The organism is Mycobacterium kubicae (assembly GCF_015689175.1).
GTDB lineage: Bacteria > Actinomycetota > Actinomycetes > Mycobacteriales > Mycobacteriaceae > Mycobacterium > Mycobacterium kubicae.
The window spans coordinates 4,071,036-4,128,416 of sequence record NZ_CP065047.1 but is presented as its reverse complement, the minus strand read 5'-3'; the positions used below and the strand labels follow the sequence as shown (position 1 = coordinate 4,128,416).

General features: G+C 64.8%; 49 protein-coding genes, 1 tRNA gene, 3 rRNA genes and 1 pseudogene (2 of these 54 running past the window's edge). 37 read left to right on the top strand and 17 right to left on the bottom strand.

From position 1 onward, the window contains the following. The 3 genes from I2456_RS19305 to rrf all read left to right on the top strand — a co-directional run. Positions 1–938: ribosomal RNA gene (locus I2456_RS19305) — 16S ribosomal RNA — on the top strand (it extends 582 nt beyond the left edge of the window). Positions 939–1,217: 279 nt separating this feature from the next. Continuing rightward, positions 1,218–4,326 (top strand): 23S ribosomal RNA (locus I2456_RS19300). Positions 4,327–4,404: 78 nt separating this feature from the next. Then, positions 4,405–4,518: ribosomal RNA gene (rrf, locus tag I2456_RS19295) — 5S ribosomal RNA — on the top strand. Together the 16S, 23S and 5S rRNA genes form the textbook arrangement of a ribosomal RNA operon. Positions 4,519–4,571: 53 nt before the next feature. Here rrf and I2456_RS19290 read toward each other — a convergent pair. The 3 genes from I2456_RS19290 to I2456_RS19280 all read right to left on the bottom strand — a co-directional run bounded on the left by I2456_RS19290 (position 4,572) and on the right by I2456_RS19280 (position 8,258). Beyond that, entirely contained in the window at positions 4,572–5,069 is a 498-nt protein-coding gene (locus I2456_RS19290) for a methylated-DNA--[protein]-cysteine S-methyltransferase (RefSeq protein ID WP_085074851.1), read from the bottom strand. Further along, on the bottom strand, positions 5,066–6,568 hold the full coding sequence (locus I2456_RS19285; protein ID WP_068163709.1) for a DNA-3-methyladenine glycosylase 2 family protein: 1,503 nt from the start codon (positions 6,566–6,568) through the stop codon (positions 5,066–5,068). The genes I2456_RS19290 and I2456_RS19285 overlap by 4 nt, the downstream gene beginning before the upstream one ends. A gap of 67 nt (positions 6,569–6,635) precedes the next feature. After that, on the bottom strand, positions 6,636–8,258 hold the full coding sequence (locus I2456_RS19280; RefSeq protein ID WP_085074850.1) for an adenylate/guanylate cyclase domain-containing protein: 1,623 nt from the start codon (positions 8,256–8,258) through the stop codon (positions 6,636–6,638). Positions 8,259–8,303: 45 nt separating this feature from the next. Between I2456_RS19280 and nucS the strand changes: the two genes are divergently transcribed. Continuing rightward, positions 8,304–8,975 carry an endonuclease NucS gene (gene nucS / locus I2456_RS19275; RefSeq protein ID WP_085074849.1) on the top strand — a complete coding sequence of 224 codons (672 nt, stop codon included), beginning with the start codon at positions 8,304–8,306 and terminating at the stop codon, positions 8,973–8,975. Between the two features lie 23 nt (positions 8,976–8,998). Continuing rightward, on the top strand, positions 8,999–9,298 hold the full coding sequence (locus I2456_RS19270; RefSeq protein WP_085074848.1) for a hypothetical protein: 300 nt from the start codon (positions 8,999–9,001) through the stop codon (positions 9,296–9,298). 13 nt (positions 9,299–9,311) lie between these two features. Here I2456_RS19270 and mce read toward each other — a convergent pair whose 3' ends face one another. Continuing rightward, positions 9,312–9,767 carry a methylmalonyl-CoA epimerase gene (mce, locus tag I2456_RS19265; protein ID WP_068032836.1) on the bottom strand — a complete coding sequence of 152 codons (456 nt, stop codon included), beginning with the start codon at positions 9,765–9,767 and terminating at the stop codon, positions 9,312–9,314. 82 nt (positions 9,768–9,849) lie between these two features. Between mce and I2456_RS19260 the strand changes: the two genes are divergently transcribed. Together I2456_RS19260 and I2456_RS19255 are read left to right on the top strand one after the other, a co-directional pair. Next, positions 9,850–11,043 carry an acetyl-CoA C-acetyltransferase gene (locus tag I2456_RS19260; RefSeq protein WP_085074847.1) on the top strand — a complete coding sequence of 398 codons (1,194 nt, stop codon included), beginning with the start codon at positions 9,850–9,852 and terminating at the stop codon, positions 11,041–11,043. A gap of 142 nt (positions 11,044–11,185) precedes the next feature. Next, on the top strand, positions 11,186–12,115 hold the full coding sequence (locus I2456_RS19255; RefSeq protein ID WP_068032832.1) for a tetratricopeptide repeat protein: 930 nt from the start codon (positions 11,186–11,188) through the stop codon (positions 12,113–12,115). A gap of 13 nt (positions 12,116–12,128) precedes the next feature. Here the strand turns inward: I2456_RS19255 and glgB are convergent, their stop codons facing one another. After that, positions 12,129–14,324 (bottom strand): 1,4-alpha-glucan branching protein GlgB, encoded by a 2,196-nt coding sequence (gene glgB / locus I2456_RS19250; RefSeq protein WP_085074846.1) that lies wholly within the window; start codon positions 14,322–14,324, stop codon positions 12,129–12,131. Between the two features lie 6 nt (positions 14,325–14,330). Beyond that, a complete protein-coding gene (locus tag I2456_RS19245) occupies positions 14,331–16,433 on the bottom strand; it encodes an alpha-1,4-glucan--maltose-1-phosphate maltosyltransferase (RefSeq protein WP_085074845.1) in 2,103 nt (700 codons plus the stop codon). 182 nt (positions 16,434–16,615) lie between these two features. On the opposite strand from I2456_RS19245, the gene glgP reads away from it, so the two are divergent. After that, a complete protein-coding gene (gene glgP / locus I2456_RS19240; RefSeq protein ID WP_085074844.1) occupies positions 16,616–19,222 on the top strand; it encodes an alpha-glucan family phosphorylase in 2,607 nt (868 codons plus the stop codon). Here the strand turns inward: glgP and I2456_RS19235 are convergent. Together I2456_RS19235 and I2456_RS19230 are read right to left on the bottom strand one after the other, a co-directional pair. Further along, on the bottom strand, positions 19,209–21,197 hold the full coding sequence (locus tag I2456_RS19235; protein WP_085074843.1) for an ATP-dependent DNA helicase: 1,989 nt from the start codon (positions 21,195–21,197) through the stop codon (positions 19,209–19,211). The two genes, glgP and I2456_RS19235, sit on opposite strands and share 14 nt — an antisense overlap. Before the next feature lie 62 nt (positions 21,198–21,259). Beyond that, positions 21,260–22,525 (bottom strand): nicotinate phosphoribosyltransferase, encoded by a 1,266-nt coding sequence (locus I2456_RS19230; RefSeq protein ID WP_241008013.1) that lies wholly within the window; start codon positions 22,523–22,525, stop codon positions 21,260–21,262. A 101-nt stretch (positions 22,526–22,626) separates the two neighbouring features. Here I2456_RS19230 and clpS point away from each other — a divergent pair, with 101 nt between their 5' ends. The 8 genes and pseudogenes from clpS (at position 22,627) to I2456_RS19190 (ending at position 27,744) form a co-directional block, all read left to right on the top strand. Further along, positions 22,627–22,932 (top strand): ATP-dependent Clp protease adapter ClpS, encoded by a 306-nt coding sequence (gene clpS / locus I2456_RS19225; RefSeq protein WP_067414688.1) that lies wholly within the window; start codon positions 22,627–22,629, stop codon positions 22,930–22,932. A gap of 24 nt (positions 22,933–22,956) precedes the next feature. Next, entirely contained in the window at positions 22,957–23,544 is a 588-nt protein-coding gene (aosR, locus tag I2456_RS19220) for an oxidative stress transcriptional regulator AosR (protein ID WP_085074841.1), read from the top strand. Positions 23,545–23,554: 10 nt separating this feature from the next. Continuing rightward, positions 23,555–24,598, top strand: coding sequence for a P1 family peptidase (locus I2456_RS19215; RefSeq protein ID WP_085074840.1), 1,044 nt, complete (start codon positions 23,555–23,557; stop codon positions 24,596–24,598). Between the two features lie 34 nt (positions 24,599–24,632). Beyond that, positions 24,633–25,013 carry a M67 family metallopeptidase gene (locus tag I2456_RS19210; RefSeq protein WP_241008012.1) on the top strand — a complete coding sequence of 127 codons (381 nt, stop codon included), beginning with the start codon at positions 24,633–24,635 and terminating at the stop codon, positions 25,011–25,013. Between the two features lie 20 nt (positions 25,014–25,033). After that, complete coding sequence (locus I2456_RS19205; RefSeq protein WP_068032815.1) at positions 25,034–25,315, top strand: MoaD/ThiS family protein; 282 nt, start codon at positions 25,034–25,036, stop codon at positions 25,313–25,315. Positions 25,316–25,379: 64 nt separating this feature from the next. Next, positions 25,380–26,089, top strand: a pseudogene (locus I2456_RS19200) (rhomboid family intramembrane serine protease). After that, positions 26,086–26,898 carry a glutamate racemase gene (murI, locus tag I2456_RS19195; RefSeq protein ID WP_085074838.1) on the top strand — a complete coding sequence of 271 codons (813 nt, stop codon included), beginning with the start codon at positions 26,086–26,088 and terminating at the stop codon, positions 26,896–26,898. The pseudogene I2456_RS19200 and the gene murI overlap by 4 nt, the downstream one beginning before the upstream one ends. 72 nt (positions 26,899–26,970) lie before the next feature. Beyond that, positions 26,971–27,744, top strand: a complete 774-nt coding sequence (locus I2456_RS19190) for a cyclic nucleotide-degrading phosphodiesterase (RefSeq protein ID WP_068032810.1) — start codon at positions 26,971–26,973, stop codon at positions 27,742–27,744. A 138-nt stretch (positions 27,745–27,882) separates the two neighbouring features. Here the strand turns inward: I2456_RS19190 and I2456_RS19185 are convergent, their stop codons facing one another. Both I2456_RS19185 and I2456_RS19180 read right to left on the bottom strand, forming a co-directional pair. Beyond that, positions 27,883–28,194 (bottom strand): hypothetical protein, encoded by a 312-nt coding sequence (locus tag I2456_RS19185; RefSeq protein ID WP_085074837.1) that lies wholly within the window; start codon positions 28,192–28,194, stop codon positions 27,883–27,885. 31 nt (positions 28,195–28,225) lie between these two features. Further along, positions 28,226–28,642, bottom strand: a complete 417-nt coding sequence (locus I2456_RS19180; RefSeq protein WP_085074891.1) for an Hsp20/alpha crystallin family protein — start codon at positions 28,640–28,642, stop codon at positions 28,226–28,228. Positions 28,643–28,796: 154 nt separating this feature from the next. Here I2456_RS19180 and rph point away from each other — a divergent pair, with 154 nt between their 5' ends. After that, the gene (gene rph / locus I2456_RS19175; RefSeq protein ID WP_068032806.1) at positions 28,797–29,576 is read left to right on the top strand and encodes a ribonuclease PH; all 780 of its coding nucleotides are present in this window, start codon (positions 28,797–28,799) and stop codon (positions 29,574–29,576) included. Beyond that, entirely contained in the window at positions 29,573–30,178 is a 606-nt protein-coding gene (rdgB, locus tag I2456_RS19170) for an RdgB/HAM1 family non-canonical purine NTP pyrophosphatase (RefSeq protein ID WP_085074890.1), read from the top strand. The genes rph and rdgB overlap by 4 nt, the downstream gene beginning before the upstream one ends. Here the strand turns inward: rdgB and I2456_RS19165 are convergent. Continuing rightward, positions 30,175–30,531: a DUF3817 domain-containing protein gene (locus I2456_RS19165; protein ID WP_085074836.1), complete on the bottom strand. Its 357-nt coding sequence runs from the start codon at positions 30,529–30,531 to the stop codon at positions 30,175–30,177. The two genes, rdgB and I2456_RS19165, sit on opposite strands and share 4 nt — an antisense overlap. Next, complete coding sequence (locus I2456_RS19160) at positions 30,528–30,908, bottom strand: hypothetical protein (protein WP_085074835.1); 381 nt, start codon at positions 30,906–30,908, stop codon at positions 30,528–30,530. The genes I2456_RS19165 and I2456_RS19160 overlap by 4 nt, the downstream gene beginning before the upstream one ends. A 39-nt stretch (positions 30,909–30,947) precedes the next feature. Between I2456_RS19160 and I2456_RS19155 the strand changes: the two genes are divergently transcribed. Continuing rightward, positions 30,948–31,029 (top strand) — tRNA-Leu (locus I2456_RS19155). 22 nt (positions 31,030–31,051) lie between these two features. Here I2456_RS19155 and I2456_RS19150 read toward each other — a convergent pair. Then, complete coding sequence (locus tag I2456_RS19150; protein WP_068032800.1) at positions 31,052–31,267, bottom strand: DUF3072 domain-containing protein; 216 nt, start codon at positions 31,265–31,267, stop codon at positions 31,052–31,054. Positions 31,268–31,400: 133 nt separating this feature from the next. Here I2456_RS19150 and I2456_RS19145 point away from each other — a divergent pair, with 133 nt between their 5' ends. The 4 genes from I2456_RS19145 to I2456_RS19130 all read left to right on the top strand — a co-directional run bounded on the left by I2456_RS19145 (position 31,401) and on the right by I2456_RS19130 (position 37,739). Further along, the gene (locus I2456_RS19145; RefSeq protein WP_085074834.1) at positions 31,401–32,021 is read left to right on the top strand and encodes a TIGR03085 family metal-binding protein; all 621 of its coding nucleotides are present in this window, start codon (positions 31,401–31,403) and stop codon (positions 32,019–32,021) included. A gap of 191 nt (positions 32,022–32,212) precedes the next feature. Then, positions 32,213–34,852: an ABC transporter ATP-binding protein/permease gene (locus I2456_RS19140; protein WP_085074833.1), complete on the top strand. Its 2,640-nt coding sequence runs from the start codon at positions 32,213–32,215 to the stop codon at positions 34,850–34,852. Continuing rightward, positions 34,849–36,585 (top strand): ABC transporter ATP-binding protein, encoded by a 1,737-nt coding sequence (locus I2456_RS19135; RefSeq protein WP_085074832.1) that lies wholly within the window; start codon positions 34,849–34,851, stop codon positions 36,583–36,585. Before I2456_RS19140 ends, I2456_RS19135 begins: the two co-directional genes overlap by 4 nt. A gap of 86 nt (positions 36,586–36,671) precedes the next feature. Then, a complete protein-coding gene (locus tag I2456_RS19130; RefSeq protein WP_085074888.1) occupies positions 36,672–37,739 on the top strand; it encodes a phosphotransferase family protein in 1,068 nt (355 codons plus the stop codon). A 6-nt stretch (positions 37,740–37,745) separates the two neighbouring features. On the opposite strand, the gene I2456_RS19125 is transcribed toward I2456_RS19130, so the two are convergent. Both I2456_RS19125 and I2456_RS19120 read right to left on the bottom strand, forming a co-directional pair. Then, complete coding sequence (locus I2456_RS19125) at positions 37,746–41,054, bottom strand: helix-turn-helix transcriptional regulator (RefSeq protein WP_241007761.1); 3,309 nt, start codon at positions 41,052–41,054, stop codon at positions 37,746–37,748. Positions 41,055–41,144: 90 nt separating this feature from the next. Continuing rightward, complete coding sequence (locus tag I2456_RS19120) at positions 41,145–42,323, bottom strand: acyl-CoA dehydrogenase family protein (protein ID WP_085074831.1); 1,179 nt, start codon at positions 42,321–42,323, stop codon at positions 41,145–41,147. A gap of 114 nt (positions 42,324–42,437) precedes the next feature. Here I2456_RS19120 and fabG point away from each other — a divergent pair, with 114 nt between their 5' ends. The 6 genes from fabG to I2456_RS19090 all read left to right on the top strand — a co-directional run bounded on the left by fabG (position 42,438) and on the right by I2456_RS19090 (position 47,955). After that, complete coding sequence (gene fabG, locus I2456_RS19115) at positions 42,438–43,187, top strand: 3-oxoacyl-ACP reductase FabG (RefSeq protein ID WP_085074830.1); 750 nt, start codon at positions 42,438–42,440, stop codon at positions 43,185–43,187. Positions 43,188–43,199: 12 nt separating this feature from the next. After that, positions 43,200–44,417, top strand: coding sequence for an acetyl-CoA C-acetyltransferase (locus tag I2456_RS19110; RefSeq protein WP_085074829.1), 1,218 nt, complete (start codon positions 43,200–43,202; stop codon positions 44,415–44,417). Then, entirely contained in the window at positions 44,414–45,610 is a 1,197-nt protein-coding gene (locus I2456_RS19105) for a CoA transferase (RefSeq protein WP_085074828.1), read from the top strand. Before I2456_RS19110 ends, I2456_RS19105 begins: the two co-directional genes overlap by 4 nt. A gap of 23 nt (positions 45,611–45,633) precedes the next feature. After that, positions 45,634–46,827 carry an acyl-CoA dehydrogenase family protein gene (locus I2456_RS19100; protein WP_085074827.1) on the top strand — a complete coding sequence of 398 codons (1,194 nt, stop codon included), beginning with the start codon at positions 45,634–45,636 and terminating at the stop codon, positions 46,825–46,827. A gap of 4 nt (positions 46,828–46,831) precedes the next feature. After that, positions 46,832–47,524, top strand: a complete 693-nt coding sequence (locus I2456_RS19095; RefSeq protein ID WP_085074826.1) for a GntR family transcriptional regulator — start codon at positions 46,832–46,834, stop codon at positions 47,522–47,524. Between the two features lie 68 nt (positions 47,525–47,592). After that, complete coding sequence (locus I2456_RS19090) at positions 47,593–47,955, top strand: hypothetical protein (protein WP_068032782.1); 363 nt, start codon at positions 47,593–47,595, stop codon at positions 47,953–47,955. 36 nt (positions 47,956–47,991) lie between these two features. Here the strand turns inward: I2456_RS19090 and I2456_RS19085 are convergent, their stop codons facing one another. Next, positions 47,992–48,789: a TetR/AcrR family transcriptional regulator gene (locus I2456_RS19085; protein WP_085074825.1), complete on the bottom strand. Its 798-nt coding sequence runs from the start codon at positions 48,787–48,789 to the stop codon at positions 47,992–47,994. A 143-nt stretch (positions 48,790–48,932) separates the two neighbouring features. Between I2456_RS19085 and I2456_RS19080 the strand changes: the two genes are divergently transcribed. The 8 genes from I2456_RS19080 (at position 48,933) to I2456_RS19045 (ending at position 56,660) form a co-directional block, all read left to right on the top strand. Beyond that, entirely contained in the window at positions 48,933–49,730 is a 798-nt protein-coding gene (locus I2456_RS19080; RefSeq protein ID WP_085074824.1) for an SDR family NAD(P)-dependent oxidoreductase, read from the top strand. 21 nt (positions 49,731–49,751) lie between these two features. Further along, a complete protein-coding gene (locus tag I2456_RS19075) occupies positions 49,752–50,765 on the top strand; it encodes a dihydrodipicolinate synthase family protein (protein WP_085074823.1) in 1,014 nt (337 codons plus the stop codon). A gap of 99 nt (positions 50,766–50,864) precedes the next feature. Further along, a complete protein-coding gene (locus I2456_RS19070) occupies positions 50,865–51,137 on the top strand; it encodes a GlsB/YeaQ/YmgE family stress response membrane protein (protein ID WP_068162016.1) in 273 nt (90 codons plus the stop codon). A gap of 216 nt (positions 51,138–51,353) precedes the next feature. Beyond that, on the top strand, positions 51,354–52,190 hold the full coding sequence (locus I2456_RS19065; RefSeq protein ID WP_068162086.1) for an enoyl-CoA hydratase: 837 nt from the start codon (positions 51,354–51,356) through the stop codon (positions 52,188–52,190). A 34-nt stretch (positions 52,191–52,224) separates the two neighbouring features. Beyond that, positions 52,225–53,427: an amidohydrolase family protein gene (locus I2456_RS19060; protein ID WP_068032771.1), complete on the top strand. Its 1,203-nt coding sequence runs from the start codon at positions 52,225–52,227 to the stop codon at positions 53,425–53,427. 134 nt (positions 53,428–53,561) lie between these two features. Continuing rightward, complete coding sequence (locus tag I2456_RS19055; RefSeq protein ID WP_085074887.1) at positions 53,562–54,392, top strand: amidohydrolase family protein; 831 nt, start codon at positions 53,562–53,564, stop codon at positions 54,390–54,392. Positions 54,393–54,394: 2 nt separating this feature from the next. Further along, positions 54,395–55,459, top strand: coding sequence for an acyl-CoA dehydrogenase family protein (locus tag I2456_RS19050; protein ID WP_085074822.1), 1,065 nt, complete (start codon positions 54,395–54,397; stop codon positions 55,457–55,459). Between the two features lie 10 nt (positions 55,460–55,469). Beyond that, a complete protein-coding gene (locus tag I2456_RS19045; RefSeq protein WP_085074821.1) occupies positions 55,470–56,660 on the top strand; it encodes an acyl-CoA dehydrogenase family protein in 1,191 nt (396 codons plus the stop codon). A gap of 139 nt (positions 56,661–56,799) precedes the next feature. Here I2456_RS19045 and I2456_RS19040 read toward each other — a convergent pair whose 3' ends face one another. Further along, positions 56,800–57,381: the final stretch of a cytochrome P450 gene (locus tag I2456_RS19040; RefSeq protein ID WP_085074820.1), read on the bottom strand. It continues 621 nt past the right edge of the window; 582 of the gene's 1,203 nt are visible here — the last part of the coding sequence; the start codon falls outside the window, past its right edge; the stop codon is at positions 56,800–56,802.

Genomic DNA, 57,381 nt, shown 5'->3' with positions numbered 1-57,381 from the left:
AACCGGGGGCTTAACCCTCGGCGTGCGGGCGATACGGGCAGACTGGAGTACTGCAGGGGAGACTGGAATTCCTGGTGTAGCGGTGGAATGCGCAGATATCAGGAGGAACACCGGTGGCGAAGGCGGGTCTCTGGGCAGTAACTGACGCTGAGGAGCGAAAGCGTGGGGAGCGAACAGGATTAGATACCCTGGTAGTCCACGCCGTAAACGGTGGGTACTAGGTGTGGGTTTCCTTCCTTGGGATCCGTGCCGTAGCTAACGCATTAAGTACCCCGCCTGGGGAGTACGGCCGCAAGGCTAAAACTCAAAGGAATTGACGGGGGCCCGCACAAGCGGCGGAGCATGTGGATTAATTCGATGCAACGCGAAGAACCTTACCTGGGTTTGACATGCACAGGACGCGTCTAGAGATAGGCGTTCCCTTGTGGCCTGTGTGCAGGTGGTGCATGGCTGTCGTCAGCTCGTGTCGTGAGATGTTGGGTTAAGTCCCGCAACGAGCGCAACCCTTGTCTCATGTTGCCAGCGGGTAATGCCGGGGACTCGTGAGAGACTGCCGGGGTCAACTCGGAGGAAGGTGGGGATGACGTCAAGTCATCATGCCCCTTATGTCCAGGGCTTCACACATGCTACAATGGCCGGTACAAAGGGCTGCGATGCCGCGAGGTTAAGCGAATCCTTTTAAAGCCGGTCTCAGTTCGGATCGGGGTCTGCAACTCGACCCCGTGAAGTCGGAGTCGCTAGTAATCGCAGATCAGCAACGCTGCGGTGAATACGTTCCCGGGCCTTGTACACACCGCCCGTCACGTCATGAAAGTCGGTAACACCCGAAGCCAGTGGCCTAACCCTTTGGGAGGGAGCTGTCGAAGGTGGGATCGGCGATTGGGACGAAGTCGTAACAAGGTAGCCGTACCGGAAGGTGCGGCTGGATCACCTCCTTTCTAAGGAGCACCACGAAAAGCACTCCAATTGGTGGGGTGCAAGCCGTGCGGAGTTCTCGTCTGTAGTGGGCGAGAGCTGGGTGCACAACAACAAGCAAGCCAGACACACTATTGGGTCCTGAGACAACACTCGGGCGCTAGCGCGAAGTGTTGTCCCTCCATCTTGGTGGTGGGGTGTGGTGTTTGAGAACTGGATAGTGGTTGCGAGCATCAACTGGATGCGCTGCCGGCAACGGTGGCGTGTTCTTTTGTGCAATTTTTATTCTTTGGTTTTTGTGTTTGTAAGTGTTTAAGGGCACATGGTGGATGCCTTGGCATCGAGAGCCGATGAAGGACGTGGGAGGCTGCGATATGCCTCGGGGAGCTGTCAACCGAGCGTGGATCCGAGGATTTCCGAATGGGGAAACCCAGCACGAGTGATGTCGTGTTACCCGTACCTGAATATATAGGGTACGGGGGGGAACGCGGGGAAGTGAAACATCTCAGTACCCGTAGGAAGAGAAAACAATTGTGATTCCGCTAGTAGTGGCGAGCGAACGCGGAAAATGGCTAAACCGCATGCATGTGTAACCGGGTAGGGGTTGTGTGTGCGGGGTTGTGGGAATGATCTTCTCAGCTCTACCTGGCTGAGGGGCAGTAAAAAAGTGTCGTAGTTAGCGGAAATGGCCTGGGATGGTCTGCCATAGACGGTGAGAGCCCGGTACGCGAAAACTCGGCACCTGCCTGGATCAATCTCCCGAGTAGCAGCGAGCCCGTGGAATTTGCTGTGAATCTGCCGGGACCACCCGGTAAGCCTAAATACTTCTCGATGACCGATAGCGGATTAGTACCGTGAGGGAATGGTGAAAAGTACCCCGAGAGGGGAGTGAAAGAGTACCTGAAACCGTGTGCCTACAATCCGTCAGAGCCTCCTTGTGGGGTGATGGCGTGCCTTTTGAAGAATGAGCCTGCGAGTCAGGGACATGTCGCGAGGTTAACCCGTGTGGGGTAGCCGTAGCGAAAGCGAGTCTGAATAGGGCGTATCCCCGCAAGGGGTGTAGTGGCATGTTCTGGACCCGAAGCGGAGTGATCTACCCATGGCCAGGGTGAAGCGCGGGTAAGACCGCGTGGAGGCCCGAACCCACTTAGGTTGAAGACTGAGGGGATGAGCTGTGGGTAGGGGTGAAAGGCCAATCAAACTCCGTGATAGCTGGTTCTCCCCGAAATGCATTTAGGTGCAGCGTTGCGTGGTTCACCGCGGAGGTAGAGCTACTGGATGGCCGATGGGCCCTACTAGGTTACTGACGTCAGCCAAACTCCGAATGCCGTGGTGTCAAGCGTGGCAGTGAGACGGCGGGGGATAAGCTCCGTACGTCGAAAGGGAAACAGCCCAGATCGCCGGCTAAGGCCCCAAAGCGTGTGCTAAGTGGAAAAGGATGTGCAGTCGCAGAGACAACCAGGAGGTTGGCTTAGAAGCAGCCACCCTTGAAAGAGTGCGTAATAGCTCACTGGTCAAGTGATTGTGCGCCGATAATGTAGCGGGGCTCAAGCACACCGCCGAAGCCGCGGCACATTCACGTATGTGGATGTGGGTAGGGGAGCGTCCCTCACTCAGCGAAGCCTCCGGGTGACCGGTGGTGGAGGGTGGGGGAGTGAGAATGCAGGCATGAGTAGCGATTAGGCAAGTGAGAACCTTGCCCGCCGAAAGACCAAGGGTTCCTGGGCCAGGCCAGTCCGCCCAGGGTGAGTCGGGACCTAAGGCGAGGCCGACAGGCGTAGTCGATGGACAACGGGTTGATATTCCCGTACCCGTGTGTGGGCGCCCGTGATGAATCAGCGGTACTAACCACCCAAAACCGGATCGATCATTCTCCTTCGGGAGCGTGAAGGTCTGGGGCTGCGTGGGACCTTCGCTGGTAGTAGTCAAGCGATGGGGTGACGCAGGAAGGCAGCCGTACCAGTCAGTGGTAATACTGGGGCAAGCCCGTAGGGAGAGCGATAGGCAAATCCGTCGCTCACATTCCTGAGAGGTGATGCATAGCCGATTGAGGCGAATTCGGTCATCCTCTGCTGCCAAGAAAAGCCTCTAGCGAGCACACACACGGCCCGTACCCCAAACCAACACAGGTGGTCAGGTAGAGAATACCAAGGCGTACGAGATAACTATGGTTAAGGAACTCGGCAAAATACCCCCGTAACTTCGGGAGAAGGGGGACCGAAATATCGTAAACACCCTTGCGGTGGGAGCGGGATTCGGTCGCAGAAACCAGTGAGAAGCGACTGTTTACTAAAAACACAGGTCCGTGCGAAGTCGCAAGACGATGTATACGGACTGACGCCTGCCCGGTGCTGGAAGGTTAAGAGGACCCGTTAACCGCAAGGTGAAGCGGAGAATTTAAGCCCCAGTAAACGGCGGTGGTAACTATAACCATCCTAAGGTAGCGAAATTCCTTGTCGGGTAAGTTCCGACCTGCACGAATGGCGTAACGACTTCTCAACTGTCTCAACCATAGACTCGGCGAAATTGCACTACGAGTAAAGATGCTCGTTACGCGCGGCAGGACGAAAAGACCCCGGGACCTTCACTATAGCTTGGTATTGCTGTTCGGTACGGTTTGTGTAGGATAGGTGGGAGACTGTGAAACTCGGACGCCAGTTCGAGTGGAGTCGTTGTTGAAATACCACTCTGATCGTATTGGACATCTAACGTCGAACCGTATATCCGGTTCACGGACAGTGCCTGGTGGGTAGTTTAACTGGGGCGGTTGCCTCCTAAAATGTAACGGAGGCGCCCAAAGGTTCCCTCAACCTGGACGGCAATCAGGTGTTGAGTGTAAATGCACAAGGGAGCTTGACTGCGAGACTTACAAGTCAAGCAGGGACGAAAGTCGGGATTAGTGATCCGGCACCCCCGAGTGGAAGGGGTGTCGCTCAACGGATAAAAGGTACCCCGGGGATAACAGGCTGATCTTCCCCAAGAGTCCATATCGACGGGATGGTTTGGCACCTCGATGTCGGCTCGTCGCATCCTGGGGCTGGAGCAGGTCCCAAGGGTTGGGCTGTTCGCCCATTAAAGCGGCACGCGAGCTGGGTTTAGAACGTCGTGAGACAGTTCGGTCTCTATCCGCCGCGCGCGTCAGAAGCTTGAGGAAACCTGTCCCTAGTACGAGAGGACCGGGACGGACGAACCTCTGGTATACCAGTTGTCCCACCAGGGGCACCGCTGGATAGCCACGTTCGGACAGGATAACCGCTGAAAGCATCTAAGCGGGAAACCTTCTCCAAGATGAGGCTTCTCACCCTTTTAGAGGGATAAGGCCCCCCGCAGACCACGGGATCGATAGGCCAGACCTGGAAGCTCAGCAATGAGTGCAGGGAACTGGCACTAACCGGCCGAAAACTTACAACACATATCGCAACCACTATTCAGATCCCACGACATTTGTCGTGCGACACCACACCCCCCATCAATACATTTAAATAGAGTTACGGCGGTCACAGCGACAGGGAAACGCCCGGTCCCATCCCGAACCCGGAAGCTAAGCCTGTCAGCGCCGATGATACTGCCCTGATCGGGTGGAAAAGTAGGACACCGCCGAACATACACAAAATCGCCCCCTGCATAAGGGGGCGATTTTGTATTTTCCGGGATCGTCAATCGAACAGCGTCAGAGTCGTCGACGCGCGCTTTTTCTCTAAGTCGAGCAGCGTTTGTTTACGCTCGAGTCCGCCGCCGTATCCGGTCAACTTTCCGCTTGCCCCGATTACTCGATGGCACGGCACGATGATCGAAATGGGATTGTGGCCGTTGGCCAAACCGACCGCGCGCGCAGAACCGGGCGCACCGATTTGTTGCGCAATCTGACCGTACGATCGCGTTTCTCCATATGGAATGGTCATCAGCGCTTTCCAGACTCGCTGCTGGAAGTCCGTTCCTTTCAGGTCCAGCTCCAACTCGAAGATTGTGCGCTCACCGGCGAAATAGGCGGTCAGTTGTTCGACCGCGTCGGCAAAAGCGTCCTCCTTGAGGGTCCAGCCGGCGCGGCTGGGCTCATAGGTCTGATCGACCATTCGTAGGTTCGTCAGAACCGAACCATGGCCGGCCAGGGTAAGTAGGCCGATGGGGCTGTCGATCGTGCGGAAGTGGATCATGCAATCTCCTTCGATGGCTGCTGTGGCGGCCATTGGTTCACCGGATGATCGAGGGTGGTCCAAAGGTGTTGGGTGGCATAGGAGCGCCACGGTCGCCAGCGGGCGCTGTGCTCGATCAATGCCCGTTCGCTAGGCGGCAGGCCCAGCTGTTCGGCCGCCGATTTGAGGCCGAGATCGCTGGCCGGGAACGCGTCCGGATCGCCGAGGCCACGCATCGCGATCACCTCTGCCGTCCATGGTCCGATGCCCGGCAAGAAAAGCAATTGACTGCGCGCACGGTCCCAGTCGCATCCGGGGTGCAGTTCGACGGTGCCGTCGGCGACGGCGCCGACCAGCGCGCTCAACGTCCGCTGTCGCGCCTTGGGCACCGCGAGGTGCACCGGATCGATCTCGGCCAACTGCTCGACAGAGGGGAAGGTGTGGGTCAGCCCGCCGGCGGGATCGCGCACGGGCTGGCCGTAGGCCAGGACGAGGCGAGCCGCATGCGTGCGGGCGGCCTTGGTCGACACCTGCTGGCCCAGCACTGCTCGCACGGCGAGTTCGGCCTCGTCGACGGTCCGGGGAATGCGCTGCCCGGGCGCCTTGGCCACTACCGGCGCCAGGTCGGGGTCGCGGCTGAGCGCCTCGACCACCGCTTCGGGATCGGCGTCGAGATCCAGCAATCGCCGGCAGCGGGCGGTAGCGGCCGCGAGGTCGCGCAGATCGTCGAGTACCAGCAGGCAACGCACATGGTCGGAGGCCGGTGTCAACGTGACCAGTCCGGTGCCCGAAGCCAGCCGCAGCGTGCGTCGGTACGCGCCGTCGCGGACCTCTTCGCAGCCGGGCACCGCGCTAGCGGCCAGGTGACCGAACAGGCCCTCGTAGGCGAAGGGCGCACGCACCGGCAACCGCAACGACAGCGTCCCCGGGGAATGCGCACCGTGGGATCCGAATCGTGTCGTGGCTCGTTTGCGCAGGGCCGTGGGAGTGCTGTCGCACACCAGTCGCACGGTGTCGTTGAACTGGCGGATGCTGGAAAAGCCCGCCGCGAAGGCAACATCGCCAAACGGCAAGTCGGTGGTCTCGATGAGCACCCGCGCGGTCTGCATGCGCTGCGCGCGCGCCAAGGCCAGGGGGCCGGCGCCAACTTCGGCTTGCAGCAACCGCTCCAACTGGCGTGTGGTGTAGCCCAGGTGGGCGGCCAGGCCGGTCACACCGTCGCGGTCCACCGTTCCGTCGGCGATGAGCCGCATGGCGCGGGCTACGACGTCACCCCGCACATTCCATTCGGGTGAGCCCGGTGACGCGTCCGGCCGGCAGCGTTTGCACGCTCGGAAGCCCTCCCGCTGCGCGGCGGCTGCGGTCGGCAGGAACCGTACGTTGCGGGCGAAGGGCGGCCGCACTGGACAACTGGGCCGACAGTAGATGCGGGTGGTCAGGACCGCGATCACGAACCAGCCGTCGAACCGGGCGTCCTTGGCCTGAACCGCTCGGTAGCAGCGCTCGAAGTCGTCGTACACCCTTCGACAATTACACCTGCCCGACGACATGACTGGCGGAAAAGCGACATCAATGTGTTCGCGGCGCTCAGCCGATGTGCTCGGCGTGCTCCACGGGCAAGGCCAGCCGGGTGGGTTCCTCGTGACCACGCAGCGTCACGGTTTCTCCCAGGCGCCAGCGTTGACGCTCTTCGTCGCCGGCGCCGTCCAGGGCCTCTGAGGAGGCGAGCAGTCGGCCGTCGTAGTTCTTCGCCAACTCACAGAGCCGGGCCGCTTCGTTGACCGGCTCGCCGATCACCGTGTATTCGAAGCGCTCCTTGGCGCCGACGTTGCCGGCCACCACCTGACCTGCGGCCACGCCGATGCCGGCCTGGCATTCGGTCATCTCCTTGGCGAGCCGGTCGGCGATGGCGCGGGCGGCGCCCAGCGCCGCGTCTTCCGGCTTCTCCAGCCGGTTCGGGGCCCCGAAGATGGCCAACGAGGCGTCACCTTCGAACTTGTTGACCAGGCCGCAATGGCGGTCGACCTCTTCGACGATGACCGTGAAGAACCGGTTGAGCACCTTGACGACTTCAGCAGGACGTTGACGGGTCACCAATTCCGTGGAGCCGATGATGTCGATGAACACCACCGCCACGTGCCGTTCTTCCCCGCCCAATTTCGGACGCTCCCGTTCGGCCGCCAAGGCGACCTCACGTCCCACGTGGCGGCCGAACAGGTCCCGCACGCGTTCGCGCTCCCGCAACCCGGAGACCATCGCGTTGAAGCCGCGTTGCAATTCCCCGAGTTCGGTCCCGTCGAAGACCACCAGATCGCCGCGCAGATCACCCTTCTCGACACGCTGCAGCGCCGCCCGGACCACCCGCACCGGCGTGGCGATCAACCAGGCGAGAATCCACATCAGGAGGAACCCGAAGATCAATGTGGCGCTCGACAAGAACAGCACCGCCACCGCGAACTGAGTCTTGGTCAGGTTCCCCAGCGTCAGCGTGAAGAACGCGGTCAGCGCGATGCCCAGGACCGGCACACCGGAGCCCAGCAGCCACACCGTCAGCGTCCGGCCCATGATCCCCGGCGCCAGCCGTCGGGGCGCATGTCCGGCCTCGAGCGCCTGTGCGGCCACCGGACGCAGCGCGAACTCGGTGAACAGGTAGCAGGCGGTGGACACCAAGATCCCGCAGAAGCTCACCACAAAGCCCACGATCGGGATGAAGGTGGTGTTGGCCTGCGCGTAGAGCGTCGTGAGCAGCGCGGCCCCGACGCCCCACAGCGTCAACACCCCGGCCGCCAAGTAGAACGGGGCCAGGAACGTGTTGCGTTCGTCGGCTGCGTTGGGCTTCCGTTCTTCGATCGCCCACCGTAAAGCGGTCACCGTGCGCCGGGTGATCCAAAATGTCCCCAGTGCCAACGCGACGGCGATGTAGGCCGGCGAGACGCCGAAGGTGATCCACCGCGGCGCGTCGCTGAAGACACTGGGCGACGGAAAAGCCAGGGTCAGTAGCAGCACCGCGACACCGATGCCGATGAGATTGGCGCCCAGGATGAAGGCCGTCAGGATGGTCTGGATCCGAATGCGGCGCCGGTGCTGGCTTTCCGAGACCCGTCCCAACAGCCACGACCCGTACGCAGGCGTGTCGGGCCGACCGCTTTGCCGGGTGAGCGCCTCGAGCACCCGGCCCAAGCGCTGCGCGACCGACTTCTTGGGTGACATGCTGGCGTCAGCCTAATTCGTGGCAGACGCTCTAAGGTATGTCGGGTGCGTCTAGTAATCGCCCAATGCACTGTTGATTACGTCGGCCGGCTCACCGCCCACCTGTCCTCCGCACGCAGGCTATTGCTGTTCAAAGCCGACGGGTCGGTCAGCGTCCACGCCGACGACCGCGCCTACAAGCCGCTCAACTGGATGAGTCCACCTTGCTGGCTGACCGAGGAAACCAGCGGTGAAGCGCCCGTGTGGGTGGTGACCAACAAGGCCGGCGAGCAGTTGCGCATCACCGTCGAGGAGATCGAGCACGACTCCAGCCACGATCTTGGAGTGGATCCGGGGCTGGTCAAGGACGGCGTGGAGGCCCACCTGCAGGCGCTGCTCGCCGAGCACGTCCAGCTGTTGGGTGACGGCTACACCCTGGTCCGCCGCGAGTACATGACCGCGATCGGGCCGGTCGATCTGTTGTGCCGCGACGAGAACGGCGGCTCGGTGGCCGTGGAGATCAAGCGACGCGGTGAGATCGACGGCGTCGAGCAGCTCACCCGCTATCTCGAATTGCTCAACCGGGACAGCGTGCTGGCGCCGGTGAAAGGGGTGTTCGCCGCACAGCAGATCAAACCGCAAGCCCGTACCCTGGCCACTGACCGCGGTATCCGTTGTCTCACATTGGATTACGACATGATGCGGGGGATGGACAGCGACGAGTACCGGCTGTTCTGAAGCGGCGTCACTAGACTGGAGAGATGGCTCGGCGGCGGCGATCGGAGCACCGGCCGTTGTCGCTGCGCTCGGTGTCGCGCCGAATCGAGCTAGGGGCCGACGGTTACGAGTACGAGGTCAGCCCGGTCGCTGCGGCCCGAGCCGTCAAGACCTATCGCTGCCCCGGCTGTGATCACGAAATCCGTTCCGGGACTGCGCATGTGGTGGTCTGGCCCGCCGATGCGAAGCCCAGCCCAGAATCGGGACCCGAGGACCGGCGCCATTGGCACACGCCGTGCTGGGCCAACCGCGCCAATCGCGGCCCTACCCGGAAGTGGTCTTGACCAGACTGCCGCCTCAGGCGGCCGGTTCCACCAATTCGATCAGCACACCACCGCCGTCTTTCGGGTGGATGAAGTTGATCCGCGAGTTTGCCGTACCGCGACGGGCGGCGTCATAGACCAGCCGCACGCCCTGGGCGCGCAGGCGCTCACAGAGGGCGTCGAGGTCGCTGACGCGGCACGCCAGTTGCTGAATGCCGGGGCCTCGCTTGTCGAGGAACTTGGCGATCGTCGAAGACTCGTCGAGCGGAGCCATCAGCTGAATCTGTGCGGTGGAACCGGGGACCGCCAGCATCGCCTCGCGGATGCCTTGGTCGTCGTTGACCTCCTCATGCACCAGAATCATGCCGAGGTGGTCGTGGTACCACTCGATCGCGGCGTCGAGGTCGGCGACGGCGATGCCGACGTGGTCGAGCCCGGTTACCAAAGTGGTGGCCAGGACCTGACGGGCGTCAACTTGATCGGTGGTCATCTCACAACGGTAACCTCAAGGGAAAGAATTTGCTTCTCCGGGTTGCCCGGATCAGCTCTGCCCGTGCGCTTAGGAGGTAGTCATGACGACGTCGGTGATCGTTGCTGGAGCTCGCACTCCAATCGGCAAGTTGATGGGTTCGCTGAAGGACTTCAGCGCCAGTGATCTCGGTGCGATCGCCATCAAAGGCGCTTTAGAGAAGGCGTTCCCCAACGAAGAGGCGCCGGCGTCGCTGGTCGAGTACGTGATCATGGGCCAGGTGCTGACCGCCGGGGCGGGCCAGATGCCGGCGCGTCAGGCGGCGGTTGCGGCCGGCATCGGCTGGGACGTGCCCGCGCTGACCATCAACAAGATGTGTCTGTCCGGGATCGACGCCATCGCTCTTGCGGACCAGCTCATCCGGGCCGGGGAGTTCGACGTGGTGGTGGCCGGCGGCCAGGAGTCGATGACCAAAGCGCCGCACCTGCTGATGGACAGCCGCTCGGGTTACAAGTACGGCGACGTCACCGTCCTGGACCACATGGCCTACGACGGTTTGCACGACGTGTTCACCGACCAGCCCATGGGCGCGCTGACCGAGCAGCGCAACGACGTAGACCAATTCACCCGTCAGGAACAAGACGAATACGCCGCCCGGTCGCACCAGAAAGCGGCTGCGGCATGGAAGGACGGCGTGTTCACCGACGAAGTCGTGCCGGTGACCATCCCGCAGCGCAAAGGCGATCCTCTGCAATTCACCGAGGATGAGGGCATCCGGGCCAACACGACTGCCGACTCACTGGCCGGCCTGAAACCGGCATTCCGCAAGGACGGCACCATCACTGCCGGCTCGGCGTCCCAGATCTCCGACGGCGCGGCTGCGGTCGTGGTGATGCGCAAGGAGAAGGCCCAGGAGATGGGGCTGACGTGGCTGGTGGAAATCGGCGCGCACGGCGTGGTCGCCGGACCGGACTCCACGCTGCAATCGCAGCCGGCAAACGCGATCAAGAAAGCGGTTGAGCGCGAAGGCATCTCGGTGGACCAGCTGGACGTCATCGAAATCAACGAGGCGTTCGCCGCGGTGGCGCTTGCCTCGACCAAGGAACTCGGCGTGAATCCCGAGGTCGTGAATGTCAACGGCGGTGCGATCGCGGTCGGGCACCCGATCGGGATGTCCGGTGCACGGATCACGCTGCATGTGGCGCTTGAATTGGCGCGACGTGGATCGGGCTACGGCGTTGCGGCGCTGTGCGGGGCCGGTGGCCAGGGTGACGCGCTGATTCTGCGCGCGGGATAGCAACCGGAAAAAGTTTGCTGGAGCGTGCGAAGGAGCGGCCCTAGCGGCCGTTGTGATTTTATTCATATTGACACCTTGGAGCTGCCGAAGCCGGCCTCGGGCGGGTTAACGCGGACTGCCGTGGCGTGACAGACTTGGTTACGTGACGCGTCCTCGACCTCCGATCGGGCCGGCGTTGGCTGGTGCGGTCGACCTGTCCGGTCTCAAGCAACGAGCTCAGCAGAAAGCTACGGCAAGCGGCGCTGGCGGCGGGGCACCCGCCGGAGCCGTCGGGCCCGGTGGCGCCCCAGTCATTGAGGTCACCGAGGCCAACTTCGAAGATCAGGTGATAGCCCGCTCCGACGAGGTGCCCGTCGTTGTCTTGCTGTGGTCACCGCGCAGCGACGTGTGTGTCGACCTGCTGGACACGCTGACCGGGCTTGTAGCCGAAGACAACGGCAAGTGGTCGCTGGCGTCGGTGAATGTCGACTCCTCGCCGCGAGTGGCCCAGATCTTCGGTGTGCAGGCCGTCCCGACCGTGGTGGCTCTGGCGGCGGCGCAACCCATTTCGAGCTTTCAAGGTCCGCAGCCGGCCGATCAGTTGCGCCGCTGGGTCGACTCCCTGTTGTCGGCCACGGCCGGCAAGTTGCGTGGCCCGGCGGGTGCCGACGACGACGCCGAGGCCGACCCGGCGCTGCAGCAAGCACGCCAGGAACTCGAGGCCGGCGACTTCGCCGCAGCGCGCGCGTCGTACCAGGCCATCTTGGACGCCGACCCGGCCAGCGTCGAAGCGAAGGCGGCCATCCGGCAGATCGACTTCCTGCAGCGTGCCACCGCACAGCGCCCCGACGCCGTTGCGGTCGCCGACGCAGCGCCAGGCGACATCGAAGCCGCGTTTGCGGCCGCCGACGTCCAGATCCTTCAGCAGGACGTCACCGCGGCGTTCGAGCGCCTGACCGCCTTGGTGCGGCGCACATCCGGCGACGAGCGCACCCGGGTGCGCACCCGCCTGATCGAGCTCTTCGAGCTGTTCGACCCCGCCGACCCCGAAGTGGTCGCCGGTAGGCGCAACCTGGCTAACGCGCTGTACTGATCGGGTCTAAGGGCTACTCGGGCTCGAACCACAACGCCGAGGTGGGCGGAAGCACCATCACCGCCGACGCTGGGCGCCCGTGCCAGGGTTCCTCGGTGGCCTCCACGCCACCCAGGTTGCCGATACCGGCGCCGTTGTAGATGGTCGCGTCGGTGTTGAGCACCTCGCGCCAGCGACCGGCTTGCGGCAGTCCCAGGCGGTAGTTGCTGTGCTCGGCGCCGGAGAAGTTGAACACGCACGCCATCACCGAGCCATCGCTGCCATAGCGCAGGAAGCTCAAGACGTTGTTGGCGGAGTCGTTGGCGTCGATCCACGAATAACCATCGGGAATGGTGTCCTGGCTCCACAGCGCCGGGCGCTGGCGATAGATCTCGTTGATGTCACGGACCAGACGCTGGACGCCGTTGGAGAAGCCCTGCTCGTCGAGTTGCCACCAATCCAGGCCGCGTTCTTCCGACCACTCGGCGCGCTGTCCGAATTCTTGACCCATGAACAGCAACTGCTTGCCCGGGTGGGCCCATTGGTAGGCGAGCAGACTGCGCAGCCCCGCCGCCTTGGTGTGGTTGCTGCCGGGCATCCGGCCCCACAGCGTGCCCTTGCCGTGCACCACCTCGTCGTGGCTGATCGGCAGCACATAGTTTTCGCTGAACGCGTACAGCATGGAGAAGGTGATGCCACCGTGGTGATAGCTGCGGTGAATCGGGTCGCGGCTCATGTAGTCGAGCGTGTCGTGCATCCAACCCATGTTCCACTTCATCGAAAAACCTAGCCCGCCAAGGCTTGTCGGCCGGGTCACCCCGGGCCACGACGTCGATTCCTCGGCGATGGTGACGATGCCCGGCGCGGCTTTGTGTGCCGTGGCATTCATCTCCTGCAGGAACTGCACGGCCTCGAGGTTCTCCCGGCCGCCGTAGATGTTCGGCGTCCAACCGCCTTCCGGGCGCGAGTAATCCAGGTACAACATCGATGCCACGGCATCCACCCGCAGGCCGTCGATGTGGAATTGCTCGAGCCAGTACAACGCATTGGCTACCAGGAAGTTTCGCACCTCTGGCCGGCCGAAGTCGAAAACGTAGGTGCCCCAGTCGAGCTGCTCACCGCGTTTGGGATCGGAGTGCTCGTAGAGCGGGGTGCCGTCGAACCGACCCAGGGCCCAGGCGTCCTTCGGGAAGTGCGCCGGCACCCAGTCCACGATCACACCGATGCCGGCCTGGTGCAGGGCGTCGACCAGCGTCCGGAATTCGTCAGGAGTGCCGAAACGGGCCGAGGGGGCATAGTACGACGTGACCTGATAGCCCCACGATCCCCCGAAGGGGTGCTCGGCAACGGGCAACAGCTCGACATGGGTAAAGCCCTGGGAGACAACGTATTCGGTGAGTTCATCGGCAAGTTGGCGGTAGCTCAGGCCCGGCCGCCAGGAGCCTAGGTGCACCTCGTAGGTGCTCATCGGCTCGAACACCGGATTGCGCTGGGCGCGCTGCTCCAGCCAGTCGGCGTCATTCCAGGTGTATTCGCTCACCGTCACGCGCGACGCCGTCTGCGGCGGCACCTCGGTCGCGAAGGCGAAGGGGTCGGCCCGGTCCGAGATGACGCCGTCGGCGCCGTGCACCCGGAACTTGTAGAGGCCGTTGGGCGGAAAGTTGGGCCAGAACAGCTCCCACACTCCCGAGGACCCCAGTACCCGCATCGGCGATTCGGTGCCGTTCCACCCGTTGAAATCACCGATCAGGCTGACGCCCTTGGCATTCGGTGCCCACACCGCGAACGAAACTCCGCTCACCACACCGTCGGCGGTCTTGAACGAGCGGGGGTGGGCGCCGAGCACCTCCCAGAGCCGCTCGTGGCGGCCCTCGGCGAACAGGTGCAGGTCGACCTCACCCAAGGTGGGCAGGAACCGGTACGCGTCGGCGACGGTGTAGGGCTCAGAGCCCTCGTAGGTCACCTGCAGTCGGTAGTCGATGAGGTCGACGAAGGGCAGCGCCACGGCGAACAGGCCGGAGTCGATGTGCTGCATCGGGTACTGCTGATCGCCGACGAGTGCGACGACGCTGGCCGCATGCGGACGGAACGCCCGGATGACCGTGTGGTCCCCGTATTCGTGGGCGCCCAGGATGCCGTGCGGGTTGTGATGCGCACCCGCGGTCAGGCGCGCCACCTCACCGGGCTCCGGCGCCAGGTGCATTTCGGCTAGTTGATCGGTCGGGCTCATCTACCCTCACCTCCTACGCAGCAGCGTGAGTCGGGATTCGGTCGGTATCAGCGGCATGTTGATGATGTGAGCGACGGCTCGCCCGGGGTCAAGGCGCACGTAATTGCCCTGGCCCCACTGGTATTCCTCGCCGGTCAACTCATCACGCACCCAGAACCGTTCATAGGGCTCCATGCCCAGCGCGGCCATGTCCAGCCACAGCGTTGCTTCCTCGGGCCCGAAGGCGTTGAGCGTCACCACCACCAACACGCAGTCACCGGTCGTCGGATCGAACTTGCTGTAGGCCAGCAGCGCGTCGTTGTCGATGGTGTGGAAGTGGATGTTGCGCAACTGCTGCAGAGCCGGATGGAGCCGGCGTATCTCGTTGAGCCGCTTGATGAACGGCTCCAACGAGCGGCCCTCGGCCAGTGCGCCCTCGAAGTCGCGGGGACGCAGTTCGTACTTCTCGGAGTCAAGGTACTCCTCGCTGCCTTCGCGCACCGCGCGATGTTCGAACAGCTCGTAACCCGAGTACACCCCCCACGCCGGACCCATGGTCGCCGCCAGCACGGCGCGGATGGCGAACATGCCCGGACCGTTGTGCTGCAGTATCGCGTGCAGGATGTCCGGGGTGTTGACGAACAGATTCGGCCTGCGGAAGTCGGCCAGCGCGGCGATGTCGTTGCCGAACTCGGTCAGTTCCCACTTGGCGGTGCGCCAGGTGAAATAACTGTAGGACTGCGTGAAGCCGAGTTTGGCCAGCCCGTACTGGCGGGCGGGCGGGGTGAAGGCCTCGGAGAGGAACAACACGTCGGGGTCGATGGCTTTTACTTGGCCGATCAACCATGCCCAGAAGTCCGGTGGCTTGGTGTGCGGGTTGTCGACGCGGAAGATCTTGACGCCGTGGTCCATCCAGTGGCGCACCACCCGGAGCACTTCGTCGTAGAGCCCGGCGGGATCGTTGTCGAAGTTCAGCGGATAGATGTCCTGGTACTTCTTCGGCGGGTTTTCCGCGTAAGCGATTGTCCCGTCGGGCAATTCGGTGAACCACTGGCGATGGTCGCGGGCCCATGGGTGATCCGGTGCACACTGCAGTGCCAGATCCAGGGCCACTTCCATGCCCAGGTCGCGGGTCGCGGCGACGAACTTGTCGAAATCGTCGATGGTGCCAAGGTCGGGGTGCACGGCGTCGTGCCCACCTTCGTCACTGCCGATTGCCCACGGCGACCCGACGTCTCCCGGCGCGGCCGTCGGATTGTTGTTGCGGCCCTTGCGGTGCACCTTGCCGATCGGGTGGATCGGCGGCAGGTACACCACGTCGAATCCCATGTCGGCGATGCGGGGCAACGCCGCGGTGGCGGTGGCGAAGGTGCCGTGCACCGGGTTGCCATCGGCGTCCCAGCCGCCGGTCGACCGCGGGAAGAACTCATACCAGGAACCGAACCGGGCCGCGGGTCGATCGACCCACACCCCGTACTGTTCACCGCGCGTGACGATATCCCGCAACGGATAAACGGCGAGCAGTTCTTCGATCTCCGGTGACAGGGCCAGCGCCGTGCGGGTGGTCGGGTCGCCGGGCGTGCGCAACGCCTTCGCGGTCTCCAACAGCGGATGCCGCTGCTGGCGAGGCACCCCGGTGGCCGCCCGCTCGAAGAGCGCCGCGCCGACCAGCAAGTCGTTCGACAACTCCGCCTCGCCCTGACCGGCGTCCAGCTTGGCCGTCAGGCCGTGACGCCAACTGTGAATCGGGTCACCCCAGCCGTCGACTCGGAATGTCCACAACCCGACGGCGTCCGGGGTGAAAAAGCCGTGAAACACATACGGCTCATCGCCCATCGTCATCGGCAACAGTTGCGGTTTGACCCGCTGCGTTTCGACCGCACCGGCTCCCGCCGTCGCGGCCGTCCGGGTCGCCTCCGGGGCCTGCACCGCCTTGATTCGGCGGACGTCGGCACCTTGCGGGTATCGCGGGCCGAGGTAGCGCACGACCAGCGTCGCGGCAACCGCCTCATGACCTTCTCGCCACACCGCGGCGCTGACCGGCACAACCTCGCCGACCACCGCTTTCGCGGGATACGCGCCGCAGGAGACGACGGGCTGGACGTTATCGATCTCGACACGACCGGGCACACATACTCCGTTCCTGGGTTTTCACTACCCCGGACAGCGCCGTCTCGGGATGTTTTCGTGTGTCGTTGTCTGCTCGTCTCTTTGCGGCCATACCCACCCTAGGGTCGGACCACACCCGGGCAGCCAAAGCTGTCACGGACCTAACCCTGCATTTGGCGAAATCGTTAGTAAGGTAAAGATGCGTGAAGGCCCTCCGTCGCTTTACCGTCCGTGCTCACCTGCCTGACCGTCTAGCCGCGCTGGACCAGCTGTCAACCAACCTGCGATGGTCCTGGGAAAAACCCACCCAAGACCTGTTCGCCAGCATCGACCCCGCCCTCTGGTCGAGTTGCGGCAACGACCCGGTGGCGCTGCTGGGTGCGGTCAAACCCGCCCGACTCGACGAATTGGCGCTCGACGAAGACTTCTGCCGCCGGCTCGACGAGCTCGCCGCCGACTTGAACGACTACTTGACCCGGCCGCTGTGGTACCAGCAGCAAGAAGCAGCCGGTGTCTCGATGCCGACCGGCATCGCGTACTTCTCGATGGAATTCGGTGTCGCCGAAGTGCTGCCCAACTATTCCGGCGGCTTGGGCATCCTGGCCGGCGACCACCTGAAGTCGGCCTCCGACCTCGGGTTGCCGCTGATCGCGGTGGGTCTGTACTACCGCTCGGGGTACTTCCGGCAGTCGCTCACCGCCGACGGCTGGCAACAGGAAACGTATCCCTCGCTGGACCCGCAAGGCTTGCCGTTGCGGCTGCTGACCGAACCCGGCGGTGATCCGGTGCTGGTGGAGCTGGCCTTGCCGGATTCCGCTCGGTTACGGGCGCGGATCTGGGTGGCGCAAGTCGGCAGGGTGCCGTTGCTGCTGCTGGACTCCGATGTCCCTGAGAACGAACACGAGCTGCGCGGCGTCACCGACCGCTTGTACGGCGGTGACCAGGAACACCGCATCCAGCAGGAGATCTTGGCCGGCGTCGGCGGGGTACGGGCGATCCGGGCGTTCACCGCCATCGAGGGGTTGCCTGCGCCGGAGGTCTTCCACATGAACGAAGGCCACGCCGGTTTCCTGGGTGTGGAACGCATCCGCGAGCTGATGACCAATTCGGCACTGGACTTCGACACCGCGTTGACGGTCGTGCGCTCCAGCACCGTGTTCACCACCCATACCCCGGTGCCCGCGGGAATCGACCGGTTCCCGTTGGACATGGTGCAACGCTATTTCGACGACACCGTCGAGACGGTGTCCCGGTTACTGCCGGGCGTGCCGACCAAGCGCGTACTGGCCCTGGGCGCCGAAGACGATGTGACCAAGTTCAACATGGCGCACATGGGGCTGCGGCTGGCGCAGCGCGCCAACGGCGTCTCGCTGCTGCATGGCCGGGTCAGCCGCGCCATGTTCAATGAACTGTGGCCCGGCTTCGACCCCGCCGAAGTGCCGATCGGGTCGATCACGAACGGCGTGCACGCCCGCACCTGGGCCGCCCCGCAATGGCTGGAGCTGGGCCGCGAGTTGGCCGGGTCGGACTCGTTCAGTGAGCCCGCCGTATGGCTACGCCTCCAGCAGGTCGACCCCGGACATCTGTGGTGGATCCGATCCCAGCTGCGGACGCTGCTCGTCGAGGACGTCCGGCGGCGCTTGCGCCAGTCCTGCTTGGAGCGTGGTGCCTCGGACGCCGAATTAGAATGGATCGCAAAGGCTTTCGATCCCGACGTGCTGACGGTCGGCTTCGCCCGCCGGGTGCCGACGTACAAGCGATTGACGCTCATGCTGCGCGACCCGCATCGGTTGGAGAAGTTGCTGCTCGACCCGGAGCGACCGATTCAGTTGATCGTCGCGGGTAAATCGCATCCGGCCGACGACGGCGGCAAGGCGCTGATTCAGCAGGTGGTGCGGTTCGCCGACCGGCCAGAAGTGCGCCATCGCATCGCTTTTCTGCCGAACTACGACATGTCGATGGCCCGGCTGCTGTATTGGGGTTGCGATGTGTGGCTGAACAACCCGCTGCGCCCGCTGGAGGCGTGTGGTACTTCCGGGATGAAGAGCGCGCTGAACGGCGGATTGAACTTGTCGATCCGCGATGGCTGGTGGGACGAGTGGTACGACGGCGAAAACGGTTGGGAGATACCGTCTGCCGACGGGCTGGCCGACGAAAGCCGCCGCGACGAGCTGGAAGCCACCGCGCTGTACAACCTGCTGGAGCAGGCGGTGGCGCCGAAGTTCTACGAACGCGACGAACACGGCGTGCCGCCGCGCTGGATCGAGATGGTGCGGCACACGTTGCAGACGTTGGGCCCGAAGGTCCTGGCCTCGCGGATGGTCCGCGACTACGTCGAGCACTACTACACACCGGCGGCGCAGTCGCTGCGCAACACCGTCAAAGCGCCGGTCGACGGCGAGCATCCCGGTGATGAGTTCGAGCCGGCCCGCGAACTGGCCGCCTACCGACGGCGGGCCGAAGCGGCCTGGCCGAAGATCGACATCACCGACGTCGACAGCACCGGTCTGCCCGACACCCCGCTGCTCGGGTCGAAGCTGACGCTGACCGCGACGGTGCAGCTGGCCGGCCTGAGCCCGGACGAAGTGACCGTGCAAGCGGTGCTGGGCCGAGTCGACGCAAGCGATGTACTGGTCGACCCGACCACCGTCGAGATGTCTTATACCGGCAGCGCCGAAGGCGGGAATCAGGTGTTCTCGACCACGACACCGCTACCACTGGCGGGTGCGCTCGGATACACGGTGCGTGTGCTGCCCCGCCATCCGATGCTGGCCAACAGCAACGAATTAGGACTGGTCACCCTGGCTTGAGGTGAGCCTCCGCCAGCCGCTGCAACGCCCCGCGCACCTGCGCGGCGTTGGTGGTGTGCCAAAACGGCGGCAGTGAGGCGCGCAGATAGCTGCCGTATCGGGCGGTGACCATCCGGGAGTCGAGTACCGCCACCACGCCGCGGTCGCTGACGCGGCGCAACAGCCGACCCGAGCCCTGCGCCAGCAGCAGTGCCGCATGGCTGGCCGCGACCGTCATGAAGCCGTTGCCGCCCCGGGCGGCCACCGCGCGCTGGCGAGCGCTCAGCAAGGGATCGTCGGGGCGCGGGAAGGGGATGCGGTCGATGAGCACCAGAGACAGCGACGGTCCCGGCACGTCGACGCCTTGCCACAGTGACAGTGTGCCGAACAACGAGGTCTCCGGGTCGTCGGTGAATTGTTCGACGAGCGCGGAGGTGGTGTCGTCGCCCTGGCACAGCACCGGGGTGGTGAGGCGTTCACGCATCGCCTCGGCGGCGGCTCGGGCGGCCCGCATCGAGGAGAACAACCCCAGGGTGCGCCCGCCGGCGGCGGTGACGAGTTCGGCGATCTCGGTGAGCTGCTCGGCCGAACCGGCGCCGTCGCGGCCGGGCGGCGGCAGGTGGGCGGCGACGTACAGGATGCCCGATGTGGCGTGGTGGAAGGGGGAGCCGACGTCGATGCCCTTCCAGGTTTGCCCGCCCGGCTCGTCACCGCCGTCGGGGCCGGTTAGCCCCCACGCCGACGCCATCGCGTCGAACGACCCGCCGACCGTCAGCGTCGCTGACGTCAGCACCGTCGTAGCGCGCGAAAACAAGTGTTGGGCAAGCAGATTCGACACCGACAGCGGGGCCACCCGCAACGCGACGCGCGTGTCCTCCCGGTCCAGCCACACCACTTCGGTCCGGTCGGGAATCGCGGGCGCGAACGACGTCAGGATGCGCGTGGCGGTATCGGAGATCTCGGTCAACGCCGCGCCGGCTTCCGCGCGGGCCGAAGCGGTCTTGGCGTCGCCGGTGGTCTCGATTGCCGAACGCGCCGCACTGGCGGCATCACGCAGCGCGGTCAGGTACGTCGCCAGCTCGTCGTCGAGGCGGTCGATGCGGCCCGGTGGCGCGTCGTGGATGGCGGAGGTGAAGATCGCCGATGCCGCCTCGAGGCGTTCGGTGATCTCCGGATCGACCAACCGGGTGACGCGGCGGGAAGCGAGGCCCAGGCCGGCCGAGGTCAGTTCCGCGGTCGCGACGGAGGTGACCCGGTCGGCCAATTCGTGGGCTTCGTCGACCACCAACAGCGAGTGCTCGGGCAGCACCGCCGAGTCCGCGACGGCGTCGATAGCCAGCAGTGCGTGGTTGGTGACCACGATGTCGACCGCCCCGGCGCGCATGCGGGCCCGTTCGGAGAAGCACTCGGTGCCGAACGGACAACGAGCCACGCCGATGCATTCGCGCGCCGAGACGCTGACCTGCGCCCAGGATCGGTCGGGCACACCGGGTTTCAGGTCGTCACGATCGCCGGAATCGGTGGTCGATGCCCACTCGGTGAGCCGTTGCACGTCGCGACCCAACCCGGTGACCGCCATCGGATTGAACAATTCCTCTTGCGGTCGCTCGTCGGCGGCGCCGGACTCGCCGGATGCGCCGCCGTTATGAATCTTGTTCAGGCACAGGTAGTTTCGCCGCCCTTTCAACAGTGCGAATTCGGGACGGCGGGGCAGTGCAGCGGCAAGCGAATCGGCCAGGCGGGGCAGGTCGCGATCGACGAGCTGGCGCTGTAGCGCGATCGTGGCCGTCGATACGACGACCGGCTCATCGTCGGTCACCGCCTGCAGCATCGCCGGGACCAGGTACGCCAGCGACTTGCCGGTGCCGGTGCCGGCCTGGACGACGAGGTGTTGGCCCGACTCGAAGGCTGCCGCGACCGCGGTCGCCATCTCCTGCTGACCGCGTCGCTCACTACCGCCGAGCGCCGCGACGGCGACGGCGAGCAGCTCGGACACGGACGGATTGGGCGTGGGGGCTCCTCGAGTCGTCGGGTCGCGCGGTAGGTCGACGGTATAGCTCAGGCGGTGATTGTCCGGGTGGGAATCGCCGGGTCGCCGGCCGACAGTTTCAGGCCCTCCCAGGGCAAGCTGCGCAGTCCGGAGGTCACCAGCTCCCGCGCGGCGGCCAGGGCAGAGCTGCCGGTGTCGGTGACGACCTGCCCCTCGCGGACCAGCGCTGTGGTCAACACCCGAGAAGGCTCGTCGAGGGCAGGCGGATGGCCGGCGGGATGCACGATCTCCTCGGTGATGGTGCCGGTAGGACGCGCCAGTCGCAGCGCCTGCTTGCTGCCGCCGCGAGATTCCTTGTGGCTGCTGCGTTTTTGCACGGGGATGCCGTCCACTTCGACCAATTTGTAGACCATGTTGGCCGCCGGCGCGCCCGAGCCGGTGACCAGGGCGGTGCCCACTCCATAGCTGTCTACCGGCTCGGCCCGCAAGGCGGCGATGCTGAATTCGTCGAGGTCGCCGGAGACCACGATGCGGGTCTGAGTGGCGCCCAGCCGGTCGAGTTGGTCGCGGGTCTGCCGGGCCAGGACACCCAGCTCGCCCGAGTCGATGCGCACCGCCCCCAGTGCGGTGCCGGCCGCGGCCACCGCGTTGGCCACTCCGGCCGTCACGTCGTAGGTGTCCACCAGCAGCGTGGTGTCGGCGCCCAGCGCGTCCACCTGCGCCCGAAACGCGTCCAATTCGGTCTTGTCCAGGGCACCGTCATCGCGGGTGTGCAGCATGGTGAACGCATGCGCGGCGGTGCCGACAGTGGGGACTCCGTAGCGCCGCTGCGCCTCCAAGTTGGACGAGGCGGCGAAACCGGCGATATAGGCCGCGCGGGCCGACGCCACGGCGGCGTGTTCATGGGTGCGTCGCGATCCCATGTCGATCAGCGGCCGGTCTTCGGCCGCACTGACCATGCGGGCAGCGGCCGACGCGATGGCCGAGTCGTGATTGAAGATCGACAGCACCAGGGTCTCGATCACCACGCATTCGGCGAAGCTGCCGCGCACCGACAGCACGGGCGACCCCGGGAAATACAGCTCACCCTCGGCGTATCCGTCGATGTCACCAGCGAACCGGAAGTCGCGCAGATAGCTGACCGTGTCCGGATCCAGGAATTCGGCGAGCAGGTCGCAGGCCTCGTCGTCAAAGCTGAACTGCTGCAGCACCTCCAGTAGCCGACCCGTGCCGCAGACCACCCCGTAGCGACGACCGTGCGGCAGTCGCCGCGCGAACACCTCGAACGTGGTTCGGCGTTCGGCGGAGCCGTCGCGCAACGCCGCCGCCAGCATGGTCAACTCGTACTTGTCAGTCAGCAGCCCAACCAAGGCCGAGTCATTCACCCCGCAACCGTAACGGTTCGTATCGTGGCCGGGCTCGCTATCCTGGGGCCATGGTTGTTGCGGCAGCGCCCGCCAAGCCGGGCTCGACTGAACAACGAGAATCCGCGCCGGTCGAGGTCACGGCCAGTCCTTGGGTCACCATCGTGTGGGACGACCCGGTGAACCTGATGACCTACGTCACCTACGTGTTCCAGAAGCTTTTCGGCTACAGCGAGCCGCATGCCACCAAGCTGATGTTGCAGGTGCACAACGAAGGAAAGGCCGTGGTCTCCTCGGGTAGCCGCGAGTCCATGGAAGTCGACGTGTCCAAGCTGCATGCCGCCGGATTGTGGGCGACGATGCAGCAGGACCGGTGAAGTCGAAGGTACCGGCGATTCGCTGTGCGCAAATGGAAGCGCGTCGAGACCCGCAACGGTCCCCGCTTTCGGTCGTCGCTGGCGCCGCATGAAGCGGCGCTGCTGAAGAATCTGGTCGGGGCGATGATCGGTCTGCTCGATGACCGCGAGGCGTCCGCGCCGTCCGACGAACTGGAAGAGATCACCGGTATCAAGACCGGACATTCGGACCGTCCGGGCGACCCGACGTTGAGTCGGTTGCTGCCCGATTTCTACCGGCCCGACGAGAAGGACCCGTTGGCCCGCGACGCCTCCGAGACCCTCAACGCCGCGCTGCGCAGCTTGCACGAGCCGGAAATCATCGACGCTAAACGCGTTGCCGCTCAACAGGTTCTCGACACAGTGCCGGACAACGGCGGCCGGTTCGAGCTGACCGAGGAGGCCGCCAACTCCTGGATCGCTGCGGTCAACGACCTGCGGTTGACGCTGGGCGTCATGCTCGACGTCGGCCCGCAGGGCCCCCAGCGACTGCCCGCCGACCACCCCCTGGCCGCACACTTCGACGTGTACCAATGGCTCACCGTCCTGCAGGAGTATCTGGTGCTGGTCCTGATGGGGCGCCGACCCTCGTGAGGTCGCCGCGATGAGTTCCATCGCCGACGTGGGCGGCGTCCGCGTCGGTCACTACCAGCGGCTCGACGACGATGCCACGCTGGGTGCGGGCTGGGCATGTGGTGTCACGGTCGTGCTCGCGCCGCCGGGAACCGTGGGCGCCGTGGACTGCCGGGGCGGTGCGCCCGGAACGCGGGAAACCGATCTGCTGGACCCGTCCAACAGCGTGCGGTACGTCGACGCCGTGCTGCTCGCCGGTGGCAGCGCCTATGGCCTGGCCGCCGCGGACGGCGTCATGCGCTGGCTCGAGGAACACGAGCGTGGTGTCGCGATGGGCGACGGGGTGGTGCCGATCGTGCCCGGCGCGGTGATCTTCGACCTGCCCGTCGGCGGTTGGGGCTGCCGGCCGACGGCTGAGTTCGGCTATGCCGCGTGTGCAGCGGCCGATGCAGCCGAGAACACCGGTGTCGCGGTCGGGACCGTTGGAGCGGGTGTGGGGGCGCGCGCGGGGGTGCTGAAAGGCGGCGTCGGGACGGCGTCGACGACGTTGACGTCGGGCGTCACCGTCGGCGCGGTGGTCGTAGTCAACTCCGCAGGCAACGTCGTCGATCCGGTGACCGGCCTGCCATGGATGGCCGGCCTCGGCGAGGAGCTCGGGCTGCAGGTGCCGCCGGAAGCGGAGATCGAAGCGTTGGCCGGATTACCGACCAAATTCAGCACGCTCAATACGACGATCGCAGTGGTCGCCACGGACGCCACCCTGGGTCCGGCGGGGTGCCGGCGGGTGGCCATCGCGGCCCACGACGGGCTGGCGCGCACCATCCGGCCCGCCCACACCCCCTTGGACGGCGACACCGTCTTCGCGCTGGCCACCGGTGCGGTCGAGGTGCCCCCACCGACGGACCTGCCCGCCGCCATGTTTCCGGACACCGAACTCATCACCGCCGTCGGGGCGGCTGCGGCCGACTGCCTGGCACGGGCGGTGCTGGGCGGTGTCATCGCCGCCGAGTCGGTGGCCGGCATTCCGACTTACCGCGACGTGCTGCCCGGAGCCTTCGGGAAAGTGGGCGGGTGAAGTGTTGGTCATCCGTGCCGATCTGGTCGACGCCATGATCGCCCATGCGCGCCGCGACCATCCCGACGAAGCGTGCGGAGTACTGGCCGGACCCGACGGCTCGGACCGACCGGAACGCCACATTCCGATGCGCAACGCCGAACGCTCACCGACGTTCTACCGGTTCGATTCCACGGAACATCTGCGAGTCTGGCGCGCGATGGAAGGCGCCGCAGAGGTGCCTGTGGTCATCTATCACTCGCACACCGCCGCCGCGGCCTACCCAAGCCGCACCGACGTCGACCTGGCCGCCGAACCCGATGCCCACTACGTGCTGGTCTCCACCCGCGACCCCGTCCGCCACCAGCTGCGCAGCTACCGCATCATCGGCGGTGCCGTGACCGAAGAACCAGTCACTATCGTCGATCAATACTGACCAGTCCCCGAAAGGCCCGCATGAGCGTCACCGTGTCCATCCCGACCATCCTGCGGCCGCACACCGGAGGTCAGAAGCGCGTCTCGGCGAGCGGTGAGACGCTCGGAGCGGTCATCTCGGACTTGGAGGCCAACTACTCGGGTATCTCCGAGCGCCTCGTCGACAAGTCTTCTCCCGGCAAGCTGCACCGCTTCGTCAACATCTACGTCAACGACGAGGACGTCCGATTCTCCGGCGGCTTGGACACCGCGATAGCCGACGGTGACTCGGTCACCATCCTGCCCGCCGTCGCGGGCGGTTGAGCGCGTTCGTCGCCGCCGACGCCGATGGAGGTCTCTTCCACCGGCGTCGTTGCCGGTAGCCTGGATGACGCCGAAGAGGCCGAAAGGGCAGGTATGGGCATGACCGGCCCGACAGGGCACTCGCGAACACCGGCGACCCCGGTGGGGAAGCGGCCGCGATGGGTGGTCGGCGGAACCACGATCCTCACGTTTGTGGCATTGCTCTATCTGGTGGAACTGATCGACCAGTTGAGCGGCGGCCGGCTCGACCGCAACGGCATCAGGCCACTGACCACCGACGGACTCTGGGGAATCGTCTTCGCGCCGGTGCTGCACGCCAACTGGCAGCACCTGATCGCCAACACGATCCCGATGCTGGTGCTCGGCTTCCTGATGACGCTGGCCGGTCTGGCACGTTTCGTCTGGGCCACGGCGATCGTGTGGATCCTGGGCGGGTTCGGAACCTGGCTGATCGGCAACGTCGGCAGTAGCTGTGGTCCCACCGACCACATCGGGGCGTCGGGACTGATCTTCGGCTGGCTGGCCTTCCTGGTGGTCTTCGGATTCTTCGTCCGCAGGTTGCGCGACATCGTCATCGGGCTGGTCGTGTTGTTTGTTTACGGCGGTGTCCTGTGGGGCGCTTTGCCGGTCCTGGGCAGATGCGGCGGGGTGTCATGGCAAGGCCATTTGTGCGGTGCGCTGGCCGGAGTGGTGGCGGCGTACCTACTGTCCGCCCCGGAACGCAAAGCCCGGGAACGGAAAAAATCACCCCGATCACTGCCCCGCACGCTATGACGTCGCCGCTGGCACCCGTCGGAGTCTTCGATTCCGGGGTCGGGGGATTGACCGTCGCTCGGGCCATCATCGACCAACTGCCCGACGAGGACATCGTCTACGTCGGCGACACCGCCAACGGCCCGTACGGCCCGCTGGCCATCTCCGATATCCGGGCGCACGCCTTGGCTATAGGGGACGATCTGGTCAGTCGAGGCGTGAAGGTGTTGGTGATCGCCTGCAATTCGGCGTCTGCGGCGTGCCTGCGCGATGCGCGGGAACGCTACGACGTGCCCGTCGTCGAAGTGATCCTGCCCGCCGTGCGTCGGGCCGTCGCGACTACCCGCAACGGCCGCATTGGGGTGATCGGTACCCGCGCGACCATCGCGTCACATGCGTATCAGGACGCGTTCGCCGCCGCCCGCGACACCCAGATCACCGCGGTGGCCTGCCCCCGATTCGTGGACTTCGTCGAGCGCGGGGTCACCAGCGGACGCCAGGTGCTCGGTCTGGCCGAGGGCTATCTCGAGCCGCTACAGCGGGCCGAGGTCGACACGCTGGTGTTGGGATGCACGCACTATCCGTTGCTTTCCGGCCTGATCCAACTGGTGATGGGCGACCACGTCACGCTGGTTTCCAGTGCTGAAGAGACCGCCAAACAAGTGGTCCGGGTGCTCACCGAAGCAGACCTGCTGCGTCCCCACGACGCGGCACCCGCGACCCGGATTTTCGAAGCCACCGGAGACCCGGATTCATTCACGTTTTTGGCTTCACGGTTCCTCGGCCCGGCCATCACTGGCGTTGAACCCGTGCGTCACTCCAACGTCTAGTAGGTATGCCGATGAATGTGCCAGTAAAAGCGGCGATGTTTTCTCCATCGTGCTATCGGGCATGGCACAGTAGTGTCCGTGCGAATTACCGTACTCGGCTGCTCGGGCAGCGTGGTGGGTCCGGATTCGCCTGCGTCGGGGTATCTGCTCAGGGCACCTGACACCCCGCCTATTGTCATCGACTTCGGCGGCGGTGTGCTCGGCGCACTCCAACGGCACGCTGACCCCTCAGCCGTGCAGGTGCTGTTGTCACATCTGCATGCCGACCACTGCCTGGACTTGCCGGGACTCTTCGTCTGGCGGCGCTATCACCCGTCGCGGCCGCAAGGTAAGGCGTTGTTGTACGGCCCCAGCGACACGTGGTCTCGGTTAGGCGCGGCGTCCTCGCCGTTCGGCGGCGAGATCGACGACTGCTCGGACATCTTCGACGTTCATCACTGGGTGGATGGTGAGCCGGTGACCGTGGGCGCACTCACCGTGTTGCCGCGCATCGTGGCTCACCCGACGGAGTCCTTCGGTCTGCGGATCACCGACCCCAGTGGAGCGACCTTGGTGTACAGCGGTGACACCGGCTCGTGTGACCAGCTGGTCGAACTGGCGCGCGGCGCGGACGTCTTCCTGTGTGAGGCGTCGTGGACGCATTCGGCCAAGCATCCGCCCAACCTGCATTTGTCCGGCACGGAGGCCGGTCGCGCCGCGGCGCAGGCCGGGGTTCGAGAGTTGCTTCTCACCCACATCCCGCCGTGGACATCGCGCGAAGATGTGATCAGTGAAGCTAAGGCGGAGTTCGACGGTCCCGTGCACGCTGTGGTGTGCGACGAGACTTTCGAAGTGCATCGGGGCTGAGCGGGGTTCTTCGCGTTGGTGCGCCGGGTGCCCGCCCCCGGAGTCGCCTGTCTAGGCAACGGCGCGTCTCTGTGAGGATCTGGCGCCCTAGGTCTCGACCGGGGTGCGGGTCACTCGGCTAGGCCAGCCGTGATGTCATCACCTGCCTTCCATTTCGTTTTCCTCTTCGTTGGTCACTCGCCGCGGAGGACTGCGTTGAACCGCTCGGACGCGCTGCGCTGGTACGCGTCGCGGCCGCACCAGTGCAGCGCTCGACCGATCGGCCAACCGCGGCCCCGCCACGGCGCAGCCGATGGCCGGCGGTGCCGGTGGCCGGCGGGAAGGGACGAGCGCCGCGCACAAGACGGCGTCGATCTCAGCGAGCAGGTCCGCTGTGTCGGGGTCCAGATCGAACAGCCCCGCAGCATCGATCGTCGCTGGTGCTGCCGCCACCGTGCACACGCGCGTCATCTCCGACCACCTCGCCGGGCGCACCGGCCAGTCAGGCGTCGATTGCCTTGTGTCCGTTCCGGGCAATCGAAATCTTGCGCGGCTTCGCCTTCTCGGCCACCGGGATGCGCAGCCGCAGGACGCCGCCGTCGTAAGACGCGTCGATCTTCTCGGTGTCGAGATTGTCGCCGAGCACCAACTGGCGACTGAAGACACCGCGCGGGCGTTCGGCGGCCAGCATCTCTCGGCTCGGGTCAACCGCGGGACGCTCGGCGCGCACCGTCACCACGTTGCGCTCGATGTCCAGATCCAGCGAATTCTCGTTCATGCCAGGCAGATCGAACTCGACGATGAACTCCTCGCCTTCGCGCCAGGCATCCATCGGCATGGCCGCCGGGCGGGCCGCAGTCCCGAACACTTGCTGAGTGAAGCGATCGAGGTCACGGAACGGGTCGGTTCGCATCAACATGGTCGCCACCTCCAACTCTCCAATCTTAGTGTCGTGGGGTTGAGTTAATCTATGCCATGCGGCATAGGTTTTATATATCACCTGTCGGAGCCGAGCGCAAGAAGATTTCGAGCAAGTCGTCAATGGTCAGCGTGCGGTCGCTAGGGTTGGCGTCGTGTCCAAAAGAGAAGACGGTCGCCTCGACGACGAGCTTCGCCCGGTGGTGATCACCCGAGGTTTCACTGACTATCCCGCGGGTTCGGTGCTTGTCGAGTTCGGCCGTACCAAGGTCATGTGCACTGCCAGCGTCACCGAAGGGGTACCCCGGTGGCGCAAGGGATCGGGCCTGGGCTGGTTGACCGCCGAGTACGCGATGTTGCCGTCGGCCACCCATACCCGTTCCGACCGTGAATCGATCAAAGGGCGGCCCAGCGGCCGCACCCAGGAGATCAGCCGTCTGGTCGGCCGATCGCTGCGGGCCTGCATCGATTTGGGGGCGTTGGGAGAGAACACAATTGCCGTGGACTGCGACGTCTTACAGGCTGACGGCGGCACCCGGACCGCGGCCATCACGGGCGCCTACGTGGCGCTGGCCGATGCGGTGACCTACCTCGGGGCAGCGGGGAAGTTGTCCGATCCCCGGCCATTGTCGTGTGCCATCGCGGCGGTGAGCGTCGGCGTGGTCGACGGCAGGGTGCGCGCCGACCTTCCGTACGAGGAGGACTCGCGCGCCGAGGTGGACATGAATGTGGTCGCCACCGACACCGGAACATTGGTGGAAGTCCAGGGCACCGGTGAGGGAGCGACCTTTCCGCGCTCCACGCTGGACAAGCTCCTCGACATGGCGTTGAACGCATGCGACACGTTGTTCGCCGCGCAACGCGACGCGTTGGCCCTTCCGTATCCGGGTGTGCTGCCCGAGGGAGCGTCGCAGCCCAAGGCGTTCGGAAGCTGACCCGGGTGCTGGTGGCCAGCCGCAACCTCAAGAAGCTGGCCGAGTTACGCCGCGTGCTCGACGGTGCCGGATTGTCCGGTCTGACCCTGGTGTCGCTCGACGATGTTCCCGCTTTCGACGAAGCGCCGGAGACCGGTGCAACGTTCGAAGACAACGCCTTGGCCAAGGCCCGCGACGCGTTCGCCGCGACCGGTCTGGCCAGTGTCGCCGACGACTCGGGTCTGGAAGTCGCCGCTCTGAACGGCATGCCAGGCGTGCTGTCGGCGCGGTGGTCGGGGACCCATGGCGAGGATGCCGCCAACACCGCATTGCTACTCGCGCAACTGCGCGACGTGCCTGACGAGCGGCGCGCAGCGGCCTTCGTGTCGGCCTGCGCCTTGGTATCCGCGTCGGGTGAGGTGGTGGTGCGCGGTGAGTGGCCGGGTCGAATTGCCAGGGAACCGCGCGGAGAAGGCGGCTTCGGCTACGACCCGGTCTTCATCCCGGACGGGGAGGATCGCACGGCGGCGCAGCTGAGCCCCGCCGAGAAGGACGAGGTATCTCATCGTGGTCGTGCGCTGGCGATGCTGCTGCCGGCGCTGCGTGGGTTGGCGCCTACTTAGAGGTCGAAGCGGGCTTTGACGTCCCGGCTTTGGAAGTGCTCGACGATGATGCCCAGCAGCGGCACGGTCCCGGCGAGCAAGACGCCGACCGTCTTGCCGATCGGCCAGCGGACCTTGACGGCGAGGTTGAAAGCGGCGAGTACGTAGATGAAGTACACCCAGCCGTGCACGACTTCGATCCAGCGGATCTCGCGGTGGAAGACGAAGTGCGAGACCAGTTCTCCGCACAGGGCGATGAGCCACAGGCCCGTCGCCCACGCCATGATTCGATAGGCGGTCAGCGCCGTACGGATCTTTTCGACAGGAAAAACGGACGCCGTCTGCGGCGCTTCAGGAGTCTCGGGTCCGGTCATGCGGTGGTCCTGTTCTGTTTCTGGGCATCGTGTTTGGCGAGTTCGGCCAGGTACGCGTTGTATTCACGCAGAGCGGGATCGTCCGCCGGCGGTTGCCTGGGTTCTGCTCGCTCGGGGAGGAGTCCGGCGGGTATTTCGGTTGGCACCGTGGCGCTTTGCGGTTGCGGCGGCGCGTCCTCGTAGCGGACGAAATTGCGATACGCATAGACGCAGAACCAGGCGAACAGCGGCCATTGCAGCGCATAGCCCAGGTTCTGGTAGCTCCCCGACGTCGATTGAAAGCGTGTCCACTGCCACCACCCCAGGGCCAGGCACCCACAGGCGGCGATGATCACCAGAGCGATCAGCGCCGGCCTGCGACGATGCGTAGTGGACACACCAAGACGGTACCGCGCGGTAGTCTGTGAGGCGCTCATGCGCGAGTGGCGGAATTGGTATACGCGCTGGATTTAGGTTCCAGTGTCTTAGGACGTGGGGGTTCGAGTCCCCCCTCGCGCACGGTGGCGGGCGGGCGCAGACTCTAGCCCGCGCCCCGGCCGGTTTCTTGCTGCAACTCCTCGATCAGTCGCGACGCCTCGGCTTTGGTGAGGTTGTCGGGTAGGTCTCGACCGGCCTCTTGGGCCAGCGTGCGCACGTAGCTGCGTTGCGGACCGGTCATCGGCTCTTCGCCGGTCACCCACTGGTCGGGGTCCTTCTCGGGGTTCTCCTGCGGGGCTTGCCGCACATCGTTGGTCATGCCAGGCCGGATAGCCATCGCACGTACGTTCGAAACATTCGATCGCGACAGCGTCGGAAGAATCGGTAGCGTCATGCTATGGCGTCGGTTAGCCCGCCCCGCCTTTGACCGGTTCTCAGCCGAAGGAGACCAGATGTCCATCGCACAACAGGAGCGCGCTGCCCTAGTGGAGACCATCCTTGCCGCCGGGCCAGAGGCGCCCACCTTGTGTGAAGGGTGGACGACGCGTGACTTGGCAGCCCACTTGGTCATCCGGGAATACCGCCTCGACGCCGCGCCCGGCATCCTCATTCCGTTCTTCGCCGACCACACCGAGAAGGTGCAGAACCAAGTGGCGCAACAGACGGAATGGGAGGAACTGGTCGGCAAAATCGCATCCGGTCCACCGTCCTACTCGCCGTTCAAATTGCTCGACTCGGTGGCCAACGTCGCCGAGATGTTCATCCACCACGAAGACGTACGCCGTGCCGGGGCGGGTTGGGAGCCGCGCGAACTCGACCCGAATTTGACCGCACGACTGCGTCGGACGGTGCCGCTCATGGGTCGACTGACGTTGGCGAAGGTTCCCGGCCGCGTCGCCCTGCGCACGACGGAGGGCAAGACGCTGCTCACCGCCGGCCGCGGCCCAGCGGTCACCGTGACCGGCGCGCCCGAGGAATTGCTCCTTTTCGCCGTCGGGCGGGACTCCCGAGTGGACCTCGAGGGGGACGAGGCGGCAATCAGAGCTGTGCGTGAGGCACGTAAAGGCCTGTAACTCGGTCAGGCGGCGGAAGTTGACCTATGGTAAGGCAACCCTTAGTTTGTGGTGGGTAACTTACTAGTCCTAGGTGTGCTGCCAGACCGCCGCTGTCACGACGCGTCCAGGCGGCCGACGGTCGAGATGGTGCCGGGCCGCGCGATCGGAGAAGTCGTGGCGGGGTACACCGCCGCGGGAGAGGATCGTTGATGGCACGCGGTTTTCAGGGGGCGATGCTGCGCGGCTTCGGTGCGCGCGACCATACCGCGACGGTGCTCGAAACCGTAATGATTGCGCCACATTTCGTGCGGATCCGCATGCAGTCGCCGACGCTGTTCGAGGATGCTGAAGCCGAACCTGCCGCGTGGCTGCGGTTCTGGTTCCCCGATCCCGACGGGTCCAAGACGGAATTCCAGCGCGCCTACACCATTTCAGAGGCAGACGCGGCGGCCGGCCGCTTCGCGGTCGACGTCGTGCTGCACGATCCGGCCGGGCCGGCCTCGACATGGGCCCGCACGGTGCAACCGGGCGCCACCATCGCCGTCATGTCGCTGATGGGGTCATCCCGATTCGACGCACCCGAGGACCAGCCGGCCGGCTACCTGTTGGTCGGCGACTCCGCGTCGATTCCGGGGATGAACGGGATCATCGGGACGGTTCCGGACGACGTGCCCATCGAGATGTATCTCGAACAACACGACTACCACGACACCTTGATTCCCATCGCGGAACATCCTCGGTTGCAGGTGCATTGGGTTCGCCGTCGGGATGAGAAGTCGCTGGCCGAGGCTATCGAGACGCGGGACTGGTCGAACTGGTATGCCTGGGCGACGCCAGAGGCCACCACTCTCAAGCAGGTGCGCAAGCGGCTGCGTGAGGCGTTCGGATTCCCCAAGTCCGAGGTGCACGCGCAGGCGTATTGGAGCGCCGGACGGGAGATGGGCACTCGCCGCGGTGATGAGCCGCAAGTAGCCGGAACCGTCGCAGCGACCGCCCCTAGTGGCGATCCCGAAGCCGTTGCGCCCCAACCGGAATCGGTGACGGCCGCGCTCAGCGACGTGGCTGCCCCAGCTCCCCGGGGCAGGTGGCGCGCTCAGGCCGCCGGCCAGTTGCTGGCGCCGCTTCGTTCAGCCCTGATCGTCTCCGGCGTCTTGCAGGCCATCGTCACACTGGTGCAGCTGGCGCCGTTCGTGCTGCTCGTCGAATTGGCTCGGTTGCTCATCTCGGGTGCCGACGAGTCCCAACTCTGGGACGTGGGCGTCGCGGCCATCTCGCTACCGGGATTGGGCACCCTGCTCGGAGCCGCGCTCACCCTCTGGTTACACGTGGTCGACGCCAGATTCGCACGCGGTCTGCGATCAAGGTTGTTGGGCAAGCTATCCCGGTTGCCACTCGGCTGGTTCACCGCCCGAGGCTCGGGGTCTATCAAGGCGCTGGTGCAAGACGACACGCTGTCACTGCACTATCTGGTCACCCATGCCGTGCCGGACGCCGTCAATGCGGTCGTGGCGCCGGTGGCGGTGCTGGTCTACTTGTTCATCGTCGATTGGCGGGTGGCACTCGTACTGTTCGGGCCGGTACTGGTGTACCTGGTGACATCGTCGGCGCTCATGATTCAGTCCGGCCCCCGTATCGCTCAGTCCCAGAAATGGGCCGAAAAGATGAACAACGAAGCCGGTGCGTATCTCGAAGGCCAGCCGGTGATCCGGGTTTTCGGCGGTGCCGCCGCGTCGAGCTTCCGGCGACGCCTCGACGAGTACATCGGGTTCCTCGTCGCCTGGCAACGCCCGCTGGCCGGCAAGAAGACCATGATGGATCTGGCCACCCGGCCGTCGACATTTCTGTGGCTCATCGCCGCCACCGGAACTCTGCTCGTCGTGACCCATCGCATGGATCCGGTCAACCTCCTGCCATTCCTGTTGCTGGGTACCACCTTTGGCACCAGGTTGCTCGGCATCGCCTACGGCGTCGGTGGTATTCGCGGGGGGACGCTGGCCGCCCGCCGCCTCCAAGTTGCCCTCACGGAGCCAGAACTCGAGGTGCAGCAGCAAGGACAAGTCACCGCATCGGACTCGTCGGGGACGGTGGTGTTCGACCGGGTCACCTTCGGTTACCGTCCCGACGTCCCGGTGATCCATGACGTGTCACTGCAGTTGCGGCCGGGCACGGTCACCGCGCTGGTCGGCCCGTCCGGGTCGGGAAAGTCCACGCTTGCCGCGCTGCTGGCCCGATTCCATGACGTCGACCAAGGCGCCATCCGCATTGACGGACAAGACATTCGTTCTTTGACCGCCGATGAGCTGTACCGCAGCGTCGGTTTCGTCCTGCAAGAAACCCAGCTGGTGCAGGGCACCGTCGCCGAGAACATCGCCTTGGCGGTTCCCGACGCCACCACGGAACAGATCCAGGCCGCGGCCCGGGAGGCGCAGATTCACGAACGGATACTGCGCATGCCGCGGGGATACGACACCGTCCTGGGCGCCAACGCCGCGCTATCCGGTGGGGAGCGCCAACGGCTCACCATCGCCCGCGCCATCCTTGCCGACACGCCGGTCCTGATCCTCGATGAGGCGACCGCCTATGCCGACCCGGAATCGGAATACCTGGTACAGCAAGCCCTGAACCGGCTAACCCGGGACCGCACCGTGCTGGTGATCGCGCATCGGCTGCACACCGTGACCGAGGCCAGCCAGATCGTCGTGCTCGACCACGGCCGGATCGTCGAACGGGGCACCCACGACGAGTTGCTCGCCGCCGAAGGACGCTACCGCCGGCTCTGGCAAATGGGGCAGCAGACCGGCGAGCGCCAGGCGGTGGCCGCGAGCGCGGGTCAGGACGCTGCACGATGATCCGCACCTGGATAAGCCTGGTGCCGGTCGATCGCCGGACCAAGGTCATCAGCTTTGCCGCACTGGCCTTCGGGTCCGTGGTAGTGCGAGCGGTGGCCACCGTGTTGCTCGTTCCGCTGATCGGGGCGTTGTTCAGCGACACTCCGCAACGCGCGTTGGCGTGGCTGGGCTGGCTCACCGTCGCGACGGTAATCGGCTGGATCATTGACACCACTACCGCGCGAATAGGATTCGACCTGGGATTCGCCGTCCTCGACCACACTCAGCACGACGTCGCCGACCGGCTTCCTGACGTCCGCCTGGACTGGTTCAGCGCCGACAACACCGCAACGGCGCGGCAGGCGATTGCCGCTACCGGGCCCGAACTCGTCGGTCTGGTGGTCAACCTGCTCACGCCGCTGATCACGGCGGTTGCGCTGCCGGCCGTCATCGCGCTGGCGTTGTTGCCCATCTCGTGGCAGTTGGGTGCCGCCGCGCTGGCGGGCGTGCCGTTGTTACTGGGCGCGTTGTGGGCCTCGGTGCGACTGTCGCGACGTGCTGACGCGGCGGCGGCCGACGCCAACTCCGCCCTCACCGAACGGATTATCGAGTTCGCCCGGACCCAGCAGGCGTTGCGCGCCGCACGCCGCGTCGAGCCGGCGCGCAGCATGGTCGGCAATGCTCTGGCCGCCCAGCACGGAGCGACGTTGCGGCTACTGGGGATGCAGATTCCCGGACAGTTGTTGTTCAGCATTGCCAGCCAGCTGGCTCTCATTGGGCTCGCCGGAGCCACCGCCGCCCTGACCGTGGGCGGCACCCTTACTGTGCCGCAGGCCATCGCGTTGATCGTTGTGATGGCCCGCTACCTGGAGCCATTCACTACCGTCAGTGAATTGGCGCCGGCGTTGGAAAGCACTCGTGCGACGCTCGACCGGATTCACTCGGTGCTGACCGCACCCGCAATGAGCGCCGGGTCCACCGCACTCCACGACGGGGGGACTGCCCCGAGCATCGAATTCGACGACGTCACTTTCAGTTACGCCGGCAATACCCCGGTCCTCGACGGCGTCAGCTTCACTCTGCGGCCGGGCAGTGCGACCGCCATCGTCGGGCCTTCGGGGTCCGGCAAGAGCACCATCCTGGCGTTGATCGCTGGACTGCACCAGCCGACGAGTGGTCGGGTACTCATCGACGGGATCGATGTAGCCACGCTGGATGCAAACGCACGACGAGAGGCCACCAGCGTCGTGTTCCAGCACCCCTACCTCTTCCACGGAACGATCAAGGACAACGTCTTTGCCGGTGACCCCCGGGCGGACGAGGAACGCTTCGCGCGCGCCATCCGATTAGCACGAGTCGACGAGCTCACCGCCCGGCTCCCCGACGGAGCGGACACGGTTGTGGGCGAAGCCGGGTCAGCGCTGTCCGGGGGTGAACGGCAGCGGGTCAGCATTGCACGAGCCCTGCTCAAAGGTGCTCCGATACTGCTGGTGGACGAGGCGACAAGTGCCTTGGACAACGAGAACGAGGTCGCCGTGGTGGACGCGCTCACCGCCGACCCGCAGGCACACACCCGGGTGATCGTCGCGCACCGGTTGGCGAGCATCCGGCATGCCGACCGGGTTCTCTTCGTCGACAACGGCCGAGTGGTCGAAGACGGCTCCATCGATGAATTGCTCAGCGCCGGTGGCCGTTTCAGTGAGTTTTGGCGCCAGCAGCACGAGGCCGCCGAGTGGCGCATCCTCGCCGAATAGCTGCCCTCGGCCGAAGCCCGTGCCGTATCGCTTACAGTCGGTGAGTTGGCCGTACTAGCTGCTGGTGGAGGCGCGCCGTGACTGCCCTGGTTTCGATTCCCCGGTACCCCCGCGATGTGACGCCGGAATGGCTGGCGCGCGTCCTGAGCGGCCAGGGCAAGCCGGTAGAGGTAGCCCAGGTCGAGGTCGTCGCCATCGGCACCGGACAAACCGGGGCCACCTATCGGGTGTCCGTCACGTACGACACCGCCCCGGGCGAACTGCCGGACACCTTCGTCATCAAGCTGCCCGCGCAGGATGACACGGTGCGTGACCGGGTCGCCATCGGTTACCGCAGTGAATGCGCGTTCTACACCTCCGTGGCCGACCGGGTTCGGGTTCCAGCACCGCAGTGCTTCTACTGTGAAATTGGCGACGATGCAATGGATTTCGCCCTGCTGCTCGCTGATCAAGCACCCGCGGTACAGGGAGATCAGCTGGCTGGCTGCGGTGGGCAGCAGGCGCGGTTGGCGGTCGTTGCCCTGGCGGGCTTACACGGACCGAGCTGGTGTGACCCGTCGTGGCTCAGCCTTCCCGGTATCGCATTTCCGCTACCGGACGCGGCTTCGGCCACGGGCCTGGGTGAAGTGGCCAAGATGAGCTGTGACATCACGCTGGAAAAGCTTGGTGGCCGGATGAGCGCTGAAGACCACCAAACATTCGGTGATGCAATGGGTTTGATTGCGCCGTGGCTGCGCGTCGAGCCCGATCGGTTCTCCTTGTTGCACGGCGACTACCGGCTGGACAATCTGCTGTTCGATCCCGACGGCACGCGGGTCGCTGTGGTCGACTGGCAGACGCTGGGAATAGGCCTGCCGGCAAGGGATTTGGCCTACTTCACCGCAACCAGCCTGGACTCCGCACTGCGCGCCGCCATCGAAGAAGATCTGGTGGCCGACTATCACCGGGCATTGTGCGAGCACGGGGTGACCGGCTACGACATCGAGACCTGTTGGCGCGATTACCGATTGGGTATGCCGCAGGCGCTGTTGATCTCCGCGCTGGGATTCGCCTTCGCAGCTTCCACCGAGCGGGGCGACGACATGGTGCTGACCATGCTGCGCCGAGGATGCCAGGCGATTCGTGAGCTTGGGACGCTGGAGTTGCTCGGCTGATCCCGCTCAGTCGTGACGGGCTGCCTCCTGAGCAAGCTGCAGGCGCGAGGTGAGCCCGAGCTTGCTGAAGACGTGCGTCAGGTGGGTTTGTACCGTGCGCGGGGAGACGAACAGCCGGACGGCGATGTCTTTGTTGCCTAGACCCTCGCGCACCAGTCGAACGACGTCGAGCTCGGTTGGGGTCAACGAATCCCAGCCGCGAGTAGGACGTTTGCGTTCACCGCGACCGCGTTGGGCGTAGGCGATCGCATCGCTGGTGGACAACTCCGAGCCGGCAATGAAAGCCCCGTCAAAATTGGCCTTTCCTAGCGCAGTACGGACGAGATCTACCGATGCGGCGTGCTGGGTGTCGTAAATCTTGAAGCGCACGATATTGGTTCGCTGCCGCATTGCGTGTGCTGCGCCGAATAGACGCGCCGCTTCCAAGTGGCTGTCGGCTTCGCCGGCCAATACGGCGAGGCATTCCAGCAAGTCGGGGACGAACAGGTGCGCACCCATTTCTGCGGCACCTGCCAGCGCGTCGTGGGCGTCTTGTTCGGCGCGTCCAAGTTGGTCCTGGGCCATTGCCACCCGCGCGCGGACACTCAAGGCGTGCACGGTGAACCAGCCGTGTCCGGCGGCGACATCGTGGTCGGCGAGGCGTCGCGCTGTCACCAGATCGCCGATGATGAGAGCGACTTGGGCACCAGGCTTGTTGGCCGTCGTCGCCAGCCGGGACAGCAAATCGTCCCACCGCTCCCGTGCTGATTCGTTGGCTTCGGCCGCTGCGTCGACATCACCCCCCGCCAGGGCAGCGAACGCCAGCGCGGAAAGCACCACGCCCTCCATGTACCGACCGAGCTCGGCTGCTCCGTCAAGCGCCTCGAGCCCGACGGCGCGAGCCTCGTCCGCTCGTCCGGTATTCGCCAGCGCATGGCATAGCGACGAGCGGGTGCTCACTTGCCAGATCAAGTCGTGCTCGGCGTCCGCCTGGACCATCAGGCGTCGCTGCAGCTTCTCTGTTCCGGTCACATCACCGCGCGCCATTTGGGCCGCGCCCAAACAGTATTGGCAACCCAGGGAGTAATTCCGGTCTCCGATCGCCTCAGCGAGGTCGCGTCCTTCCGTGCCTGCGCGCAGCGCCGTGTCCAGATCTCCGGTACCGATCACCGCATTCAGGGCCTGACTGTAGAGGACCTGGCCCAATCTCCTTCTGTCGCCGATGGCTCGAGCCAATTCCTCCGCTTCCGCCAAGTAGGGCAGCGCGAGGTCTGCGGTCCAGGCAGCCAACCGGCCGCAAGTGGTCAAGGCGCGCGCCAACAGTGCCGGATCGTCGAGCTCCCGGGCAATCGCGAGGGCACGCTCTGCTCGTGCGAGATTTTCAGCGTCGCGCATGTTGTCCAGATATGCCTTGTCCGCCAGGGCTCGAGCCACGGCCGCGGGCGCGGCTTGACCCCCTTCAGCCTCTGCCAAGGCAATCCGGAGCCAGTCGGATCCTTCTTTGACAAGCCCTCGGGTAAGCCACAGCGGTTGCAGGGACGTGGCGAGTTGCAGAGCGTTGTCGGTGTCAACGATCTCCCGGCTCCAGGCGAATGCGGCCCGCAGATTGTCCAACTCTCTTTCCGCCCGGTCGAGCAGCAATACGAGATCGGATGTGGTGGGCGCATCCGCCGCCGCGGCGAGTGCGGTGTAGTAGTCACAATGCCACTGGCGGACAACGGCAGCTTCGGCGGAGGCACCGAGTTTTTCTTGCGCGTACTGGCGCATCGTCTCCAGCAATCGGTATCGCGTTGCGCCGCCGGTTGTTTCGGCGGTCACCAGTGACTTGTCGACGAGCAGCGCCAGCACATCGAATACTTGAGCGCGGGCAAGGCCGTCACCACAGACCACCTCCTGGCATGCCTGCAGGTCAAATCCACCTTGGAAAACGGCCAGTCTGCGAAATACCACCCGCTCCGGCTCGGTCAGTAAGGCGTGAGACCAGTCGACCGAGGCCTGCAACGTCTGCTGGCGACGCACCGCCATACGAGATCCGCCGGTGAGCAGCCGGAATCTGTCCTGCAGCCCGGCGAGAATCTCTTCTGGTGACAAGGCCCGCACCCGCGCGGCTGCCAATTCGATGGCCAGCGGCACGCCGTCGAGGCGGCGACAAATCTCGGCCACCGTAGCCGTGGAATCCTGGCTGAGGCACCATCCCGGCCGGGCCTGGCTGGCGCGGTCGCCAAACATTCGCACTGCATCATCGGCCAGGGACAACGACGGCACGCGCCACGTCACTTCACCTGCGACCCCGATCGGCTCGCGACTGGTGGTCATCAGGGTCAACCGCGAGCACGAACTCAACAGCGATGCGGTCAATGCGGCACTCGCGTCCAGCAGATGCTCGCAGTTGTCCAGCACCAGGAGCAACCGTCGACCTCCGATGAACTGCAGCAGTGCAGCAAGCGGCGCACGTCCCTGCTGATCCGGTAGGCCGAGCGCGCGAGCCACCGTGATGGGCACCAGATCGGGGTCGGTGAGCGGGGCCAGATCGACGTACCAGGTACCGTCGTCGTAGCTTTCCGCGACAGTCGCCGCAACCTGCACGGCCAACCGCGTCTTGCCGACGCCCCCGGCGCCGGTCAGGGTGACCAACCGGTTGTCCTGCAGAAGGCTTCGGACTTCCGCCAATTCGTCGTGGCGGCCCACGAAACTGGTCAGCTGTGCGGGAAGGTGGTGCGCGGCAACAGTTTCCCGTACTCGCAGTGGCGGGAAGTCATTACAGAGATCCCGATGGCACAGTTGGACGACACGTTCGGGTCGAGGCAGGTCGCGAAGGCGGTGTGTGCCTAACTCGGTCAGCCACACATCGTCCGGAAGGGTGTCGGCGATGAGGTCGCTGGTGGTGCCCGAAAGCACCGTCTGGCCACCGTGCGCGAGTTCCCGCAGTCGGGCGGTTCGGTTGATCGCCGGACCGACGTAGTTGTTGTCGTCGCGCAACTGCACTTCACCGGTGTGTAGTCCAATCCGTAGCCGCAACGGCGCCAGCGGCGCACGCTGCAGGCTCAGGGCACAGGCTGCGGCATTGGAGGCTCGGTCGAAGGCGATGACGAAGCTGTCACCTTCCCCTTGCTCCACCGGCCGGATGCCGCAGTGGGCGCTCACCAGGTCGGCCAGTGTCCGATCCAAATTTGCGATGGCCGTGGTCATCGCATCGGGTTGGGACTGCCACAACTGCGTGGAACCTTCCACGTCAGCCAGGAGCAACGTGACGGTGCCACTCGGCAAAGCCTCGTTCATGCCCGCATCGCTCCAGTCCAGTCGCGGCATACCCGCTCGAGGATCGAGTTCTTTCATGTTAGCCAGGATGCAAAGCCCGGCGCCGCGAAACATCCGCCATCATGCGTACATCGGTCTCGGCTGGTAGCAATGTCGGGCCGCCGACTGTCAGAGTGAGCGCTGCGCGGCCTTGACCAGATTCGAACCGATTATCAGCTGCTGGATCTCGCTGGTGCCCTCGTACAGGCGCAGCAGTCGAACGTCGCGGTAGATCCGTTCGACCGGAACGCCCCGCATGTAGCCGCTACCACCATGGACCTGCACCGCGAGATCGGCTACTTTGCCGGCCATTTCGGTACAGAACAGCTTTGCCGCCGAGGGTGCGATCCGCCGGTCCTCGTTGGTGACCCACAGTCGTGCGGCCTCCCGGACCAGGGCGCGGCCGGCCATGACCTGGGTCTGCTGGTCGGCGAGCATCGCCTGCACCAATTGGAAGCTGCCGATCGGTACCCCGCCCTGCGTCGCGGTTGCCGCATAGGCGACGGATTCATCGAGCGCGCGCTGGGCGGCGCCCACCGCAACCGCGGCGATATGGATTCGCCCGCGGGCCAGGGAAGTCAAAGCCGCCCGATACCCGATATCTTCACTGCCGCCGATCAGCGCGGTGTTGTCCACGCGTACGTCGGTGAAGTTCACGTCGGCCGTCCAGGCACCTTCCTGTCCCATCTTGGCGTCTTTGGCGCTCACGTCCACGCCGGCAGCGTCAGCGGGCACCAAGAACACGGCGATACCCGAGCCCCGGTCGTCTGCGGGCCGGGTGCGCGCGAAGACGACGAACAGGTCGGCGACGGGAGCGTTGGTGATGAAGCGCTTCTGACCCGAGATGACCCAATCGTCGCCGGTGCGAACGGCTTTGGTGCGGAGTCCGGCGGGGTTGGAGCCGGCGCCGGGTTCGGTGAGGGCGAAGGAGGCGACCACGTCGCCTGACGCCATGGCTTCCAGCCAGCGGGCTTTCTGCTCGTCGGTGCCGAAGCCGACAAGCACCTGCCCGGCGATGCCGTTGTTGGTGCCGAACATCGACCGCACCGCCAGGGAGGTGTAACCCAACTCCATGGCCAGCTCGACGTCCTGCACCAGATTCAGGCCCAGTCCACCCCACTGCTGCGGGATTGCGTATCCGAACAACCCCATCTTCTTGGCGTGGTCACGCAAGTCATCGGGCACCCGGTCCTCGGCGAGAATCTCCTGCTCACGCGGGACCACGGTGGTGCGCACGAAGTGCCGGGTCTGGGCCAGGATCTCTTGGAAATCCTCGTCGGGGACCTCGGTTACCTCAGCGGTAGTCATCAAAGAGTGCTCCTCCACAAATCTCCCGGTGCTGGGCCGCGCCTGCGCCAGGATCCTATATGAAATACGATATTCGGCGGCCCGCCCGGCTGGGCCCATGACAGTGAGGGGTGCGTGATACAGGTGTCGTTGCTGAACGGTCAAACCGCGGTGATCACCGGCGGTGCACAAGGGCTGGGGCTGGCCATCGCCGAAAGATTCGTCGCCGAAGGCGCTCGGGTGGTGCTGGGCGACCTCAATCTCGAGGCGACGCAGGCCGCGGCCAAGCAGCTCGGCGGTGACGAGGTCGCCCTGGCGGTGCGCTGTAATGTGACTCAAGCCGACGAGGTGCAGACACTCATCCAGACCGCCGTCGACCGGTTCGGCGATCTGGACATCATGGTCAACAACGCCGGAATCACCCGCGATGCGACCATGCGCAAAATGACCGAGGAACAGTTCGACCAAGTCGTCGACGTGCATCTGAAGGGAACCTGGAACGGCACCCGGCTGGCCGCGGCGATCATGCGGGAAAACAAGCGCGGCGCGATCGTCAACATGTCATCGGTCTCGGGCAAGGTCGGCATGATCGGTCAGACCAACTACTCGGCGGCCAAGGCCGGAATCGTCGGCATGACCAAAGCCGCCGCCAAAGAGCTTGCTTACCTGGGGATTCGGGTCAACGCCATCGCTCCTGGGCTGATTCGTTCGGCGATGACCGAAGCCATGCCGCAACGCATCTGGGATGCCAAAGTCGCCGAGATCCCGATGGGCCGTGCCGGTGAGCCCAGTGAAGTGGCCAGCGTCGCACTGTTTCTCGCGTCCGACCTGTCGTCCTATATGACCGGGACTGTCATGGACGTCACCGGCGGCCGGCACATCTAGGCCGGCTGATCCATGCGCGAGGCGGTCATCTGCGAGCCGGTGCGGACACCAATCGGCCGCTACGGTGGAATGTTCAAGTCCTGCAGCGCCGTCGACCTCGCCGTCGCCGCGCTGAAGGGGCTCCTGGAAAGAACCGGACTGCCCGCCGAGGCAGTGCACGACGTCATCCTCGGGCACTGCTATCCCAGCAGCGAGGCGCCGGCGATCGGGCGGGTGGTGGCGTTGGATGCCGGCCTGCCGGTCACCGTGCCCGGCATGCAGGTCGACCGTCGCTGCGGGTCGGGTCTGCAGGCGGTGATTCAGGCGTGCATGCAGGTCAGCGCCGGCCACCACGACGTCGTCATCGCCGGAGGCTGCGAAAGCATGAGCAACGTCGCTTTCTATTCCACCGATATGCGCTGGGGCGCCGCACGTTCGGGCGTACGCGTGCACGACGGACTGGCGCGCGGACGCACGACCGCCGGTGGGCGCCACCACCCCGTGCCCGGCGGCATGCTCGAAACAGCGGAGAACCTGCGCCGCGAGTACCGGATCTCACGCCGGGAACAAGACGAACTGGCGGTGCGATCCCACCAACGGGCGGTGGCCGCGCAAAAAGACGGCATCCTGGCTGAAGAGATCATCCCCGTAGCGGTAACCACGCGGAACGGGGAAGACGTCGTCGACACCGACGAACATCCGCGCGGCGACACCACGCTGGAATCGCTGGGAAAGCTCAAACCGGTTCTACTCAACGATGATCCAGAGGCTACCGTCACCGCCGGCAACGCCAGTGGCCAAAACGACGCCGCCGCAATGTGTATCGTTACCACGCCGGAAACGGCCGCCGCGTACGGGTTGACACCATTGGTGCGGCTGGTGTCCTGGGCACTGGCGGGCGTAGCACCCAAGATCATGGGCATCGGACCGGTGCCCGCGACCGAAGTCGCACTCGCCAAAGCCGGTCTCGCCTTGAGCGACATGGATCTGATCGAGCTGAATGAGGCGTTCGCCGCCCAAGCCCTCGCGGTGATGCGGGAGTGGGGATTCGGCGCCGCCGACCACGACCGGACCAACGTTCACGGCTCCGGTATCTCCTTGGGCCATCCTGTCGGAGCGACCGGCGGACGCATGCTGGCCAGCTTGGCGCGAGAGCTCAATCGCCGCCAGGCCCGGTACGGGCTGGAGACGATGTGCATCGGCGGCGGGCAGGGGCTAGCCGCGGTCTTCGAGCGGGTCACCCCGGCGTGAGCGAGCCCATGCTGCCGCTGGACGGCGTCACCGTTGTCGAGGTATCCAGCTTCGTCGCCGCACCGCTGTGCGGCATGACCTTGAGCCAGCTTGGCGCACAGGTCATCCGGGTCGACCCAATCGGTGGTGCCTCCGACGTCCAGCGATGGCCGCTGGCAGCGAGTGGAACCTCGATCTACTGGACCGGGCTGAACAAGGGAAAGCGTTCGGCCACCATCGACCTGCGCTCGTCGGAAGGTCAGGATCTGGTGCAGCGGCTGATCACCGAAGGTGACGGCATCGTCGTCACCAACACCGCGCTGCCCTGGCTCGACCACGCCCTGTTGAGCGCCAAGCGTTCTGACGTGATTCACGTGCAGTTACTCGGACGTTCGGACGGCTCCACCGGGGTCGACTACACCGTCAATGCGGCCACCGGTTTCCCGCTCGTGACGGGCCCGGTCCAGCACGCCGGACCGGTGAACCACGTGTTGCCGGCCTGGGACGTGTGTTGCGGTCTGTACGCCGCGCTGGCGGTGGTCGCCGCGATCCGGCGCCGAGACCACTCGGGTGCCGGAGCGCGCATCAGCCTGGCGTTGGAAGATGTCGCGTTGGCAACCGCGGGAAACCTTGGCCTGTTGACCGAGCCACAGGTGAACGGAACGCAACGTCAGCGCTTGGGCAACGCCATCTATGGCCAGTACGGCCAGGATTTCACCAGTCGCGACGCGGTCAGGTTCATGGTGGTCACCCTGACCGGACGGCACTTCCGCGATCTGGTGGAAGTGACCGGCACTGGCTCGGCGGTGGCCGCCTTGGCCCAGGCGCTGGAAGTAGATTTCGCCGCCGAGGGTGACCGGTACCGCTACCGCGACGTGCTCTCCGGCTTGTTCGCAACGTGGTTCACCGATCACGACGCCGACGAGATCACAGCTGCGCTGTCGAATACCACCGTCCTGTTCGAGCGATACCGTACTTTCGCGCAGGTGGCTCAGGACCCGAAAGTTACTGACAGCAAACTATTTTCGGTGCTGAACCAACCCGGCGTCGGTGACTATCTGGCTGCCGGGCTGCCCGCCGCGTTCGACGGTGAGCACCCGCGCAGCGCCCCAGCTCCTGCCCTGGGGCAGGACACCGCCGATATCCTCAACCAGTACTTGGGGCTCACGGCGTCGGACATCGCTCGGTTGACGAGCGCGAACACGATCGCCTGATGAGCTGAAAAAGGGGACAGCGCATGACCAAACTTGCCCAGACACTTGGCCTGACCGAGTTCCAGACAGAAATCATCGCGACGGTACGCCAGTTCGTCGAGAAGGAGATCATCCCTAACGCACCACAGTTGGAGCGCTCCGACACCTACCCGCAAGACATCGTCGACCAGATGCGCGAGATGGGGTTGTTCGGATTGATGATTCCGCAGGAATACGGCGGCCTGGGCGAGTCGCTGCTGACCTACGCCTTGTGCGTCGAACAACTCGCCCGCGGCTGGATGAGCGTCTCGGGTGTGCTCAACACCCACTTCATCGTGGCCTACATGCTGCGCCAGCACGGCACGGACGAACAAAAGCGACGCTTTCTACCCGCGATGGCGGCTGGGGAGTCACGTGGTGCTTTCTCGATGTCCGAACCCGAGCTGGGCTCCGATGTGGCCGCCATCCGCACCCGCGCCCAACGCGAATCCGACGGTACCTACGTCATCAACGGCCAGAAGATGTGGCTGACCAACGGGGCCACCTCGACGCTGGTGGCGGTGCTGGTGCGCACCGACGAAGGGTCGGACAAGCCGCACCGAAATTTGACCGCCTTCCTCGTCGAGAAGCCGGTCGGCTTCGGGGAGGTGGCTCCCGGTCTGGTGATTCCGGGCAAGATCGACAAGCTTGGCTACAAGGGCATCGAGACGACGGAGTTCATCTTCGACGGTTACCGCGCCAGCGCCGACGACATCCTCGGTGGAACGCCGGGGCAAGGGTTCTTCCAGATGATGGACGGAATTGAGGTCGGCCGGGTCAATGTGTCGGCGCGAGCCTGCGGTGTGGGCCTTCGAGCCTTCGAGTTGGCGGTGCGCTATGCCCAGCAACGGCAGACCTTCGGCAAGCCGATCGCCGAACACCAGGCCATCGCGTTCCAGCTGGCCGAGATGGCGACGAAGGTGGAAGCCGCGCATCTGATGATGGTCAACGCGGCGCGGCTCAAAGACTCCGGTGAACGCAACGACGTCGCCGCCGGGATGGCGAAATATCTTGCCAGCGAATACTGTTCGGAAGTGACCCAGCAGAGCTTCCGGATTCATGGCGGCTATGGGTATTCCAAGGAATACGAGATCGAGCGCCTGATGCGGGATGCGCCGTTTCTGCTCATCGGCGAGGGCACCAGTGAAATCCAAAAGTCCATCATCAGCAAGCGATTGCTCGCCGAGTACCAGGTGTAGGGCCATGAGCGTTCCCGACTTCGCGGCCCGGCCACAACTGTCCGAGGACGTGGCCCGGTTCGTGCGCCGAAGGATCTTCGAAGGCACTTATGTTGCGGGCCAATACATCCGGTTGGACCAACTGGCCGCCGAATTGGGAATCAGTGTGACGCCGGTGCGAGAAGCGTTGTTCGCCCTTCGTGCCGAAGGGTTGATCGCCCAACAACCCCGCCGCGGCTTTGTCGTGTTGCCGGTGACCCAGCGCGATCTTGCCGACGTCGCCAATGTGCAGGCTCACGTCGGCGGTGAGCTTGCTGCCCGCGCCGCGATCAATATCAGCGATGAGCAACTGCGACGACTCACCGATATCCAGGCTCAACTCGAAAAAGCCTACGCCGCAGACGATGACGAGCGCACCGTGCGCCTCAACCACGACTTCCACCGGGCGATCAACATCGCGGCCGACTCGCCGAAGCTGGCTCAGCTGATGTCGCAGATCACCCGCTACGCGCCGGAATCGGTCTTTCCGACCATCGAGCACTGGCCGGACCAGGCGGTCAAGGATCATCGCCGGGTGTTGTCTGCATTGAGCAAGCACGACGAGCAACTCGCTCGCACAGCGATGTCTGAACATCTGGCGGCCAGTGCGGTTCCATTGATCGACCACCTCGTTGCGCGCGGGGTGGTCGTCGATGCCGGCCGTCCGAGGCCCGACTAGCTGTTGTTTCCCGCCTACGCCTCGGCATAGGCTGCCATGTCAAGGGGGACAGCACAGAACGAGGAGAGATGTCCCGAAAGCTTCCCGCAGCGGCCACGTTGGTGGCGTCCGTAGTGGCCGTTACTTTCGCCCCGTCGGCCGTTGCTGACCCCATGGACGAAATTCCCGGCAACGGTGTTTTCCTCGTCGGGCCTGACATCGCGCCTGGGCTGTATCACACGGGCGGGTCGGGCTCGAATTGGACGGTCTGGATAAACGACGTACCGACCCAGGACTCAATGTGTTCCTGGTTCACTTACAGCACCCCGGATGCGAGCAAGGACCATGTGTTACAGACGAATACCTCCGTCGGTCCGATGTATGCGAACATCAATACCGCAGTGAAAGCTTTCGAGTCGCAGAACTGTCAACCCTGGACGCGAGTGCCCTAGGCGCACAGCGTCTACCGGCCCCTAAGGACACCGGGCCTACCGCGACGGGGCCGCTTTTCGCGCCCGCGATGTAGTCGCCTTGGTGGCCTTGCGCTGCCGAGTCAGCGTCGTCTTGGCTTTCGCAGCCGATTTGCCGCCTGTCTCGATCAACCGACTGGCATGGTCGAGGATGCATTCCAAACCGAACTCGAAGTTCGTCTCGTCAGGGGTCGCGATGCGGTGTCCCTTCCCGGTCACCTGGGCGATCAGCGGAGTGGTCTGCGGATCAATGGCCATGGCGTCCTCGATCCCGCGCGGTTCGCTGTCAGCGGAGAGGTTTTTCTCGTAAAGCCGGTGCAGCACTACCGATCCGCGCACGTGCACGGAGACCGCAGAGTAAGTGTCGAACGCCTCCTCGGCCGACAAGCCGGCCTCCACCAAGTTGGCGATCGCGCGCTCCATCTCTTGTGCGCCCAAGCGCGCCGCCTTCGGGCTCAGCGCCGCACGAATCAGAATCAGGTCACACAGAATGGGGTTAGCCATGAACGTCTTTCGCATGGAGCGAGCGTGGTTGCGCAACGTCTCTCGCCAATCGCTGGCCTCCACATAGGGGGTGGCGAACACGTACTTACTCAACGCGCGATCGGTCATCGCATTGAGCAGATCGTCTTTCTTGCGGAAGTACCAGTAGATGCTGGTGACTCCGACGCCAAGATGTTTGCCCAAGAGTGGCATGCTCAAGTTGTCGATGGACACTTGCTCGGCGAGTTCAAAGGCCCCACTGATGATGTCATCGGGGTTGATGGATCCGCGTTCGCGTCGCTGACGCTTCTCCGCGGTAGCCTGCTTTGCCACGGTCGGGCACCTCCATCAACATCCGCCCCGCCTAGGGTTTTTCGTCTGCTACTGTAATACCTATCGTAGGCTTTTTGGTATCCACCGCTGCGCGGGCGAAACACGACCGGGCTCAAGCCATCGGGTCAGCGACAGACTAGGCCATGGACCTTGGTCTGGCGAACGCCACCGCAGTGGTCGTCGGCGGCAGCCGTGGCATGAGATTAGCCACGGCCCGTTGCCTTGCCGACGATGGTGCCCGAGTAGCAATCGTCGGTCGTTCACCGGATGCTCTTGACACCGCGGTGTCAGACCTCACCGATCGCGGCAGCCCGGAGGCATTCGGAATCGCCGCCGACATCCGCGACGCGGTGTCGGTCGAGAAGGTGTTCGCCGAAGTGGGTGAGCGCTGGCACGGCGAACTCAACGTGCTGGTCAACACGGTCGGACCGGGTGCTGCCGGCAGCTTTGAAGACCTGACCGACGAGCAGTGGCGTCAGACCGTCGACGACGGAGTGTTGGGCATGGTGCGCTGCGTGCGTTCGGCTCTTCCCTTGCTGCGCAAGGCGCAATGGGCGCGAATCGTCAACTTCTCGGCGCATTCGACGCAACGGCAAAGCGTCATGTTGCCCGCTTACACCGCTGCAAAGGCAATAGTGACCAGTGTCTCCAAGAATTTGTCGCTGCTGTTGGCCAAGGACGAGATCTTGGTCAACGTGGTGTCACCGGGCAGCATCGCGTCGGAGTCATTGATCGGCTGGGCAAACTCGGTAGGCGTCGACGGCAACGATCCCTACCGGCTGATGGAAGCCATCGATGAACATTTCGGGCATCCCGCCCAGATGCCGCGTGCCGGTCTGCCCGAAGAGATCGGCCCCGTCGCGGCTTTCCTGGTGTCCCGGCGCAACTCCTACATGACCGGAGCCAACATCAACGTCGACGGCGGTTCGGACTTCACCTGAGACCGGCCAGAAGGAGGCATCATGGCGACAGCCGGGGAGGCGCGGGCGTGGGCGCGTAATGCCTTGCGGGGCATAGGCGACTCGCTGTACACACCGTTCTGCGGTGCCGACGGAGACGAAATCGACTGGGACGCCTACCGAACCTTGATCCGCTACTGTGTCGGTGATCTCGGGCATCCAATGTTGTGGTGCACCAGCGGAATTGCCGAGTTCTGGGCGCTCACCATGGACGAACGCAAGCGCCTGCTCGAGGTGGCGATCGAGGAAGGCCGGCGCGCCAACCCCGACGTCGTCGTCCAAGCATGTACCTCGGCGATGACGGCCAAGGACTGTCTGGAATTGACGCTGCACGCCCAGCAGGCCGGCGCCGATATTGCTTACCTGCAAACCCCGATGATGGAGACGCACGGCGGCGAAGGAGTGCTGAGATTCTTCTCTTACATCGCCGCGCGCACCGATATTGCACTGGGCATGTTCAATTCACCGTCGTCGGGCTACGTCCTGACTCCGAGCGAGAGCGCCCGCATCTACCACGAAGTGCCCGCCGTATGCGCTACCAAAGAGGGAGCTTTCCGGCCGGAGAGCAGTAGGCGATTGCACCAACTCGCGCCGGATCTCGTGGTTTGGGAGTGCGACAGGACCGTGTACCGCGCCGGATGGCTGCGGGCCGGAATCGTATGTCCGGCGCAACTGGGCACCGCCGGTTACCTGTTCGAGACGCCGCAGCGGCGGCTGTTCTCCGAATACTGGGAGTTGGTCTACAACGACAAGTTGCTCGAAGCCATGGACTACGGGCGCGAGTCAGGCCTCGACCAGTTCGATCTGGATCTCGGGTCATGGTGGACCTGCTACCCCGGCCGTCCGGAGTATTTCACCCACTGGGGCGGCGCCTTCAAGTATTGCGCGTCCCTGCTGGGGTTGCCGATCGGCGACTACCCGCACTCGCGCCCACCGCAGGCGGAGTTACCGGCCGAGGCCAAGACGCAGATCCAGTCGGCCTATCGACGCCTCGGGCTCATCAGCGCCTCGGGCTGACGCCGGTAAGCACGATTACGGGCAGCATTCGGCGGGCATACCGGTATTCATCACGGCGCGCGAAACTTCGCGTGCCGGGACTTCAGGAAAGGACTGGAAATGCTCACCCTAGGTATCATCGGCTGGATCATCATCGGCGGCCTGGCCGGCTGGATCGGCAGCAAGATCATGAAAACGGACGCCCAGATGGGTCTGGTTCTCAACATCGTGGTCGGCATCGTCGGAGGATTGATCGGAGGATTCCTGCTCCGCGGCTTCGGCGTCGACGTAGCCGGCGGCGGATTGCTGTTCTCGTTCCTGACATGTCTGCTCGGCGCGGTCATCTTGCTGGCCATCGTGAAGCTGGTCACCCGTAATCGAGTGTCCCGCTAGCAAACTCCCATGAAGAGGGCGCACGCCACGCTGGCGTGCGCCCTCGCTTTGCGCGAGCCGCCCGCGCCACGACGGTGGACATGCTTCCCACGACCCGGAATTCGCCGGCCACGACCGCCTGCACGCCGCGGCGGCGGCCGTTGTGGAATGCAGTACCGATAGGTATACAGTATGCGTACTGAGTGGGCCCGGAATCTGGTTGGTGAGGAGGTCGTATTGAGCACCGCCGATGCCGACGACGCGGTACTCTACGACGCCACAGCCAGCGGGGTCGCCGTCCTGACGTTCAATCGCCCGGACAGACTCAATGCCTGGGGCCCCGATATCGCTGCCGGCTTCTACGCGGCGATCGACCGCGCCGAAGCCGATCCGGCCGTTCGAGTGATCGTCATAACCGGCCGGGGGCGGGGCTTCTGCGCGGGGGCCTACCTGGGTGCGCCGGAATCGGCGGCCGGATACGACGAAACGATGAAAAAGGCGGGCAGGACCAACCTGGCCGATCTGGTCGGAGAACGCCCGCCGCACTTCGTGACCATGCTCCGCAAGCCGGTCATCGCAGCGATCAACGGTTCTTGTGTGGGGATCGGTCTGACCCAAGCCCTGATGTGCGACGTGCGGTTCGCCGCCGCCGGCGCCAAGTTCGCCGCCGTGTTCGCGCGCCGCGGACTGATCGCCGAATTCGGTATCTCCTGGATCCTGCCCCGGTTGACCGGATGGGGTGTGGCCCTCGACTTGTTGTTGAGCGGTCGGACGTTTCTGGCCGACGAGGCGGCGAAGCTAGGTCTCGTCAAAGAGGTTGTGCCGCCGGAAGATCTGCTGCCTCGGGCGCTGCAATACGCCGAGGACATGGCCCGGAACTGCTCGCCCTCGGCACTGGCCGTAATCAAGCGGCAGGTTTACGCCGATGCCACACGTGACGTGGTGGAAGCCACCGCCCGCGCCGAGGTCCTGCTGCATGAGGCGATGCCACGACCGGACGTCATCGAGGGAATCGTGAGCTTCTTGCAGAAGCGGCCACCACAGTTCCCTGCCCTCACTTCAAACGACACTTAGCGTTTGCCGGCGGACACGGGCGGGAAGGATCATCATGCGCACCTTGGGGTACCAAGCCATTGACGTCGACAACCACTACTACGAGCCGCTGGATGCCTTCACCCGGCACTTGGACAGGAGGTTTCGGCGGCGCGGTGTCCAGATGGTCAGCGACGGCAGGCACACTCAGGTGATCATCGGTGACCGGGTCAACCGCTTCATCCCCAACCCGACCTTCGACCCGATCATCGTGCCGGGGTGTCTGGATCTGCTGTTCCGCGGCGAGATTCCCGACGGTGTCGATCCGGCGTCGCTCATGCGGGTCGAACGCCTGGCCGACCATCCGGAGTATCAGAACCGGGACGCCCGTATAGCCGTCATGGACACTCAAGGTATCGAGACAGTGTTCATGCTGCCCACTTTCGGCTGCGGCGTCGAAGAAGCGCTCAAGCACGATATCGACGCCACCATGGCGTCGGTGCACGCCTTCAACTTGTGGCTGGACGAGGACTGGGGATTCGATCGGCCCGACCATCGCATCATCGGAGCACCGATGATCTCGTTGGCCGACCCGGTGCAGGCCCTTGACGAGGTCGATTTTGTGTTGAGCCGAGGCGCCAAGCTCGTCCTGGTGCGGCCCGCACCCGTGCCAGGGGTGGTCAAACCGCGATCGTTGGGAGATGCAAGCCACGATCCGGTGTGGGCGCGACTGGCGGAAGCGGGTGTGCCGGTGGGCTTTCACTTGAGTGACAGTGGCTATCTGCAAGTGGCGGCAATGTGGGGCGGCAAGGCGACGTTCGAAGCGTTCGGCGCCTCGAATCCCTTGGACCAGGTCCTGGTTGACGATCGTGCGATTCACGACACGATGGCGTCGATGATCGTCGACGGTGTCTTCACCCGCCATCCGAAGCTCAAGGTCGTCAGCATCGAGAACGGGTCGTACTTCGTCTACCGGTTGGCCAAACGCCTGAAAAAGGTGGCCAACAACCACCCCCGCCTATTTCCCCAGGACCCGGTCGAGCAGTTGCAGAACAACGTGTGGATTGCGCCGTATTACGAGGACGACCTTCGCGCGCTGGCCGACATGATCGGTGTCGACAGGATCCTGTTCGGTTCGGACTGGCCGCACGGCGAAGGCCTCGAGTCACCGGTGTCGTTCGTCGAAGAGCTGACCGGTTTCAGCGAGTCCGACATCCGCAAGGTGATGCGGGACAACGCCTTGAATCTTCTGGGTGTCACGGTCACAGCAGCCGCCTAACCGTGACTGAGTGGACCATCGTGAAAGACCGGACCATGACGGTGGGCTGGTACCAGGGCAAGCACTTTCACGCCGTCGACCAAAAGTCGATCGGCGCATTTCACCGCGCCCAAGGCATTCGTCAAGGAATACGTATGACGCAGAAAGTAATCGACTGCCTGGTCAACGTGCACTTCGGAGAGACCGACGTGCAACCCACTTGGATGCGCAAGGTCAAAGACGACTACTTCAAAGGCCCTGACTCGATGTTCGCCCCCGTCGACTTGTCCGAGTTGCTCGACGAGATGGACGCGCACGGCGTGCAGAAGGCCATCCTGATGGACTCCCTGGCCAATCCCTCGACCACCGCGCGCAAGTTCGTCGAAGCCAAGCCGGACCGGTTCGCGCTCGCGATGGGGGGAGTGAACCTGCTGCGTCCGGTGCGGCCGCTGCGCGAACTCAGTGCGATCGTCAACGATCTGCCCGTCGCCTATTCCGTTGTGGGGCCGAGCTTTTGGGGTGACGGTCAATATCCGCCCAGCGACGCCGTGTACTACCCGTTGTACGCCAAGTGCGCGGAATTGGGCCTGCCACTGTGTATCAACACCGGCATCCCCGGCCCACCCATTCCCGGGGAGGTACAGCATCCGATGCATCTGGATCGGGTATGCGTACGCTTCCCAGAGTTGCGGCTGTGCATGATCCACGGTGCGGATCCGTGGTGGGAGGTGGCGATCCGATTGTTGCTCAAGTACGCCAACCTGCGCATCATGACGTCGGCGTGGTCGCCCAAGCGATTGCCGGACAGCCTGCTGCACTACATGCGTACCCGCGGCAGGAACAAGGTCATCTTCGCCTCCGACTGGCCGGTGTTGACCATGCACCGCGTGGTGCCCGAGGCTCAGGCGCTCGACTTACCCGCTGAGGTGCTCGACGACTATCTGTACAACAACGCCCAGGAATTCTTCTTCGAACAGGAGCACTGATCATGGACCGCTTCGAATTGCGCAGGTTGGACTACAGCCTCTCGGAGGACCACGTCGCGGTGCAAGGCGCCTATCAGCAATTCTTCAAGACCCACTGCCCCATCGAAACGGTTCGCGCCGCAGAGCTTTCCGGGTTCGACAAGAACCTGTGGGAGCGCTTGTGCGCCATGGGCGCCACAACGATGGCGCTGCCCGAATCCGCCGGCGGTGATGGTGCGACATTGGTCGACTTGACCTTGGTGGCCGAAGAGATCGGCCGGTCGTTGGCTCCGGTTCCCTGGATCGACCACGTCTGTGCCGCGCGCCTGTTGCACCGACTGGGCGCATCCCGCGAGCGCATCTCGGCCGTGGCCAATGGAGAACAGATCGCCGGGCTGGACGCCCGCATCGACCCCGGGCCCGGCGTTCGGTTGGTGCCCACCGGGTCGATCGCCGACCACGTAATCATCCGCGATGGTGATCAGATCGCCGGGCTCAGCTTCGACACCCGGCCCGCCAAAGTGGACAACATCGGCCGACTGCCCATGGCTTGGGTGGACCCGGACGCCGCCGGCTCGCGGACGGTATTGGGCGAGGGTCCGGAGGCCTTGGCGACTTACTCTCGCGCGCTTGACGAATGGCGGCTGCTCACCGCAGCCGCGTTGGTAGGTCTCGTGGAGGAGACGATGACCATCGCCGCAGAGTTCGCCAAGAACCGCTACACGCTCGGTGTGCCCATCTCGACGCTGCAGGGCATCTCCCATCCACTGGCCAACATGGCCATCACCGTGCAAGGCGGACGCAACCTCGTGCGCCGCGCTGCGTGGTTCCTGGAGAACGAACCCGACGAACGGCCCGAGCTGGCGCCGTCGGCCTTCGTGTTCATGGCGGAGGAAGCAACGCGAGCCGCCACCATGGCCGTCCACATCCAGGGTGGTCTTGGTGTTTCGGCCGAAGCCGCCGCGACGGCATACCTGGTCCGCGCCCGTGGCTGGCCGCTAGCCGGCGGTGATCCCGGCACCACAGCACAGCGGATCGCCGACATAGTGACCGCTCGGGAAAGCGCTCTCGCGGCGGCCCGAATTTAGGGGCCAAGCGATGGATTTCTCCCGAGTCGAATTGTCCGACGCGGACAAGGCATTCCAGGACGAGGCGCGCAGTTTTCTGGCCACCCATGTCACCGAAGAAGTGTTACGCCACGACCGCGAGACCGGTGACAACTTCAACGAGGATCTGCACTTGAAGTTGGGTGCCGCAGGCTATCTGGAAGGGGAGTGGAAGTCCGAATCCGAAGGCGGATTCACCCGAGTTCGCCGACGCATCTGGGAGCTGGAGAAGCGCCGGGCGCAGGTGCCATGGGTGACCTGGGGCACCACCGCCATGGTGGCGCGCTCGGTGGCCAGATTCGCCTCGCCCGCGATCAAAGACGTTGTGCTGCAGGGAGTGTTCAGCGGACACATACGACTTTGCCTGGGTTACACCGAACCCGAGGGCGGTTCGGATATCGCAACCTGCAAGACCCGCGCGGTGCGCGACGGCGACAGTTGGCTGATCAACGGCTCGAAGATGTTCACTACGGGCGCCCACAACTGCCAATACGTATTCCTCATCACCAACACCGACCCCAACGCGCCGAAACACAACAGCCTGACCATGTTTCTGGTCCCGCTCGATTCGCCGGGTATCCAGATCCACGGCATCCGAACCGTGGACGGCGACCGCACGAACATCGTCTACTACAGCGATGTGCGCGTCGACGACAAGTATCGGTTGGGCGAGGTGAACGCGGGATGGACCGTGCTTCGTGAGCCGCTCAACGTCGAGCACGGCGCGGTGGCGGCCGCACCCGACGGGTTGCAGGACACCTCGATCATGATGCACCAGGCCGGGTCCATGACCTTGGCGGTCGACCAGGCCGCCGCGCGCGTCACACATCCGGATTCGCAGGGCCGCCGCCCGATCGAGGACCGGTCGGTGGCATACCGTTTGGGCCGTAGCGTCGCCCGGATGGAGGCGGCTCTCTCGGCGCCCAGCATCTTCGGCCGCGTTGCCATCGCACAGACGATGCGGGACATCTCCCCGGACTTGATGGATCTGCTCGGGGCCGCGTCCGCGTTGCCGTTCGGCGCCGAGGGCGCCGCCGATAACGGCGCTGCGGAGTACGTCTACCGATTCGCCCCCCTGGTGGGCATCTACGGTGGCACGTTGGAAGTTTTCCGCAACATGATCGCGCAGTACGTCTTGGGCCTCGGCAAACCCAACTACTCGGCGCCTGCCAAGCGGGCCTGATGATGCGCAGGGCGTCCGAGCGGGTAATGCTGGCTCTCAGCGTGCAGCCAGGGCGGGAAACTCGCGAATTGCCCGCCATAGCCAAACACTGGAAACCCTGAACGCACACTCGACTAGCGGCGGCGCGTCAGTCACGCAATCATGATCTCTTCGCCTGGAATGTCACCGGTAGCGCCGTCGGAGAGCGGAATGGTTGACCGTGGATGTGCGGATCGTCGTCGGTGACCAACGTTATGTCGGTCAATCTGTCGAGTAGGCATTCCAGCGCAACGCGTGTCTCCAGTCGAGCCAGGTGCAGACCCAGGCAGGTGTGCTCCCCGGCGGCGAACGAGATGTGCGGGGTGTGCTTGCGGAAGATGTCGAAGCGTTCCGCGCGCTCCCAACGGCGCTCGTCGCGGTTCGCCGAACCCATACAGACGCCGATCACCGAACGCGCCGGAATGGGGACACCCGCCAACTCGGTGTCCTGGGTGGTGAACCGTTGCACCGTCGTCAACGGGGTCTCGAAGCGTAGGCCTTCCTCGATGGCCTGCGCAATCAGGCCCGGGTCTGCTTGCACCGCGGCCCACTGGTCTGGGTGAGTGAGTAGCAAGAACAACAGGTTTCCCGAGGATCGGTAGGTGGTCTCGAGCCCAGCGGGCAACAGCAGTCGCAGGAACGAGTAAATGGCTTCATCGCTGAGTTTTTCACCGTCGATCTCCGCGGCCACCAAGTCTCCGAT

What these genes read in the sequence shown, in the direction of transcription:
- I2456_RS19290 (WP_085074851.1), bottom strand. Translation starts at nt 5,069, where the DNA reads ATGATCCACTTCCGCACGATCGACAGCCCCATCGGCCTACTTACCCTG.
- I2456_RS19280 (WP_085074850.1), bottom strand. Translation starts at nt 8,258, where the DNA reads ATGTCACCCAAGAAGTCGGTCGCGCAGCGCTTGGGCCGGGTGCTCGAG.
- I2456_RS19270 (WP_085074848.1), top strand. Translation starts at nt 8,999, where the DNA reads ATGGCTCGGCGGCGGCGATCGGAGCACCGGCCGTTGTCGCTGCGCTCG.
- mce (WP_068032836.1), bottom strand. Translation starts at nt 9,767, where the DNA reads ATGACCACCGATCAAGTTGACGCCCGTCAGGTCCTGGCCACCACTTTG.
- I2456_RS19260 (WP_085074847.1), top strand. Translation starts at nt 9,850, where the DNA reads ATGACGACGTCGGTGATCGTTGCTGGAGCTCGCACTCCAATCGGCAAG.
- glgB (WP_085074846.1), bottom strand. Translation starts at nt 14,324, where the DNA reads ATGAGCCCGACCGATCAACTAGCCGAAATGCACCTGGCGCCGGAGCCC.
- I2456_RS19230 (WP_241008013.1), bottom strand. Translation starts at nt 22,525, where the DNA reads ATGCTGGCGGCGGCGTTGCGCGACGGCTCCGCCGAACGCCGAACCACG.
- clpS (WP_067414688.1), top strand. Translation starts at nt 22,627, where the DNA reads ATGGTTGTTGCGGCAGCGCCCGCCAAGCCGGGCTCGACTGAACAACGA.
- I2456_RS19215 (WP_085074840.1), top strand. Translation starts at nt 23,555, where the DNA reads ATGAGTTCCATCGCCGACGTGGGCGGCGTCCGCGTCGGTCACTACCAG.
- I2456_RS19210 (WP_241008012.1), top strand. Translation starts at nt 24,633, where the DNA reads ATGATCGCCCATGCGCGCCGCGACCATCCCGACGAAGCGTGCGGAGTA.
- I2456_RS19205 (WP_068032815.1), top strand. Translation starts at nt 25,034, where the DNA reads ATGAGCGTCACCGTGTCCATCCCGACCATCCTGCGGCCGCACACCGGA.
- murI (WP_085074838.1), top strand. Translation starts at nt 26,086, where the DNA reads ATGACGTCGCCGCTGGCACCCGTCGGAGTCTTCGATTCCGGGGTCGGG.
- I2456_RS19185 (WP_085074837.1), bottom strand. Translation starts at nt 28,194, where the DNA reads ATGACGCGCGTGTGCACGGTGGCGGCAGCACCAGCGACGATCGATGCT.
- I2456_RS19180 (WP_085074891.1), bottom strand. Translation starts at nt 28,642, where the DNA reads ATGTTGATGCGAACCGACCCGTTCCGTGACCTCGATCGCTTCACTCAG.
- I2456_RS19165 (WP_085074836.1), bottom strand. Translation starts at nt 30,531, where the DNA reads ATGACCGGACCCGAGACTCCTGAAGCGCCGCAGACGGCGTCCGTTTTT.
- I2456_RS19150 (WP_068032800.1), bottom strand. Translation starts at nt 31,267, where the DNA reads ATGACCAACGATGTGCGGCAAGCCCCGCAGGAGAACCCCGAGAAGGAC.
- I2456_RS19145 (WP_085074834.1), top strand. Translation starts at nt 31,401, where the DNA reads ATGTCCATCGCACAACAGGAGCGCGCTGCCCTAGTGGAGACCATCCTT.
- I2456_RS19140 (WP_085074833.1), top strand. Translation starts at nt 32,213, where the DNA reads ATGGCACGCGGTTTTCAGGGGGCGATGCTGCGCGGCTTCGGTGCGCGC.
- I2456_RS19135 (WP_085074832.1), top strand. Translation starts at nt 34,849, where the DNA reads ATGATCCGCACCTGGATAAGCCTGGTGCCGGTCGATCGCCGGACCAAG.
- I2456_RS19125 (WP_241007761.1), bottom strand. Translation starts at nt 41,054, where the DNA reads ATGAAAGAACTCGATCCTCGAGCGGGTATGCCGCGACTGGACTGGAGC.
- I2456_RS19120 (WP_085074831.1), bottom strand. Translation starts at nt 42,323, where the DNA reads ATGACTACCGCTGAGGTAACCGAGGTCCCCGACGAGGATTTCCAAGAG.
- I2456_RS19110 (WP_085074829.1), top strand. Translation starts at nt 43,200, where the DNA reads ATGCGCGAGGCGGTCATCTGCGAGCCGGTGCGGACACCAATCGGCCGC.
- I2456_RS19100 (WP_085074827.1), top strand. Translation starts at nt 45,634, where the DNA reads ATGACCAAACTTGCCCAGACACTTGGCCTGACCGAGTTCCAGACAGAA.
- I2456_RS19095 (WP_085074826.1), top strand. Translation starts at nt 46,832, where the DNA reads ATGAGCGTTCCCGACTTCGCGGCCCGGCCACAACTGTCCGAGGACGTG.
- I2456_RS19090 (WP_068032782.1), top strand. Translation starts at nt 47,593, where the DNA reads ATGTCCCGAAAGCTTCCCGCAGCGGCCACGTTGGTGGCGTCCGTAGTG.
- I2456_RS19080 (WP_085074824.1), top strand. Translation starts at nt 48,933, where the DNA reads ATGGACCTTGGTCTGGCGAACGCCACCGCAGTGGTCGTCGGCGGCAGC.
- I2456_RS19075 (WP_085074823.1), top strand. Translation starts at nt 49,752, where the DNA reads ATGGCGACAGCCGGGGAGGCGCGGGCGTGGGCGCGTAATGCCTTGCGG.
- I2456_RS19070 (WP_068162016.1), top strand. Translation starts at nt 50,865, where the DNA reads ATGCTCACCCTAGGTATCATCGGCTGGATCATCATCGGCGGCCTGGCC.
- I2456_RS19060 (WP_068032771.1), top strand. Translation starts at nt 52,225, where the DNA reads ATGCGCACCTTGGGGTACCAAGCCATTGACGTCGACAACCACTACTAC.
- I2456_RS19055 (WP_085074887.1), top strand. Translation starts at nt 53,562, where the DNA reads ATGACGCAGAAAGTAATCGACTGCCTGGTCAACGTGCACTTCGGAGAG.
- I2456_RS19050 (WP_085074822.1), top strand. Translation starts at nt 54,395, where the DNA reads ATGGACCGCTTCGAATTGCGCAGGTTGGACTACAGCCTCTCGGAGGAC.
- I2456_RS19045 (WP_085074821.1), top strand. Translation starts at nt 55,470, where the DNA reads ATGGATTTCTCCCGAGTCGAATTGTCCGACGCGGACAAGGCATTCCAG.